The sequence below is a fragment of the Sporosarcina sp. E16_8 genome (assembly GCF_017347095.1).
Taxonomy (GTDB): Bacteria; Bacillota; Bacilli; order Bacillales_A; family Planococcaceae; genus Sporosarcina.
On sequence record NZ_JADPRZ010000021.1, the window covers coordinates 1 to 53,809 of the forward strand.

Here is a 53,809-nt window from a genome sequence, read left to right on the forward strand (position 1 = left end):
GATAGTGGTTTTCTATCAGGCTTATCACGGGAGGCATCCCCAAGCGCCAAGCGTTGTTGGTAGAATTTTTTACATCAACATAGATACCTAAGTAGTTACATAAAATCTAATATTATTACATTCTACTAAAATGAACTTCTTTTCTTACTACGAAACTAGTATCAATATATGCTTCAGAGCTAGCATCATATTTCCAACCAATCACGATGGATCTATAATTCAAATCCATATTTAGGTCTTTAATTTCATTATAAATCATAGTACAAAGGTTTTTATATACATGCGTCGGAATACCCTCAAATTCATCATCAAAAGAATTGCCAATCAAGTTGTAGCAGACATCATCAAAAGAAACCTTTTGAAGTTCATTGTTACGGAAAAAGAGGGTAATCGATGTTTCTGGCAATCCACGTAATGCATTCTGCGTTTCAATATTTTCCACCAAGGCAGTTCGTACCTGATAGGCAATGTTTATATTTACTGATTTCATTGTATAATACTCCCCTTTTTTCATTGTCTGATAAGTTAATTACATGAAATTTCATTTATATTCCCTTCGTGAGTATATAAGACTAAAGAAAAGATATCAACCAATTTCCGACATTTATAAACAATTTTTCATCAAAAGAATTCTAATTCCCTATTTATTTGCTATTATATTGGTAAATATATCAGATTATAAATACCCATATTCTTTCTCCTCACTAATACTATTGTCATATATTATAATAGTATTAGGGAGAGGAAAGAACTGATTCCTCGCAATGAACGGTTGTCATTTTACCTGATAAACTGGCTCATTAAATGTTGAATATCCTGCATCTATCATCATCGGGTCTTCCCAGTGTTGTACATAAAATGAACCGTCTGTTAAAAAGTTACCTTTGACTATAATAACTTCGCCGTCGATTTTACCATTAAACTCATTTTTCAGTTCGACCCAATCATTGTCGAACTCTAATCGATTTCCATTTTCACAGTACTTTCCGATCATAATTTGTGGTCCTAAGCATCCTTGATATGGTGTACAAGTAATGATACTTGCAACACGTTCACCATAATTAGTACAAATTGCTTTGTATTGGGCTGGTGTCAAGCTAGGTACAGAAGGAAAATCTTCCATTACTAACTCTTCGGGCAATTCAGCAACAAAATCATCGTGTTTATCCTCAAAAATAGATACATAGTTCTCTTGTGCTTCATCATTAAAAATAGTTGTTGTTGTGCTAGCAAGTAATTCTTCTACACTGTTCCATAATTCTTCATCCGGAATACTAGGTTTCATTTCTACGAATTCAGGAATAGCTACATTTACATGTTGCACATTGAACTCAGGAATATTTGGTGTATTAACAAATATAGGCGATTGCGTGGCAGCAACATCTGTTATCCTTTCATCCAAAACATCATTCGTTGAATAAGCCCAAGGTGAAGGATTGTTCTCACCACGGATACGAAACAAAACAGGTAAAACTCCACAAGCCATTACACTAAGAGCTACGCCTAGAAGGAAAAGAATTTCCCACATACAATTACCTCCATAAAATTGGGTTTATCTATACAAAAAAAGCCCATGACGACTCGTATAGATACGAATTCCCGTCATGGGCTTGATAGTCAATTAGTAAGTCATTCTCCCGCGTGGGTGAATGTTTCAAGTGAAAAATAAAATATAATTAAATTATAAAACAACGGAGTCAAAATAGCAAGGTCTGACCAATAACGATACCTTCCTTTTTATTCGCTGTTTTAGATACAACAAGTACTTTTTCATGATTCTTACCTACCGGTTGTACCGCCTCTACAGGTAGTTCCTCTTCGGTTATACTACTCAATCGAGAATCCGATGCACAAAGATTTGCCTCTGCTACTTCTTTCTCTTGCCCTAGCAATGAAGCCTTTTGTCCCTCTGAACTAAAATCTAACAGCTCAACTTCTTCCTGCTCCTCAATGACATTCATAAAATTGAAATTCTCATGTTCTTCAAATTCTTCGAGAACGACATCTAAATCGTACTCTTCAGTAGATTCAACTGGAATTTTAAAGTTCTCTTCTGTTTTTAATACAAGTACCTCGTCAGTTTCCTCCAACAAGTCTTCTTTAGCGGGAGTTTGAGGGAGTTCTAAAACGAAAGGTTCGTCCTCGTAATCTTCAATGCGTGCTTTAATATCACTTGACTCTGGAATATCACGCAGTTCCTGAAGTTCTCGGACTACTTTTATATAGTCTGGCCAATCAGCTAACTTGAACTCTACATCATCCAATTCTTTCGGACGAAGGTTATCTTCAAGTAACATAGCTCCACCATCTAGTAATATATCTTCTGGCCTGAAATGCAGCCCCCACTTTTTAAATTCATCAGCGTGATACAAAAGATTAGTTTCAACTACTTCGATGTGATTTAGTATGTTCTTTTTATCAGATTGACAAGATTCCGGAAGATTTTCAAACCACTCTTCGATCATTCCCCTGATATAGGGGCAAATTAATGGTCGCTCATCAGAAGGATAGTTAGACCAATTCGCGATCCACCATCCTTTACCACCTGTGGTTGTTTCATGGGTTTTGAATTTCTTCTCTTTTGCAAATTTAATAATCCACGAAGGACGTGCTCCTTTAAAATATGCTCGCAGTACTTCTCCGGTTGTGGGATGAAGTTGAAGGCGAAGTGGAGACTTTTTCAGATAATGATGTTCTTCCTTATCTGACTTTGTTTCTATCCATTCAATCAATAATTGATTCTTTGTTGAATCCCATATCATCTAAAGTTCCTCCTCAAGATACATAGTCTGCTCTGCTTGTGCCACGTTTTAACATGTCAGTCGCAAATTGCTGATAGTCTATACCTGGGTCCAATTCGACATTTTCTCCAGCTTCAAATTCTTTGGATACCTGAACAAAATCAAGCTCCTGCCGGTCAATGGCAAGATCTACTCCAGACTTCTTTGACAAGACCAATGCATGTAGATTGGCATCAATAGTATCAACTGCCACAAGCCATAGAATTTCAACAACGTCCTTCTGCCCTAAACGAACAGCTCGACTGTAACATTGCTCGATTTTCTTTGAATTAAAATCCAAATCATATAAGATAACCGCTTTTGCCTCCGTGAGCGTGTAGCTCTCAGCACCCGTCCTCATCGTCATCACAAGAATAGATAAAGGATGATCCGGATTTTGAAATTGATCCATTAAATCGTGACGGTAAGCCATTGGGACGCCGCCATGAATATAAGCAGCACGCATTCCTGGTGCAACCGTATCAAGAAGTACTCCCAGTTCTTCAGCCGTCTGCTTATGCGCTGTAAATATCAGCAACTTTTTCCCCGTGCGTGCGTATTCCTTTATCTTCTCCTTCGTCACCTGCAGCTTCACAGGTTCAACTGAAGTTGAATAATCATAGTCGGGTTGAACCCACGGGCAAGACGCTACTTTCCGAAGTTTATCCAGCCACTGGCATACTTCAATAGTCGAGATGCGATATACATCTCCACGAGCATCTGCAGAATCTTTCCTTGCATACTCTGAGGCATACCATTCACGAAATTCATCAAGTCGTTTATCATACAGATTCCGTTCTGCCTCTTCAAGAGCTAAATGCAATCGACGGTGTTGCGGTTCAGGTATTCTAACGTCCCTCTCCACATCTATATCTGTCTTCTTTTTACGAAACATGAATTTATCTAACAAATCCCATAACTTTTCTTGATGCGAAACACGGGCCTCAATCGACTTAGAATCCATCACCGCTTGACGACTCGCTCCACCAAAGTATCCTCTGAAATTATCTTCACCTTTTCGTCCATACGCTTGAAAACGTTGAAGTTCAAAAGGGTTTTCAAAATGGTGAGAATCTCCATAGATCCACGTTGATGGCCAATACAAGTCATCTGCTCCATTTTCAGCAGGTGTACCAGTTAGTGCAATCCGTGTTTTTGTTTTGATGGCACGAATAGATCTTGAACGTTTAGTCGTACCATTCTTAATGAGATGCGCTTCATCTACCGCGCAAGCATCATATGAACGGTTAAAGAATCTGTAAAGGGCTTTCTTTCGAGACTTCACGACTGTAAAGCCGCAATCACAAAATAAGTTTCCTTTACACCATTCCTGTACACACATTGGGCATTCCCCAGGAAGGTCTTTGATTGTATACCGTTCCTCTGAAGCCTTGAATGATTTATTGCAGGAGTTGCATCGTTGTTTCGCGCTGTCCCAATTAAACCCATGTACACAATCCGGACATTCCGCATGTAATTTCTCTTTAAAAAGAATTATTTCACTTGCCCAACGTTCATAAGAAACAATATGAATTCGCTTATCTGATTTAAGGTCTGTCGGATGGCGAAGTTCAATATAGTCTTTTTGAAGTCCAAGTACTTTCATTTCACGAACCCAATCGGCAATATTCCGACTCATCGTTACTATAATGATTTTCTTGTTTGATGCATTCGAGGTTAGCCCTACAAGCGTCGTTAACGTTTTACCTAGGCCCATGTCCAACCCAAGTAATAGACGCCTTCTTGATGCGATAAGAGCAGCACCTTCAAGTTGATATTGAAAGAGGGAAGCTCCATTCGATAACGGTCCACCATAAAGTTCAATAACGCGCTGCAATGTCGCTTTATAATGCGCGGTTTCCTTAAACTCTTTTAGGGATAGACCATCCGCCCGGTATTTCCTACGTTTCTTTTCAAGTAGCGGCTGAACTGTTTCAACGTTCGCTAGATCGAGTCCCCAGCGATTAAGGGTATTATGAATGGGATGTTTCGAAAAAACGGTATCCCCTCTAGTAATGAGTGAGTGCCAATTTAACTCGCTCACCGTTTTAGTTTTTCTATTCTCACGACCATTTTCATAAGTCACGTAGTCATGTTCAAAACTTTCAATCCGATTCGCATGCAATGCCTCGGAAGCAAGTAGCTGTTCTTCTAACGTTTCTCCAGTAAAATAGACTGCTGCTTTTGAGTAATTTGCTTTTAACATAATGAATAAGGTACTACGAATAAATCGCAGTACCTTTTCACCTCCCTTATCTAATTTCCCACTCAAACAATAAGTACTTGCGCTATGAGTGCTTTAATATCATCGTTTCCATCACATAAAACCGTTAGAGGAAGTCCTTTGTTTTTAAGGCAAAGTAGCACTTCATCCGTTCGGTACAGTGTCAGGCATAACTCCAAGTAATCGCTGTGTACAGCGAATTGAAACTCCTCACCTTCCACATTTGCTCCGATTTGTTCAATCGAAATACCCAGTAGTTCTACAAAAGACTTCGTTCCATCTTTTTTAAACACCATGACCGGGTTATCGCCGCCTAAGCGTTTGATACGTCGTGTCGTATTCAAGAGCTCCATTCGGTCTACTCTCCAAACAACTTTAGCTTCCTCAATATTCGTATACGTCTTATCAATTGGTGGAAAATCTCCAACCAATAAACGTGATACCGCTTTTGTAAAACCAGATTCGAAAATTAATAACGTCTTACCTTCGTTTATGGACACCTTCACCTCAGAATCATTTGGAAAAATCTCCGCTAATCCCGAAATCGTTTCAGTAGGAATTGATGCAAAAAAACCATCGAACCAATTCACACCCTGCGCATTTATCGTTACCGCTCGAGAACCATTAGATGCTCGAACGAGAACCTCCCCTGTCTCTTCCTTTGAAAAGTACAAACCACGTAGAACTGGATATTTTTCAGCCCCCACGCTATTTGCAATCGCCGTAAAAGATGGTAAGGAACGTGAAAATATTTGTAACTTTCCAGGGGCCCAAAGAACAGATTCTGTTGCATCTGGAATCTCAATGGAAGGGCTCATCTCAGGGACTGTCTCCATCCTTATTTTCGATGAACGTCCCCACTTTAAATTAAGTTGTTCACCGTCTTTTTCAATCATAATGCACTCATCTTGTGGCAGCGCACCTACTTTAACTTCAAGCTCATGAACCGTTGTCGCAAAAGCAAAAGGGGCGGAAACTTCGCACGAAATTCTTTTCTGGACTTGAAGTTCTTCTCCTACAAAGTAGAAATCGACTTCGTTATTAGAATCAACCGAAGAAATATAAACCCGATTTTCACCTAACCGTGCGCGCTTAGCCCCTTTTGTTAAACTACTTACTACTTGTTGAAGCTCTCCACCGTTAATTTTGAACATAGAATGTTCCTCCTTAAAAAAGTTTTATTTAAATAAAGCACGCAAAAAAGCACTTTATCTAAAATGTCATTCCGCCAGAAAAAAAGACAGATGAACACATAGATAAAGTGCTTTAAATTTAACTTCTCTCCCGCATGGGTGAGATATAAAATGAGTGCAATAAATGTACATTCATAGTATCACATTTCTGTAAAATTGAATAGTAAGCTACTAAAAGAAACTGATAAATAAAAAGAAACAGGTATCCCACATACTGAAGGAATACCTGTTTTCATTGCTTGCATCTTCACGCCACGGGTTTTGATAAGAAAAACTTCTCAAGCCCTAACAAGTAGTGTTGATTGGAATAAAAGCCTCGTCCCAATTCATCCACCAATTGTTGCATTAACAAAAGTTCATTCCACGTATAGTTGGGTCTACTTGCAAGCCCCCACGGATTCTTCTGATCTCGTTTAGCCAGCCATAGTGACTTCACATAGGATTGAACCAAACGGATACTAATTAACTGCGTGGACTTGTCAGAGAACCTTTCAAGCCATGCTGTTTGTACAGACAATGTAGCTTGGGTCTGTGACAATTCAAATGTAGCCCTAATTAATGCTGTTCATTCATCTACAACTTCTTGATGTTTTTCAAATTCTTCAATTGATGTCATAACCGTACTCAAAATCGGTAATGATTTGTGAGATGTATATCCTTTAGATCGCGCTTCTCTTTCCAATGAATTCGAAACATCTATTCGAATAGTTTGAACGCGCGATAGAATGGTTGGTAAGATTGAATCCCTTTTATCTGCAATCAAAATAGAAAGTGTATCTTGGAATGGTTCTTCTAAAAATTTCAATAGCGCATTTGATGCTTGTGGATTCATTCGGTCAGCCTGTTTAATTATAAAGACTTGTTTACTTCCTTCTACACCTTTATATGCGGCCTCTTTTTGCAATAACCGTATCTGGTCAATTTTTATTGCTTGTCCATCAGGTTCTATTACATGAACATCCGGATGATTGTGTACATTGATCCGGCGACAAGAAGAGCATTCTCCACAAGGTTCATCGCTAATGATTTTACAAAACACTTGTTTTGTCAGCCACATAGCAAGCTCGTTCCCATCACCTTCAAATAAGTACGCATGTACAAGTCGATTATTATTTAATAGTGTTGTAAAACGTTTTTTCACGTTTCATCTCTCCTTATGAAACTAACAAGAGGAAACCTCCTCTCGTTAGTTTATTTTTTCTCGTAACGCGGCCACAATACGACCCCAACTATCTTCCGTTAGGAGGATCAATTGCGATGACTGATAAACTTCGTCAAAGATCGATTCAACGATTGAGCGATTTGCCACTCTTTTCATTAAATTCACTTTCGCGTTTTCACAATGACTCATGATGACATGTGTCTCGCTAACCGCTTTCAGTGAAAATTCGCGGAATAGGACTTGCGTTGATATTTTGGTTTGTTTTAACAAATCATCGATTTCAGTAAATTTTTCAGAATAAGTAGCCCTTAATTCTTTTGTACAAGAATCAAGCATAGATAAAATCTTTTCCTCATCTGCAGAAAGTGGTTTATCGGTACGTGTTACTACCGGTGCACGTTCCTCCATCGATGGTTCTTCTTCAGGAGCGGGAGGTATCTGACTTTCGTCGATAACATGAACCCAATTCTCTTTATTTTCTATTGCTTTTTCGATTATGTGTGAAAACTCAGGAACTCCATCAGATTCCATTACAGAAGCTTCATTCCGAATATTATTCAAAACTACCGCTGCTGGTAACTCGATTGAGTGATTGTCGTCCGGCGCATTAAATGTAGGGACACTATTCATATCACCAAACAAGTCTTCCATTGTAAGATCCTGTAGGAATTCTTTTTTTGTTTCCACCTTTTCCGCATTCTCAGTTTTCATCTTTGGGGAAGCTGTTTCAGAAAACTCACTTGTCTGTATTACAGGCGGCTCATAGGGATCCTCAACGGGTGCATACCTAGGAGCTTCATCTTGCTCTAAAGGCGGAGTTGGTTCCGGAGTAATCGTAATTTCATTCGGTGTTGTAACCGGTACCTCTTGTTGAGTATCTTGAGAAACCGAAATCGCTTCCTCCACTACTTCAATAACCGGTAATGATTCAACCGAAGCAGCCACTTGTTCAAGCCTTACTCCAGATTTCAACAACTCTACTTCCTGTTTAAGCTGCATGACTTCTGCACGTAAGTCCTCATTCTGATCATTCACCATTTCTACAATCGCCATTTCAACAAGCAAATGTACGTCATGATGAAATTTCATTTTCCCCATCGTCTCTTGCAAAATGTCTAAATGACGGAAAATGAGAACCGAATTAACCGATTGACGTACTTGATGGAATCCAGGGTCAGTTACACCTTTTTTGAGTGTTGCTTTTTCCCCCAGCTTTTCATAAAGAAGAATATCACGATAATAATTCATCATTTCCTCAATGAAAAACCTCGGTTCTTGTCCACTTTGGAAACAGGAATTGAAATGTTCAAGTGATCCTTCTACATCCTTCGCACCAATGAATTCAATTAATTTTCCTATTTTCCGAGTATCAACGGCTCCCGTTAGTTCAATTACATTCTTCAACGACACTTTTCCAGGTGTATGTGAAATGGCTTGGTCCAGTAGACTTAGCGCATCACGCATTCCTCCTGCAGCAATTTGTGCTATTAGTTGTAATGCCGCCATCTCTACGTCTGCCTTCTCTGCTTGGATGATTGTCTCCATACGAGAAACTATGTCATCCTGTGCGATTCGTCTAAAATCATAGCGTTGACAACGTGATAGAATTGTCAACGGGATCTTATGCGGCTCGGTAGTAGCAAGGATAAATATTGCATGTGCAGGTGGCTCTTCAAGTGTCTTAAGTAATGCATTGAAAGCTTGATTAGTGAGCATATGCACTTCGTCGATAATGTACACTTTGTACTTACCGAATACGGGTGTATATACTACTTTCTCTCGCAAATCCCTGATTTCATCGACACCATTGTTACTAGCAGCGTCCATCTCTAGTATGTCCGGGTTAGAATCTTTACACGAATCGCATACCCCACAAGGGTCAAAACCATTAGGTTCTAAGCAATTTAATGCTTTGGCTAATATTTTTGCAGAAGAAGTTTTACCTGTTCCGCGAGGACCTGTAAATAAATATGCGTGAGAAACTTTCCCTAAACGTAATGCGTTTAATAGAGTTGTTTTGATAGTTTCCTGACCAATCAACGAATCAAATCCTGTTGGGCGGTATTTACGATACAATGCTAGATGTTGCGTCATTGTCATTCATCTCCTCAAAAAAGTTTTTAAATAATTGTTTAGTCCGTTTGGATACAAAGCGAGTTTGTGCTGATCCAAATCTGGCATTAAAAATGATTTCTTCTTGAACGATTTCACCTGAATGAAACAGGTTGTTCATAAAGGTATTTGTTAACTGTGCCGCCATTTTATTTGTAGCGGAACGTTGTGGATTTTGAAGTATCAGGTCGCCACATGATTGATTGGGAAAGACACTTTCTTCATCAGCTAATATGGTTGGGTATACATCAGCAACAGGCGGCAAAAAAACCTCGCCGTACTTTTTGTATCCGCATACCACTTGGCCAGAAAATCCTGAACCCATAATCTTCTCATCAACTAACGGTTCATTGGGCAATTCTTCCTTTAACAATACACCTTCAACACCTACATCAATGTAGAGAAGTTCATCCAGTAAATACGAATGAAAATACTCATGCATTAACATTCGTGTCCTGTTATTATCAACTAGACCAATTAGAATCGGTATCATCTTATTTTTGTTATTTTCTTCATTCAACGAAAAAAGTTCATGAAGTTCTTCGATAGATGTAACATACTCCGCCACCGCCATAACGTCGACTTCATAATGGGTCCCGTATCGTTCAGCAAGGGCATCTACCTTGAAAGCATTTATGTCCTCAACATCAAATAGTTGATTCGATAAATTCTTCTGTTCAACCTTATCTCCATCAACAATCGTCAAAGTTCCGAATAATCTTGCCTTACGATAGAAAGAAGTACTTCTTCCAGCACCGTAGGTTGAGATATCTTGCAACAAGTTTCGGACAAAGTGACTTCCATTTGCCCCTGCACCAATACAAACAATGTTGTACTGAGTGTGCTTATCTGCAATTATCATAGTGACCACCCCTTAAGCGTGACTTTCTCGTCCCAATCCAATGGATAACCTTCTTGAACTCCATTAATATCAAGTTCAAAAACATCAGAAGCGGGCACGATTACCGAATGTTCATTCGACTTCGCGCGTAGGAGTATCTCTGGTATAGGTCGATTCAAACGGCCGACGACTGCATACAAACCGTAACGCTGCTCGTCATGGTCATCGGTCGAAGAAAAGAACGCTCGCATAACGTTATGAGAGTGGATTTCTAGAACGACCATATAACGTAATGAATTACGTCCCATGAACTCATCACCATAACGACAATCAATGTGAGTGCCTGTTACTGTCTGCATAGGACATTCAACTACATACAATTCCTCTTGCTGGTCCCAATACACTCGAATCATTACTTCATAATTCCCTTTACGTGTATACGCTTTAAAAAACGATAGAATATTCGCGAGAATTGTCCTTGGAATCTTAGGTAAATCGAAAGTAAATCCGGATTCAACTTGTTCCAATTGCGGAACATATGATGTTTTAGCAATCATGCGCCCGAACGGTGATTTTCTGACTTCATAAAGATGCCCATCCTGCCCTGGAACATATGAAATATTCCCTGGGTGAGATTCAGCCTCTTCGATAGATGTTAAAAAAGGGCCTCGCAAAAGCGAGTGCCCTCCTTTACTTCCCGCAAATGCATCGGGGAATAAACGCTTACTTTCTTCGTCTACATCCCATTTTGTACGTGCGGCTGAAAATTGCGCGAACGATTTTTCAAGTTCTACTCGCAATTCTTCTAGCGTAACTCCCTCTTCCGGAAAATCTTCTACAAAATCCGTAACAAGGAATTGCTCCGTTGCGAAATGGATTGTCCATTCACTTGTCACCTTAATTTCAGGTTTCGGTTCAGCTGGTGTTTTTTTGGGAGAAGAAGTTTTTCCGCTTGTGGAGGTTTTACTCTTTGTTTCTTTTTTCTCCTTTTTCGCGACTTCTTTCTTATCCTCCGTTGTTTCCATTCCAAGATCAAATAATGTTAGTTCTTGCATGTTTGACACTCTCCTTAAAAAAGTTTTATTTTATTTAAAGCACAAAAAAGCACTTTATCTAAAATGTCATTCCGCCAGAAAAAAGACAGATGAACACAAAGATAAAGTGCTTTTAATTAACTTCTCTCCCGCGTGGGTGAGATAAGAAATAAGTGCAATAAATATAACCACAGTATACCATAAACACCTCTTTCTGCAAAGAGCAAATGGTACAGTGTAGAACAATGAACATACCAGCACTATAGAGCAAATGGCGGCATGTTCATCATTGGTTATTAGATTGTGACAGCAAGTTCATCAGTAGAAAACGTCTTCGTCAACTCCGCTATGTCATTTAAACTTAAATCTAATGCTTTAAATAACTTTTCATATGTTTCTAGACCTAAGTTATCCACTCCACCTTCAGCCCGTGAAATAGTTTTTACTCCGACTTTAGCTAGGTCCGCTAGTTCGGGTTGGGTATACCCCTTTTTCATGCGTTCTGATAATACAATGTGTCCATAGACAGCCGATAAGCCATATAACGCTTCACGGAAATGAGGATGCGCTTTTAATATTTCTGTTGTGTCTAATAGATTTCTCGCTTTTTTAATGTTAATCAGTCCCCTCTAGGTATTGTCCCGGATTGCGAAGTACATCCTCATACATTTGATAAGCCAAGTCTCTCATTTGATTTGTTTGGTCCATATTAGGTCTGCGTGTTTTTATAAACTGTTTTGCAAACACGTAATACGATTGCCCATTATGCTTCATCGGAAAAAATAGAAATCGTAAATGGATATTTCCATTCATTGCATACCGAAGTTCATAAATCGGATATACCGTCAATACCTTTACTACTACATAAGATTTTAAACGAGGATATCCTTGAAAAGTAATAAGGACATCTATTTTCTTATGAAGAATACTTTCTAAAGGATGAAATCTTAAAATTTCAAATGCCTTTTGGATATACAGTAGATGCATTTCCGCCTCTGAAGAAATTAATGAGTGTTCGAGAATTTCGTCTAAAAATTCCCCTACAGTATCTCTATCATTTTCATCGTATATAGAGACAATTTTATTTTCATTTACTTTCATTATATTCACACCATATCATATATGACTTGAATTAGCTAATAATTCAAGTCATATATGCACCTTTCATGTTATTGAGTCAGAATTACATTATCTGTTTAATCGTCATTCCAAATGGACGAAGCTGTTCAGCTGGGAAGTCCTGTCCTTGGTAATGTTCAAACAGTTCTCGAACATTACTTTGTAAATGCGTATTATTTGTTCCACTTAAAAAGATAAGCGGCATTGTTGCTAGGTCTTTTCCGCTGTTTATTATTTCATCTTTATATCCATTCCAACAAACTACCCCATTATCGAAAACATTCGAATACGGATAATGGTAGATAGGCGTCTCTAAAGCTATATCACCATCGTCAGGTACAGCAACAAGCTTCATTTTCGTTACTTGTTTGTTCTGAACATGTAAGATACAGGCAAGACGGGGATGTCCAACGTCTTCGTAAGCTAAATTATGAAACTTTACACGAAAACGAGATTTATGTATTTCCAATACATAAATGTGTCGCTTGGTGGTAACTTGAGCGAGAACACAGTTCTTAGGAATTTCTAATTCTGCGACTTTCATCTCTTCCACATCTTTTAATCTTCCGAGCGCCTCAATCAGCCAAAGTGGATCGATATGAGGGATTGCTAATTCAAACCACTCCCGAAGTTGTTCACTGTTCACGTCGCTTGCCATTTTAATAAGAATCGGAAAAACTCGTGCAATTACTTCCTTTTTTGTATCAACAGCAATCACACGTTTCAATAATTCATCCAGCAATTGAACATAAATAGGTTCATTGGGTAGTCCTTTCACTTGGTCAATTAGAGACACAAATAAGTCTTCGACCACTTCTCCATGCAACTGTAACAAGTCCACTTTTTCAAGTGCGTACTTAAGAAATAATTGATATTGCTTATTTTTCCCCAAATAAAACCTATCAGCATGCTGCATTGTCTGTACCATGAAATCCGAGAGTTCTTTAGTATCCTCTAGGGACTTAATATATTCTTTGTAATCATGATTACGCTCAACTATTATATGTTGGATAATATCAGCAATTGGTAATTCATTCATCAAGCTGACAATATAATCATTTATATAGAGGCGGCGTGTGCCTACCTTCTTGTCCTGTTCATACCTTTCAACAGTCACTCTTTCACCATTTTCAAACTTGGCTAGTATTTGCATTAGTAATCTCTCCTTTTGGGTTTCTCCGTATACTACGGATCATTTTTTGTGCATCTTCATGAATTGATAGTAATTTTTGACAGAACTCACTCGCAAAGCCGACAACATAATACAATCGAAGTATTAGACTCGTTCCAACTGCATTGCATTTGCCTTCTAAATTACTTAAATCCATCAATTCAATACCATTAGCAAATTCTCGCATCCAATCGGCAATGATATTACGCTGCGAAAGAGTAAGTTGACAATTGGTCAATTCCTCAAGTGCAAACAATTGTATACTGACAGCCCCCGCGTAATCGCCCATGTCCAAGTTTCTAAATTTAAGCTTTCCGATCTTAGAAAGACTTAAAAAGTCTTGAACCGTTTCTAAATACGAATAGTCACCTATCCCATCCATTCCACCCTCGTAATAAAAGGAATAGTTGTCTGGTACAGGATTACTAGTGCTTTCAATCATTTTTGCTACAATGCAACGATCAAGCATATACTCCATCAATGCTTTATCCGTTTGCCACAACTCAAATGTACCTATATTCATAGTCAAATCTCCTTAAAAAAGTTTTTTAGAAAAATTTCTTCTTTCGACTGCATTGTTTCCACATTTCATCACTAATGGATTGCAAGATTAAACACTCTCGAAATGGATGATGTGAATAATAAGATGCTTCGCCAAAACAGTTACTTTCCTCCACTTCATCTTCCTCAGAAGTTGAGTAATAAATTGATTCAGCGGTTGATTGTAAGTCTGCAATGCTCCAAGAATTAAACAACTCTCGAATATCCCCTATGTTGTATTTGGTGGTTGAGAAAAAAAGTTCGTTAACTATTTCAACATCAACATCATGTTCAGTTGAACGCTCTTCAAACGATGACCACAACTTATCCATGTCCGTGTCCTCCTTAAATAAAAAAGCAGAAGTTCAATGTAAATGAACTCCTGCTTAACAGTTTTCTAATTCGATTGGTAACTTCGGCAATAACCGAAATTCATGGGGGACTTTTGTTCCGTAACCAATATTCAACACCGGTTTCCCTAATACAGCTTCAATGAATGCTTTTGCATCATCGAGCGGGAGTTCAGGTGCGTGAATTATCGCCCATTTAAATTGATCTTCATCGCGAACAAAAAACCAATAATCAACGATTTTCAAGATAATCGCTCCCTTTTCTTCCAGTGTAACATGATTCTTTATAATCACAATAAGGAAAGTATATCATTCATACCTAATACCTGGCATGATTCCCGCAGTTTCAATGGATTCATATATTGAACCGGAATTGAAATGGGAATGTCTCGATGAAGAGTTGTAAGAGTTTTGAAGAATACCGCCTTATCTCTTCCTTCCTCCACTTTCACCTTATACCGCTTCAATGTTTTTGGAAAATCCTTGGCTACTATTAATTCATCAACCGTTCCAAAAGTCTGAAGTAAAGAAAGTGCTCCCTTATCTCCTATCCCTGGTATTCCCGGAATATTATCTGATGAATCTCCGGCAATTGCCTTGACATCGACGATTTGCCGTGGTTTAAGTCCTGGATATTCATCACCAAAATTATCAGGCGTCATTACAACGTCTACTTTTGCTTTCCTAACAATAACTGAAACGCGTTCCGTGAGTAATTGATATGTATCACGGTCGTTAGAGAGAATATATACCTTCCCCTCTACTTGTTCAGCAAAAGATGCAATCAAGTCGTCAGCTTCGAATTCAGAACTCTTAAATACGGGAACGTTCGCATGTTTCAAAATTTCCTCTAATAGCGGAAACTGTTCCTTTAGCTCCTCAGGTGATTCCGACCTTCCGTCTTTATAGGCTGGATATACCTTTTTTCTATAACTTTTCCCATCATCAAACATGACTACAGCCCTTGCTTGATAAATTTTTTCGTTGGTTAACATCATCCGGAGGAATCCAAATATACCATTTGTGTATCGTCCATCAGGTGCTTGCCTCATTCCTTTAGGGGAATGAGCTGTTGCGTAGTAACAACGGTTCAATAAGTTATTACCATCAATCACTAACCAAGTTTCTTGTGTTTTCTTAACTTTAAGATCTGATGTCACTCCAAATAACGATAGTTGTTCCAATTTCAATCATCTCCTTAAAAAAGTGTGAGTTGCTCTTTTGCAACGCTTTGTTTAATTGACTCTTCCCTTTCTAGTGAAACAAGGGGCAAATCAGACTCGTTGAGTAATACGATTGATTCTGGAGGAAGTCTACCTGGAAAGTTGTTACGACTCCAAGCATTACAACCGTTCATCGTTTCAGGATCCTTTTCTTGATAAACACAGTTTTTTTTCCCAAAGTCGCAAACCTTCCAATGGGAACAACAGCCAAAACTACGTGAAAATCCACTTTTTGTATACATACTCATTCAATCACCCCCTTTTGGCATAAAAAAAGCCCAAACATAAGGTTTCGTTGAACACACAAAATCGCATGTCTAGAAACTCACATTTGAGCTGAATCATTAAAATAATGAAATACTGTGCAACTCTTCTCCCGCATGGGTGAAGTAATAGAAATAACAAATATAATAACATGATTATAGCATAGTGTTTGAACTATGGTATAGAACGAATTGAATTATTTTAAACTGACAACCTGGTATTCTCTGTTTGTACTAATGATTTAATTGATTTATATGTTTTAAATTTATTTAAGTGTTTTAGAGAGTCGTTCAGCCTTAGAGCCATAAGGGTTTAAGGCACTGAACTATCACCTTTTGGGCGTGAACCATCACCTTTTGGGCGTGAACTATCACTAATTAGGCGTGAACCATCACCTTTTAGGCGTGAACTATCACTTATTTATTGTTGAACTATCACCTTTTAGGCGTGTACTATCACTAATTAGGCGTGACTACAGAAATACAGTGTTTAAAGTACATTTCACACATATACTATCACCTTTGTCGAGTGATAGTATTGGAACTTTATATCTAACTATCACTAATTGGGCGTAACTTTAATTTATCGGTATGAAATCGTAAAAATGGTTCGGTAATAGTAACCATAAAATAATATTAATATAGGTTTCATTCTTCATATAAGGCTAACTATCACTAATTAGGCGTAACTTTTGATTATCGGCATTATATCTGGAAACTTAATTTCTAATGATGTTTTATTTCAATATAACCCATGTTATACGGCTAACTATCACTAATTAGGCGTAACTTTTGATTATCGGCATTATATCTGGAAGTTTAATTTTTAATGATGTTTATTTCGATATAACCTATGTTTTACGGCTAACTATCACTAATTAGGCGTGAAATTTGATTTGAATTCACTAATTTTTGGTGTTTTGTTGATGAACTATCACTAAATAGGAGTCATGTATTATTTGCTTTACTATCACTAGGTGGGTACGATAGTGATAGTAAAGGGAGTGAGTGATTACCGTGTCAATTATAGAACCAAGTTTGCTAGATATTCCTACTCAACAAGGCGTCTTAGAACGTATTGAACTACCAGAGTTCGACTTGGTGGAAGTCAATAAGTTGAACGACGAACACTGGGTAACTAAACATAACCAGTTGATCCAAAGTACATATAAGCTGTCCTTGCAGCAACAGCGGATTCTTTTAATTATCGCTTCCCGAATACAACCTAAAGATGAAAATTTTAAATTGTATCAGTTTAACACTAAGGACATTATTGAAATACTGGGCCTTTCAAGTTCAGCAGGAAGCTATTATACACAAATAAAAAGTATCGTAAATGACCTGCAAACGAAAACACTAACCATCAAAACAGAAGACCGGGAAACAAACTTCACATGGGTTATTACTTCAGATTACTTCCCAAAGCAGGGATTTTTCCAAGTTGAGCTTCATCCGAAGTTGAAGCCCTACTTCTTAGAACTAAAAGATAAGTTCACACAATACCGGTTGGAAAACGTGCTAAGGTTAAACTCATCTTATTCCATACGAATGTACGAACTATTAAAACAATACGAAAGTATACGGACTAGAAGGTTTGGTGTAGAAGAGCTAAAAGAGCTGCTTGCAATTGAACCCGGAAAATATAAGCAATATGGACATTTTAAAAGTAAGATTTTGCTTCATTCACAGGAACAAATTGAAAAGCACACTGATTTGCGGTTTGAATTTAAGGAGATTAAATCAGGTAGAAAAATAACCAAAATAGAATTCTTCATAAAAACAAAAAACGTCGGGACTACTGTGATCGGCATTAAGAAGGATGCAATCAACGATAGTTTACTTGAGATAGGGATGAGTCTAGTCCAAATCAAAAAGATTAGAGACAAATGGGATGACGAGCAAATTCTTCGTAACCTCGCATATACAAAAGTTCAACTAAAAAAGAAGCGAATTGATAAACCTGTTGGCTATTTCATTCGTGCATTGACTGAAGACTATGGAGGGAATGAAGATAGTGAACACAATTCAGGGGGTAGTAAGCAAGTTGAGCTATTAAATAGGACAGGCGTTGACCATAGGGATAAAAAGTATGGAAGAAAGGTTATTGATTTTGAAGTAATGCTTATTAGCACCAGAGATATACAGCGCGAATTAGGCCTAGATGAAGAGACTATTCAGGAGAAGCTGAAAGAGGAAGTAATTGCTTTTGTTATTTATCAATTTGAGCACTATAAAATATTGATTGAACCTGAAATGTTTACAGATACCCTATTAGCGTCTTATTGCGTAGGAAAAGTTTAGTTAATCCTTTAAAACCCATCATAAGGTTGTCGATTATTATTGAATATGATATGATTTCATCAATATATCCCACATTACCATTTTTTACTTCACCCACGCGGGAGAAGAGATTGATTTTTTTATAACAAGCATTCTATTGGATGAATGAGCGAAAGCCATTATTTCCTACGGAATGCTTTTTTTGTTTTTACATTTAACCAAAAAGGAGGAATTTCCAATGTGGAAAAAAGCCGTATTTATCATTATACTTTACCCGATTTTATGGGTCATTGATCTATTTATGAAATCTCAATTGTTGATTAGTTACCATGACTTTCTGATGAAATGGTGGCCTTATGGAGTAGTTATCGTTATGACATACTTCGCTATCCGGAAATTAGGAGATTTTAAGTATGAGGAAATGGAGAAATTACGAGAGTCACAGTTTTTCTCTGAGTTACGACGGTATCGTAATACACCGTTTATCTCACCCGTCATGCTGATGTATTTAATTAATCCACCACGCGCCTATCGTCCATATGACAGTGACTACGTGAATAATACGTTTTATCGAACCGTGGTTAACGCCTTCCGTGATCGAGTGTACATTATGTCGGATTATCGCCGCCCTCAACCTGAGCGTCGAGAACCCTATTTAAAGGTGGTTGGTTGGAAAACGTGCGGGGTATTATTCATTTATTTTAGTGCCCCCTTTAGCTGGCTTACTTATTGGGTCTTTGCAGATCCATCTATGCTAATAAAAGGTTGGCCACTCTTTACAATTCCGTTTGTAATATATGGCTTGATAAAATGCTCATTTATGATCCAGGCAATTATGGATCACCATCCAAAACAATTGGAACGGTTAATAAAGAGTGAGTCAGCTTATCAAGAACCTCAGACATGGCGTGAAGCTTTCCCAGACAAGTCTTTGGGTATTACGATTCTTCGTGCATATGAAATGGAAAAGGAATCTCGCATGCGGTATCATGCAATGTTAAAGCGAATACCGGTTCCAGAGACTACTATAGAATTTCATCATGCAAGCTTTCCACCTTATCCGCTGCCTTCACAACATTTGCCGCCCTGGACAAATGAAATGGAAGAACAATTTATAAATAAAGCGACGGAGTGGAGTGAACCAGGGAGTACAAAATCAAATGTAGTACCTCTTCGGAGAAAGATGAAATAAATGACAGGCAACTGGGGTTTCTTCTTATTCAACGCTCAATCGAATAAGGAACGAGCATAAGTTTTTCAATCCAAATATGAAGGAAGAATGTGCACTGAATTTTGTATTTAATGGGAGACATCTACGAAACATTAGGGGAGGATGAAGACGATGGAACAAGAATCTATGACGAATTCATACTCTGAAAAGATTATCATTCAACGGACTGAAGGCTCCGCTGAACCACATGAGATATCTCGAGAACTCAATCCTTTCGAGAATGCCTTCTATCCAAATGTAGGTACTCTGTTCGCTGTAAACAACGAAGTTTTAGAAGTTCTAAGCTACGATGAGGAAACTGGTATTGTAACAGTTCACAATCCTCATAGTTCTATCCCTAGATTCACATTAAAATAAGCTATATGCATCATATAAGAACCTCTGTAATAATACTTTTTCAAAATAAAAAGCATCGGTACTCCGATGCTTTTCTTGTTGTTGATAGCTATCATATGGGAGGTTGCCTGTCCTTTATTGTTTGACATGGTATGCAGGATTTGATAGATTTAGTACATAGGTTTCGGGCTCTCCGGTCCGAAATGTAGAGTGCGACCCGAAAGGCTCGCCGCTCTCCTTAAAAAAGTTTGAGAAATCCTCGTAGCTTCTCCGCTGCGAGGATTTCTTTTTGCTTATTTTCAATCCACCAATTATTTTCATTTATAGTTCAGTTCCACTAAAAAAATAGTGTTATTTCTCCGTCAATCCATAGATTGAACTTTAATAACATCTACAACCGGTATTTTATCATCACCGAACGGCCCCTCGATCGATATTAAGCTTAGGCGGTGATCGAGTACTGATATCTTTCCGGTGTACGTTATTAGCTTCCCTTTTCGCCATGTCGATACCTTAGCCTCGGACTGTCGCTTGTATGCTAATTCTAACTCCAACTGAATGGATTCTAATTCCCACTCATCAAACTGCGGTCGTTCTACTTTACCATCACTTTCCTTCCAATCTTTCACCGCTTGCACATGCTCCGTGAGCATCAAGCCTCTCCATTTTTTTGTTCCGCGATCACGAATGTTATCTAGCATCTCATTTCACGCTCACAATATTATTCATATTGATTTTTATGTTATCGTAACCAACTTGCAACGACAAAATCCCACGCTGGTCTTCGATTTCTATAACGACTCCCGTAAATGATTCATATCGCTTTTGGGCAAACATCGTGATTTCAACTTCTACACCGAATTCCTTTGATTCACCAATTCTCTCCCCGTTTTCAAGATAATTAGTTTCAGTTAGTTTTGGCCCTACCACTGTAACCTTAGATGCCTTTGGTTTTGGAATTACTGTCATCTTTATCATCCTTTCAGTTTTGGGATGGAGTTCGCTTTCCCCGATGCCATTTTGTCACATTACTTGTGTCCACCGACTAATTTCGACCGACCTATCGCCGTACCATCTTCCGTGAGCGAAACTGCCCGTAATATTGCTGTGCTTCCATATTTATCGCGGATATTATCCATTACCATTCCTAATTTACGATTTCGAACCTTGTGCTCATCAAAAAAGCTTAGTTGCATAGAAGTTTCATCTTCTAAATTCGTAATTGATATAGAAATTTTTCTAACGGGGCGGCCGTCGTGAAACTTATCAAATATAGCCACGCACGTTCGGTAAATTTTTAGTGTGTCATTTGTAGCTTCTTCTATTGATAACGCCCGACTAAATCCACCGCCTAGAGCATGCTTACTATAACCAATTCCCAGGTGGACAGTCCTACCCTCTTTCCTCGCCTCTCTCGCTCGACGAGTAACATCCTCACACATTTCTAATATGACTACGAGGACTGATTCACGGGTTACATAATCCCTGAATAGCGTCTGCCCTTTTCCGTAGCTCATAGCTTGATTCTCAAGCATAGGTGCTCCAATTTCGGATAAGTCGATCCCCCACGCGTGATGGTAATATTGATTTCCCATTACGCCAAATTTCTTTTCTAAACTTTTTAAATCAGCATGAGCAAGGTCCCTAACTGAAAAAATCCCTATATTGTTCAGGGATTTTTCTGTTTGATTGCCAATCCCCCACATTTCACTTAATGGAGAAACTGGCCATAATTTATTCGGGACATCTTCGAAGGTCCATTTTGCAAAACCAGTCTTTTTTGCTTCTAAATCGAGGGCTAATTTTGCCATTAACATATTTGGACCCATTCCAGCTGTCGAGGGTAAATTTAGCGTTTCTAAAATTTCCGCTTGGATATCCTTAACCGTTTTAACTGGATCTCCCCATAACTTTTCGGTTCCAGTTAGGTCAATAAACGATTCATCGACTGAGTAGACATGTATAGCCTCTGCTGGAACGTATTTGTGTAGGATGTGAGTGATGGACATTGACATATCAATAAAGTAAGACATTTTCGGTTCAAACAATCGAATTTCGGGATGGCTAGGAATTTCAAAAAATCGATTACCAGTCTTGATCCTGAATTTATTCTTCATAACGGGACTGGCCGCAAGCACTACACTGCCCCGTTTATTGAAATTACCAACGACTGCAATTGGCACAGTTCGAATATCTAAATTATGCAGTGTAGCCATGCAGCTCGCATAAAAACTCATCATATCGATACAGGCGATTTGTTTAATTGGCTGCCCCTTATATATCGGATGCATTTAAATCACTACTGTCAATGTTCTAGGGGATGAGGCTACGAAATTGACATACCCTTTTTCTTTCAATCTGTCCAGATGACCATGAACTGTTGATGATGATTTGAGACCGACTGCTGTAGCAATCTCTCGAATCGTTGGGGGATATTGGTTTTCCTCTGTATAGCTTTTAATGTATTCTAAGATATTTTTTTGACGTTCGCTCATTAAATATCAGCTCCTTAGTTATATTGATTTCCGGACTTCGTAAAATAGATACTTATCAATTCCTCGGTTCTGTTCCGTAGCCGTATATTCATGTAGCGTCTTATGTCCTCATAGCCACCATGGATAAACACGTACTCAGTGAATGTATCATCTTTGCCCTTTTTAATTAACTTCATGTTTTGGCTTCGTGCATAATTATTTGTCTCTTTCAATTCGGCTCGAACAATCTTCAAGGTGCTTTCGACGATCTTGATATAAGGTCCTTTCAATTTGAATGAACTCGTTTCAATCACTTCCCGGTCCCTCTCTAAGATATTTATAATCATCGGTAAGTAAATCATCTTTTCGAAGTACGGTAATGCTTCATCTGGGATTAACGCCATGACTTAGTTCACCATTCTTTCTTTCGTTTTGACGGGAACAAGCGCAAGCAAGTTATCAATTGTAAAAGTACGTTTGGATTTACGTAGAAAACAGTATGCACGAAACGATACTTCACCGACCTGCAGTACATTGATTCTTCGTTGGCTGATTGTTCCGTCTGCAGCCATGTACATCATATCTAGGAACTCGTTATATTCCAGTGACTTCATTAATTGATTACGCACACTTGTTCCCTCCTTTTGTTCCAGTATACAGAATGAATGTTCGTATTGCAAGCCACGAATAAGAAAGATGAGTGTTATATTTTGGTATTTCGATTTGTTTGCAACTAACCCACTCGATATCACGATACAGAGTCGCGCGAAGAGATTCCTGGAAGGTCTTTAGCGGTACTCGACACGTTAAGCGAAAGACGTTTTGATGTTCAATAAAAAAAGCGCCCAATCCATAATTTATGGACGGGTCGCTTATCACTTCATGATTCCTTACTGAGTCTTCAAACACATAGTCACTGAAGATTATCTGTTTTGATTGACCTTAATTATTTATATACTTGTAAATATTGATTGTATCTTCTAAATCGCATAAGCGACTAGATATAGCTAATTGAAAATCCTCTTCAGAAAGCTTCTCTTTTAATTCATTTTCAATAGCTCTTTGTATGTTATCTGGCAATAAGAAGATAAATGTCGTTTTATCCATTAAAAGCACATCCTTTTTAGATATTATCACTCTTGTAAAGTAAAGTTTTTAATAACACACCTATTTGATTGGGAGTGTCTTTAACTTTTTTAATAATAAATCGCTTGCGGTTGAAGAAGTGAATTATTAAACTTCTTAATAGCTCCCTTTACAGCTTTTGCGATAGCACGAGTCATTTCTATAGGAATAGAATTACACACCATTTGCTGAATCGAAGAAAGACTGCCAGTAAACAAATAATCATCACTGATTCCGAATAATCTCGCACACTCTCTCACACTTATCGTGCGATTTTCCGATGGATGTAAAATATTTGATTTCCGGAAGTTCGGTAACGCAATAGAAGGCTTGTCCCATAAAAGTCGTCTAAATACATGACTATGGGTTTTACCTTCTTTCATACCATTAGACATTAATTCGGTTGGTAGTTCTCGCCAATTTGACCCTGGACCGATGTGATTCATTCTTTCAATGGTTTCTGGTTTAGGTTTTGTAAAATCCAGTTGGTTTCGCACCTTATCATTTAAGCCATTTAATGCTTGTTTGACGGTCGTATACGAATCCTCGTTATGTGTGGGACTTGGTAACTCAATGTATCCAATTTTCGAACCGATGATAAAGGCTCTCTTACGCAGTTGTGCAGTCCCGTAATCAGCTGCACAGAGTACACCGGAGGTAATATCAAAGTCTCTCAATTCATCGAAAATCTCTTGCTTGAACATCCCGTTACCGGCTGTTAGTAGTCTTGGCACATTCTCTAGTACAAAGACTTTGCAATTAGGATTATTTTTAATTGAATCAATATACTCCCGAACAAGTAGATTGTTAGGGTTATCCAAAAAGTTTGTGTGTCGATTAGAGTTTGAAAAACCTTGACAAGGCGAGCCGCCAATCATAACGGTAGAACCAATTTTATTAAATGCACTTTTGTCGAATTCTGTAATATCAACGCATGCAATATCATTAGAATGATTTAATCGATAACTCATAACGGCTTCGCTATTATTCTCTAATGCAAATTTTACTTGAAAGCCTTCTTGGACAAAACCCTCATCCATGATACCTGCACCGCTAAATAGGCTAATAACATCAAATGATAGCTTCAGCCCGTTCTTTGCTGTATCAGATAAACCGATATGTCGAAGTAAAGGATCCGCTACTTTTAATGCACGTTGAAAGTAGTTTGTGTATTTAGTATCTGCAACTGCACTTTGTATATCCTCAGATGTAGTATCAAGTATTGTCGTATGTTCGTTAAACTTTCCTACAACACGAATACGATTTTGCTCTATTATTATTTCTAAATGTTTTGCACCCTCTAAAACACTTAAAACTGATTTATCTCGAATGTCGATAACTGGTTTGACATAATCTCTCATTCGACGTTTGGATACACGATTCTTGGTCTCTTCCGTTCGTTCTGATGGCCGAATAGTGATTGACCGTCCTTTTGTATCGATTTCGTAAACAAAAGGTATAGAAGGTTGGAAATTAGTTTGTAACAGTTCTTTATCCTGAATGTATATTCCTCTTGTAGAGTTTTTGGCTTTCCTAGTCTTTAACATAGTATGGCTCCCCTTTTATAAAAAAAGAGTAGCTGCATTGAATATGCAACCACTCTTTTCTATTATTCGAATCAGATTACAAAATCACACAAGTTTAGTGTGCACGTAATCCGTATAATACATTTTCTACATCCCATTTTTCATCGTCTGAAAGAACAAATCCAAATTCATCGATGTGTAATGGTTTACTAGTTGCAATCGTAGCCAAGTGATTAACGAATACAAAGTTAGCTATTTCGCATGGACTGTCTTGGCATTCATCGTCATGACGAATTTCGTAATAAAATAAGTTTTCGTCACGTTCTGATGTAGGTATTCGTAAACTTGTACTAAATACGATTTCAACATTTTGGATTGAATTTTTCATGCTCTACCCCTTTTCATACAGGTCTTCTGTTTTTCACAAGATAAATATGTCTTTAAAAACAAATTCACATATAACCTTTGTCTTTCAAAGATATATAACTATCATTTGCCACAATGATATGGTCCAGACATTCTATGCCTAACGTTAAGCCACAGTCCACCAACCGCTTAGTGACCTCAATATCCTCTGCAGATGGAGAGGAATTTCCACTGGGGTGCTGATGAGCTACAATAATAGATGCAGCAGTCTTCTCCAAAGCAAATTTAAATACCTCGCGCGGGTGAACTATGGTGGAGTTGAGCGAACCTTTAAAGATTACTTTTCTACCTGTTACCTCGTTTTTCACATTCAGACAAATAACAACAAATTGTTCCTGCTCTTCATGTCGCAAATGCCGAAAATAGTGATATGCATCTTCGGGGCTTCTTATTGTAGAAGTTTCTGGAAGGTCCATTTCGCCAATTTTCTTCGAAAGTGCTATCGTGGCTTCAAGTCGTTCGCCCATGGCCTTAGATATTCCCTCAAGTGAAGAAAAATCTTTTGCAGTCATTGCGAGCAAATCTCTTACACTCAACAGTGACAATTGACCACATACATTTACATCTGCAGAACGTCCAATCACAATTGCGAGTAAGTCCTGAATTGAGGATTGGTCCTTTCCATACAGACTCATTCTTTCTTTCACAACATCAATGTAGGATTTATGGTCAAGTTGAAATAGATTAGTTTGCATTAGTAGTCTCCTACACATACTCCGGCCAAAAGCGGCAGAGTATGTGCCGCCTCGTTATATGCCGGAGGGGAAGGCAAATTTTAACCAAAATATTTTTTGGCTTTTCCGAATTTTATCGTTCTACAAACAGAAGATAACTTCGCCAACTGAACTAACCGTCTGGCGAGTTATGTCAATCCATTCATTTTTTTTCAGCATCAATGGGAAACACTTTTAAATGTTCTAAGCCATTTACACAGTGTTGTGTAACGGGAACAGGAACAGGAACACGTTTTACGACAGACATTGTTACATGTTCATGTCGCCTTTTCATACGTTGCATAATTGCATGCATTAGTGGTTCCTCCTCAAAGGGTAAAATTTCTTGACTCATTTAAATCTCTCCTTAAAAAAGTTTTGTTATCCTTATTTCGCTGTGCGTCTTGCATTTTCTCCGACACAAGAGATAGGATACGAATTTGCTGATACTGATACTCCGTTAATTAACAGGTACTGCTTCCTCCTTTCGTTAAAGTAAATAAGCATAAAAAATACGCCTATTCATTAACAAACAAAAGATGAACCCTCCCTAAAGAAAAGGTCATTTGTTCGCAAATGAATAAGCGCATGATGGTACACATTGGTGAAAACTCTCTCCCGCGTGGGTGAGATCAAAAATAAATAAAGTATACTGTATTATATCACGAATCGATCAGCCTACATAATATCAGAATTTCCTATCTTCACTTTATACACCGTATTTATCGATAAAAGTTAGATATGTGATTACGTTCTATTGTGTAAAATAACTCCCTTTCCTCTATTGATTAGTATTGCTTCTTCATGTGTTTTTCGAATTTCTTAATTAAATATCTAACTTTCTCAACCGTATATCCATTCTTTCTTGCAATGAATTCCATACTTTCACCACTTTTAAAACTTCGAATTAGAGAAGTATAGTTTTCTTTTTTGTTGAATGTATCAATCAAGCTTTCAACTGTTGTAATAGGATACTTATATTTTAAAGATATAAATTCGATGCTTTCATCTTTTAAAAAGTCCTCTAATATAGAGTTGTACTTTTCTTTTTGCTTGTATTTCACATAAATTTGTCTTGGCCTACTCCGACTTACATCGATAAATTCACTTATAGCATTAAAAGTTTTTCCGTTTTCTCTTAAGTTATTCACCAATAATTCTTGTTCGGTAAAATGATACATCACATAAATCCCCCTTAACTCAATGAAGCAACTATAACATCAAATTATTTATGCTTGAAGGACATTAAGCGGACATTACAGAAAAACAACATTAAATTTTTACAGAGCCTAAAGAATAACCCCCCCGACAATTCAAAATCATCAAGGGGTTTTAAGGAATTTATATAATCTTCGTTTTGTAGTCCTAAAAAGAATTTAAAATAATGCTAATTGGGTCAATTCATATGTTCTAACATCATTTGCTCTAGCACCTTTTAATTCGGAAGAAAAAGCAATATTATCTTTTTCAATTTCCGCTAACGTTTCTTGTTCAAATTTGGATAACTTCATGCTAAACGGTGGATTCGATAAGACCACATCAAAGGAGTGTTCTCTTGCCATTGCTTGAACGATCTTAAATCGTAAAGCTTTCGGCATAGTTGACCATTCCTTTTTCAATTCTTCTTGATACTTATACACTTCTTTATGCCGTTCACGTACTGGGTGAAGATAAATATCTTCAAATACGCTATCCTGCTCGAAAATTTTACGGGGAGCTTGAAATTCTCCAAGGAGTGAATTTCCACAATAGATTCGCGTATCCGTTTTAAATTCAAAATATTGATGGACCCGCTGCTCTTCTGGGTGAACATGAATCCCCAGGATAGGCGCTGGCGTAAACAAAAGCTGTGGTTTATAGAAAAACGAATGGATGCACGCCGCCTTAACCATCAGCAAGCTCAAGTCCATTCCTACCATGTTTAAAGACTTTAACGGCAGGATAATACTTCCTGGACCAATGCATGGTTCCAGAACAGAATCCGTCCAATTTGGATCCATCATCATTCCCATCGCCATCGATATGCTCAAAGGTGTTGGGTAATAAGATAAGTGTCCAGACGATCCGTTTTCCGCAAGAAAACGACTGAGATAATCCGATGGGTTTCTAATCAAATCCTCCCATGGAAAGTGTTCCTCCAAATGCGCTTCAATTCTAGTTGAGTATTTGGGAGCTTTGCTGCACCATGCAATTCCGATTGCATATCCAATCCAGTCGATTAGATCATGCGAACGGTGCCCTTCTCTTGCAGCTGTATCAAAGCAATCTTGCAATGTTTTAAAAACCGATTGTTTCCCGCTAGTTGATATAGGCGCATAAGGGGCAGCGTCGCCTTCCATAAAGACACCTTTATCAATGATGTCAGTCCAATTCCCCCATAGATTATAAGAGTCGCTATCGATTAACAGACATGTGCTGCGATTCCATCCGAACTCACGCATATTGATTACCCCCAACTCTAATGGATTCATCGCTCTTTTTTTCATAAAGAGGCGGCACAGTACCAACCAGTGCATGTAACTTTCCTTTATCAAATCGAACTAAGGAACAAGCCGCTGCTTCGATTGATGGATCAAAGTTAAGGAAATGGATGAAACGTTCTACTTCACGCCCGGTGATAGGTGTCTGAAAGCGACCGTATGAATGTGTCCCGTTTTTGTAATGGATATGATAAGTTCCATACCCCCCACGTTCTTTGCGTATAAGTCCCTGGCTTGAATACCCAGAGAGTGATAGTTGGTACCCACAATGCAGGCATGACATAATTGTTTCTCTTGTGCTTTCAATATGTGATTCGGTTACAACGCCGCCACAATATACACATGCGGATGTAAGTTGAATAAATGACATAAGACATTCCTCTTTCTAAATAAGGTTTTTGGTCCAATATAATGATTGGATTAAATAAAAAAGGACAATCCCAGTATTAGGGAAAGTCCTTTTTTAACTAATTAAGCTGTACGTATTGGAAGCACCAATTGCGTCAGCGTTGGATCTTTTTCACTGAAGATAAAGATCGGTTTCTCATTGCTCTGAATATGCAGCGTTACTTCTTCTGTAGTAAAAGCCTTCAAAGCATCGCTTACAAAAAGGGCATTAATAGTGAACTTTACAGGTTCTCCATCAATAGCAGCTTCAAGTGTTTCTTCTATCGAGCCGGATTCATCAGATGCGCTATAAATGCGTAATGCACTCTCTTGCGGCTCTAACGTGATGGATCGATATTGTTCATCCTTAGCAAAGGTTAAGGACCTGTTAATGGATGCTAGGAGCTCCTGGCGATTTACTTTGACCTTCAACGAGGCATTGCATTGAATCAATCGTGAGGTGTTTGGATATTCACCTTCTAATTGTCGAATGTATACTTCACGGTCACTCGTTTGGATAAGTATATGATTACCTGCTGGGATCAACGATAGCTGCTGTTTCTCCTCCAAAGTATTCACAACTTCAGCCAGGCGTTTTGCCGGAATATTTAACGTCGGAAGTTTTAAAGGTTTTGGTATAGTTTTTTGGCTTAACCTATGTGAATCTGTCGAAGTTACTCTGAAGCTCGTTTCATCACTTTGCATATTAACGGCTTTTAGAATCGGACGTCCATCTTTATCCGATGCTGAAAAAGCAGTTTGAGTAACCAGCATAGTTAACACCTCTGTCGTTAACGTAATGCCATCCCCTTTTACATGCTCTGGAATACCCGGAAGTTCTCCATCGACTCCATTTATTTTCGCAGATGTTTTGCCTTGCTTCACTTCGATCTGATTCGTATCGAGTAGCGTGACAGACATCATTCCACTGGAAAGTTTTCTCGTTACCTCCTCTAATTTTGGGGGTAACAGCAATTCTCCTGGCGTTATAATTTCAACGATGACATCCTCTCCATTTGACAGAGCGACTTTCTTAACATACGTCACTTCACCGTCAGTGGCTCGGAACGTCAATCCATCTTTTTCGCTTACAGACAAATGGATGTGTTGCATGATCCCCTTACCTCGGAATCGTGATATTTCGCTGAATACCGCCTGAAGTGTTGTTTTTTGTATTTTCATTTTCATGATTAATAATCCTCCTTAAAAAAGTTTTGAGAGAGCAGAAATACTGCGTCTCTATTACAAAGGTCTACTAGTTCTGCAGCGGCGAATCATAGAATTCACAATCATCAACTTCTACTTCAAAGCGCACTTGTTTTTCGCCGTTTTTTTCAAATGTGTGCGAACGCCATAAGCCTTCAATGCCGACTCGTTGACCCTTGGAAGTAAAATTCGAAATTACTTCCGCTAGACCACGCCAAGCCACACATGGGATAAAATCGGTTTTCTTGAAACTCCCTTTTCGTGAGTCAACCGCAATGACAAATGTACATTTTGCTATTCCAGATCCCGTATATGTTAGTACCGGTTCTCTGGTCAATCTGCCAACTGCTATATATTTTTGCATCGTAAACTCCTCCTACATCCGTTGTAATGCATTTAAGTCTACCAGTTTCCGTTCACCTGTTCTCAGGTTCACTTCAAACGGCAGTTTATTTGCAAGCAACAAATCATCGAGTCCTTTTCCATCATTCAAGTTCCACGTCCACAAATAAACATCAATGCCTAACTGGAGCACTTGTGCAGCAAACTCTTTCAGCGTTTCAAAAAGAGACTGTTGTTTTTTTGCGGATTTGGCGGAATCATCAATACGTTGTAGTGAATCCATATCATACGCAATGATGAACTTCTCCACTCCCCATTCTTTAATCAATGGAAGCATATCTCGGAAATTACCTACACCAGGTGCACCAAATACCGGAATTTCAAGGATATTAGCGCTGATATTCGATTTGTGCTCACCTTCCGTCGCTAACAAAGTGCTAACGCGAAACACTTCTGGTAAGCATGTGCCAGGCTGCCAAGTCTTCATAAAGGAAGTAGGAACAACGACATTTAATGGTGCACCACTGCTCACACCATTTTTCCTCCATCGTCTCGGTTGTTCTTCGGTTTCTAAGTTGTGCTGGGATGAAAACCAAACATACTTAGGATTACCATCATCTTTCCGGATGCGAAGTCTAATGATTCGTCCGTATTCATCGCGTACTGGAATGAAGTAACCGGCGGCGGCGCTTGGCATATAAACCCATACGCCTTTCCTCTCTTCATCTACCTCAACTAGACTGTCTGGAAATACATGAGTCATGTGCTCTGGGATAAAGATTTGACTAAATCCAGGAATCCGTTCAAACGGGAACCCTTTGCTGCTCATTTGTTCGTAAATCTTGACCCATTCTAGCTGAGAAGGTACAGACCGTAGCATAAGCGTCTGGATATCTTCTTGGGAATATTTACGTTCATGTGTCCATTCATGTTGATGTTGATTGTGGATTGGGCAAAGGGATAGAAATACCCTGTAAACCTGATCGACTATTTCAGCAGACTGAACAGGAAGTTCGACAAACCTATTTCCTGTTTTACGGGGTTTGTACTCCTCATTACCAGGCTTGAGTATTTTACCGTCTTCTGTCTTGATTGGGATTCCCATAAGCTCGGCAATACCTCTAATACTCTTCAAAAAATGTTGTTTGGGCTCATATTCACCAAATTCATGCCATGCAAAATAAGAAATAGAATTATTTCCTCCTGCACCGCATCCACCTCCACCAAAACATTTGAATATGTTTTTGTTGGGTTCGATAAAAGTATCAGGCGTACTCTCGTTATGCTGAGGGTTGGGACAACAGACGTTGTATTGTTTACCAGCTCGTCTTGGTTGATCTCCTAGTGCCTCCGCTAACTCTAAAATTGGTACAGCCTTTACTTGTTCGATGGTTTCCTGACTAATTCGCGACATTAAACCACGACCTCCTTAAAAAAGTTTATTAAAAATGGGCATATACAAAAAAACACCCATCTCAATAAACGATGCCATCCTCATAAAAGGAAAGTTCGTTCACTCAGATGAGCGTTTTAAAAAAAATAAAAACGTTCCTCCCGCGTGGGTGGAATAATAAAAAGGTTAAAAAGGTATATGTACAGTATACGGTAATGAATATAATTTGTCATTTGTTTCTTATAAGCTATTAATACTGAAAAATTTATATAGACTCTATCTTCAAGACCAACCTATTGTAGAAAAACAAAGTCGGTAGTGGGAAATAGAATACAACTCAATAATAGGTATAGAAAGAACACTAAAAGATAGGGAGCCTGTCTATATGCGCTACAAAGCATTGGGGTTATTGGGATAGGCGGTTTGTCAAAAAGGTTCTAAATAAATTGTACATATGTTTAAACAGGTCCTATTAAAATTATCCTCATATGCACATACAGCAAAAGATTTACTAACAACCGTAAAACGATTTTAATTTTTATTAACATCCTGAAAACAATCCCTATATATGGGTAACAGCGTTTTTTTATGAAGTAAGAGTTAAAAAAGAGCAAAAAAAAGTTCAGTAACCCTAAAAAGGATCCTGAACAAGATTTATTAATTGTCGGTTGATTTTAAGTGCATAGGGAATAACCCTTGCGATTTAACAGTTTACGCAAGGGTTTGTTCAGCATTTAAAAACGCTGGAAGTGGAATCTTCGTTAGAAGAGCTTCTTTTTTTAACTCGACTTTAAAGTTCGTATGTAGTTCTTCGTATTGTGTTTTTAAGATTGGACGAATGATTGTGCGGAAGAATCCACCGAAGTTACCAATTTTTTCGCCTTCTCGATTCTTTAAGACATAGACGGTCTTATGGATAGTCTCATGTATCAATAATCGTAATTCTCGTAATCCTTCGCCAGCAATATTCGTCATTGGATAGAATGTATCCAGACAATCTTGTTGTAAGGAACGGAATGCATCACGCACATCGCCGCCCGTATATGGAACCGGTAAAGAAGTAAGTGTTGCTTGTAATTCTTTCCGAAGAGTTGCACGTAGTACGGCTTTCTGCTGGTCATATTCAGTATGATCGTAGCATTCATCCACAAATGTAAAAGAGAACATCTTGTCTTTTAAAAATCGATGTGCCGCCTTCTTCTCTTCAGTTGATTTGATTAGTAAGATTAGGCGATTCATCCAGTCCGTAATATTCCGTGTTGTTTTACCCATTTTTCTAAGCAACGTTTCCACTTTCAATGGAATACTTTGTTTATTACGACGTGTATGTTCACGGGATAACGAATTCAATACATGTAACAAGCCCAATACTCCGGATACGTCACGGGCACGGATAAAGTCATTTAAGACACCGGACTGGAGCAAGTGGTGCGGAATGATAAAGTAGTTCATCTTGCCTTCTTGGTCGGGAGTATTGTTATTTGCGTACTTAGTAATGGTTATGTAGGCCTTGCCATTTTGGACATTGCGCTGAAGAAGCCCCATGTCAAATAAATGATGGTAGCCTTTATGTATTGAACAATACGGTAGCTGATATTTGTTGGACATGTGTTTCAATACAAGTTCATCTTCACGAATCCTTCCAAATTCATCACAATAAAAGTGGAATAATATAAATGTTGCTAAAGAAGATGCAGTAAGGCGCAACTCTCCGCTATATTCGCGATTATATAAATCTAAAAAATTCAATTCTTGTTGGAAAAACTTCACGCCATTCAATTTACTCACGGGAATGCACCTCCTTCCTGTCATCTTCTAATATAAGTTAAGTAAAATAGTTCGATTGCCATTGTCAAAATGAAAAGAAGTGGGTATACTTATATGTAATTAAAGAAAAGCGGCCGCATTTAAGGGGCCTCCAATACGTTTCCTTTTTTTAGAAAAGGCGTACAGAGACTTTTTGTTTATGAGTTTGATTTTGATTTTGAATCCGAAGTTATCTTTGAATTCAATTCACAACACCTGACAGCATTGCTCGTGCTTAACAGTTGGTAGCTGTTAATCACACCGTCCTCCCAAATTTGTCGTTTCGGAAGACTTATTCTTTTAATCACACCGGTCGCTCCCCAGCGATCGGTTTTTTCTTTGCATTTGGTAATCGCATTTGAAAAATGGACAACAAAAAAATGCGGATTTATATGCATTCTTAAATGGATATAACTATCCCGTTAAGAACTGCCAAATGATTGTTTATAGTTTATCATAGTTGTAGACTATCTGGAAGTTATTTCTGAATACCACCGGTCACCATTCGATATAATAAAACAAAAAATGGGCATAAGAAATTAATCTTATGCCCGGTGCTTCCGGAGATAGAGTCGTTTTTTTTATTAATCGGGTTTAAAACTATGAGTTCATTATTACGAAATAAACGTGTATTGTCAATAGAACGTACATTCTATTCCTAGAAAGCAAAAAGCTCCCCTTAGTAAAAAGAGAAGCTTTTCTATCATTTGGCATCATAAATTCGCATTTATAACGACCGATTAAGTTGTAAAGTGATTGTATAACAGTTTTATAAAAAAAGCAATGCTAAACTGAAATAGTTTGCAATATTTTACTCAAATGCTATTTAATTGATGCTATCTTGTTCGTATTCCACGAAACATCCACATCCGCCGAAATCAAAAATGTCTAATTGCTTTTCATCTTCCAGGAGTTCTTTGTCAAAACGACTTAATGGATATGGTTTAGGTATCCCCTTGATAGATTTCTTCATGAAACTGTACGTTGTGAATTTAACGTTTTCGGGTGAAGCAGTTGCCGCTGGTGGTATATACATTTTTGGTTTATCCATTCGGCCATAAAAGTAATCGCGGTAAGCGTCATCGATTTCTTGGTATAAGTATTCGCGTTCCGACTCACAGATTTCATTGTCTGGAATCGCTTTAATGTACCGGTACGAGTCCACACAAACCTTTAAATGGTGTTCTTGTTTCAATAGTTTTTTGAATTCGTCAGGCATTTGTTCTTTTAAGTTTTTGAAATGCGCCTGCCCCGCCTTAACACAACGCCCCATACAATTATTATGAGTGAAGTGCATGTCATATAGTCGCGGTTGACGTAGATTGTATTTCGCTAACACTTCGTTATGTTCCACATACTCATTGATTAGTGGCATTTCTACATCAAACGGCCTCCAGTTTTTCCGAATTGCCTTCTCGCGATGCATTTCATCAAAACCTATTCCGAAATAAAGTGTAGCTCCCTGGATAAAGTCATCGGATTTCAAACGTTCTTTATTTCTCCATTTTTCAATTAAGGGTTTCTTGCCCCTTTTCAAAAAGTCTGCCGCCACTTTCATTTTCAAGAGCTTAGAGCAATCCCCAATCCGACTATTGAATACAAGTTTCTTTTCAAACATCAATTCTAGAGGATTTAGTCCAGTTGCGTGTGTGAGCATAGGTAACTCTAATCGATCCGCTGCTTGGTATATGAACCGATAGAGATCATCATCCTCCCACTGAGTATCTGTAAAATAGAGAAGGATATTGTCATTCGGAAAACGTTCTTTAACGTGGTGTGCGACAGTAAAGCTTGCCTTCCCACCACTAAAGAAAATAATATGATTTTTCATAGTCTCCTACCTTTCTTATTCGCTTTACGCGATAAAACCAACACTGACTAGCAGCGTTGGTTCAGTTTAATATTATTTAGACAGCTGAGTTTCAATTTGAATACTGCGCCAAGTCCATTGGAATACTTATCGTCGTTGACGAATTATCCGTTTAACGTGTTTTTGCAATTCCTTTGTAATGCCTTTATTAGCAGCAATTACACGACCAGGATACATCTTCTTAACCATGTCAACTGTGTAAGTGTCGTGATCGCCTATAAATAAGCATAAAACGTCAATACCTGACTTCTCCGCCTCTTTTACCATGTAGGTGATCGTTTCAGGACTTTCATTATTTTCGAAAATCGGCATACCGTCAGATAACATAATTGCCAAGCGGATCCCTTCAGTACGTAACTGTGTACGGTCAAGAAGGTATTTGAGGGCTACAGTGTCCCTATTACCCGCAATCGCTTCAATCCCACCAATCGCACGTCTATGTGTATCAGATAAGGCGGCGTCTGTAGGTTTCAATCGAAAGACCATAGTTTCGTCATACTCTGTGAAAGCATAAGCTTCAGTAGGAATGCCTGCTATCTCTGAAGCCTCTAGTAGCAAAGCAAGACCTTTACGCATTTCTTCGTATATCGGCACGCCGTTCGATAAGTAATTATCAGTGGAACCGCTAATATCCGTCATACAACCAATAAAGGCATCTTCTTTTGGAGTTCCTTTAAGTTGCTTGCTGAACACATGTGAGTCTTCACAGTGAATGGCTCTCCATGCATGTCCAGCCATGAAACGACCACTTCTTATATTACGTCTTGCTTGTTCAGGAACAGCTTCTAACAACGCCTTGAGCTCTTTAGCAACGGGTTTAATATACCGTTGGACTTTCGAGAGTGAATCTCTATAGGTTTCAAGACTAGGTTCCACGATCGGTAGCTCATTGACAGTGGCGCTCAAGTCTCCTCTTTCCCCTATGAAAGTCACGGTTATTTTCGAAGGAGTTTCTTCAGCTATTTCCTGTTCAACCTCAGCCTCGTCCTTTTCAAGACTTTTTGCTAGCTGCCGTAACATAGCTGCTTGTTTAGCTTCTCTTCCATTAGATTTAGCTGGCCCCTCATTTTCTTGTTCGTTAACGGATGATGGTTCATATCGTTCTAGCACAGTTCGGCCATGTTCCGCCGCCTCTTCTGCACTTTCTGCCCAAGTTCCACTTGTCATATCTGACGTAAAGGAATCCGTATCAGAGGGTTCGCTGTCTTCAATATCCATCCATGTCAACAATGTTGGCCAAACTTCACGAATCACCTCAGTGACGCATGCTAAGGATGCTTTGGTAGTAGGTGCAACGCGGACTTTGTCGATTAAGGGTTGGACCCTGTTTACTAATTCAACAACATCCTCTAACCATTCTTCCATATCCTCCATACCAAGTACGCGGTGAGCATAAGCTATTCTGAAATCATCTAAGTTAGTTTTCCCTACACCATCAAATCGTTTACCAAAGCGCCACTCGTAGTTGTTTAAGTCAAGATAAGGTTGTTGGCTCGGTGTTTTCAAAACGATTAAACGTTCCATCCGCCCATCGAGACCCATATTTCCAAAGTATTGCAACCAAGGAAGTGGATACTTTTCGTTAGCCAGATAATCTTCCTTTGAAGTAGCAATCATTTCTTTTTGCCAGTCGATATAATCCTGTAAAAAATCATATTCGCTATGTCCTGCTTCATGAACTCCATGCCCATAGCGAAGTGCGCTAAGTTCAGGTTCCGTAAAAGTACGATGGTGTTCAGTCTGCATGTCGTATTTCACGAAGATGTCCTTCCCATTGAAATAAGAAGTTTCATCATTTGTCCAAGAGAAACCGAATGACTTTTTAAACAAACGACGAAGAGACCGAAATAAACGGTCGCCTTCTCGTTGTTTGATACGTTCGTTACGGGGAGTTAAGAGTACACTCATCTCAGTACCCACCTTTCTGGTATTCATCCTCTTCAGCAGAAATCGGGAAGTCGCCCCATGCCGAATCCCGGATCATATGTCGAAGCGCCATATATTCATCTAGGTCTTCGATTTTGTTCAATACATAATCCTCGATGATTTCATGTTTTGTTTCTGCAGTGATGCCGTTTTCAAGGAAGTAGCGGGCGGCGTCTATATATCCACGGATGGTAGATGCTGCATGGCCCTGACTCTCTTCCTGAATTAGTTGGTCCACAGCCTTTTTAACCTTTTCTAGGAACAAAAGTCCGTGGCGATCATGTAGACCCGTCTTGTTCTGAATCATTTCCACGAATTCTAATGTAGATGGTAAACGAAGAACGGCAAAACGATCTTTAAAAGCATCGTTTAAAGCGCGAACTCCTGCATAACCAGCACCTACGTTCATGGAACCTATCATCAAGAATTGGGAATGGCGTTTAATCGCACCGACAGGGCTTGATAGAACTCGGTTCTCGTCTAGTAGTGAGTGGTAGACAGAAGTAACATCTCCCATCAACATATTGACTTCAGCCATGTTCGCAAGACCGCCATTTTTAACGGTTGAGGCAAATTGACTCAAATCAAATGTGCTTTCTCCATCCCGAAAAGCAGGTTCCCCGACAATTGATTCTTTTGTTTCGTCTTTGTTCCCCACGTGAATGGTTTGCGGCAATCCAAGCACCCATCCGATAGTAGCGATAAGCGTGTCTTTACCTGTACCTTTATCTCCAATTAATATCAGGTCTTTGCCAAGTAGGACGTGGCGTAATGCACGTGCAAGCATAGGACCTGAATACGGGTAGTGAGGTTGTTCCGGTTTAATCATCATTGGTAAGCAAGAAACAGTGGCATGAATAGCACCACGACGTTCTAATACCCGATGTATTAAAGCCGGTGGCAATCCTTCCTTGTCCAAATAGGTTTGAACAGTCCCCCATCCTACATTACAGTCCCGAATTTCAGTCGTGGTTGTAGGTGCCGCCGCGTCTCCTGGTTCAACAGGGGCGGCGACAGGAGGCGCGTCTACTTCTTCAATAGGTGCGAGCAATCCGAATTGAGAATTCACATTCGTAAAGTCAATATCATTTAATTGTTCATGGATGGTTTCGATTTCCTGTATAGAACCTTTTGTCGAAAACTTAACAAGCGTCTCGCCAATCGTGTCTATGATGGAACTAAAGACGTTTAAGTGCTTACAAGAAACACCCTTCTCATTGGCTTCACAGTAATGAATCGCTTTGAACTCATCGTTTTGGAAGAGAATGTAACCAGAAATGTCAAGATCCTTAAAGACGACCCGGTAATTATTGTTAACGGAATCGACTTCGATTGATGAAACATGTTGATGTAGATTTGCTTTCATATCCTGGATAGCCATTTTGTTTAAAGTTATTTTTGCAATTTTCATGTGTAATTCTCTCCTTAAAAAAAGTTTTTGTGGTCGAGCCAATTAAAAAGAAAGACAGTCCTCCGAAGAGTGCCGCCTTTCCAATGAAACGGTTATACCGCTTGATTATTTTCGATTACGGGTACCTCTTTTGATAGCCGTAATCGATTGTCATTATTGTTGAGCCATCCTTTCACTCGCAAGACAGCACGATTAGGTAAAGACCTCGCAAAATCTTGATGCAAAATGGGAATGACCATTTCAACGGTATCTCGCGACTCCAACATGACTGGAACCGTCGAACTGTTGTCTTGATTGAAAAGAATGTCACCTACAATTGCTACCCGGAAAGAGATTGGTTTATTGCTAGAGGTAGAGGGTTGGAAATGCTCATTGGCAGCAATTGAATCTGGATGAATCGATTCAGGAATTGCATTTTGTTCTTCAGCAGAAGAGAGCATACCCGTTCCAACTAATCCATAGCCCATGAAACCAAGAGCCCGTCCGATAGCAGAAGTCTGTGCATTCGCACATGGATTGGAAGCATCGACGCCGCCACCAAAACCAACTTCGACAATTCCTGTAGATGTTCCAAACACTTCTGATTCAATAGTGACTGATACTAGTAGTCGATCAGCGATTGATTGGAAAACTGGCGGATGAATATCTAGTCGTTTACCTAGCTTTACGTGTTCATCTCTTGCCATTCGAACACGTCCGTCAACAGTCATATATGGTTTTTCAATAGAAACATATGTCCCGTTTTGTGTGGAAAACATGCCAAGCTTATCTGCTTCGGCTGTAATTTTATATTGTACTTTGTTAATCTTCACATTCTGAGGCAATAAAACCAAAAAGTCATGATACTCTTCAGGAATACGCTTTTTTGCCTGGATGATCTCTTGTTGCGTATGAAAAATATCATCCTTACCTTTTTTCAATACGTAATGAGGTAGATTTGCTGTAGGCTTATTGTTGGTTGTCATATGGCAACACTCTCCTTAAAAAAGTTTGTATTAGTTCGGTCTTGCCACAAAATGTGTTGTGGTTCGATCCAACTTATAACATCTTCTAACCGAATAACGACATCGGCTATCTCCGTAATCATCGCAGCAGGAATGTTCTTTGATACGACGACATGAACTCGTGCTCCATACATTTGCGCGCGTTTAATAGCGGGAACTAAATCGCCATCTCCGGAACACACGATAATGTCTTGGAACCCATCCTTCGCAAATATGGCCAAATCCATAGCGAGCATAACGTCTACTCCCTTTTCAATGAATTTGTTACGACCATGATCGACAACAGTGAATCCTTCATGTACTAGGATGTCATCCCGTCCTAAGGCACGAAAGAATCCCGCACGCTTTGTATGACGTTCTGGATGAGTTAGCACAGGCACGTTCGCACCATAGAAGTGTTTCTCAGATGGATAACCAATGTACCTTTGTAGTGACTCGTAAAAAGCATTCCAAGGATTGATACCTTGTACGCCTATGCGGTGCAACTGACCCATAATGTTCATTTCGTCTACTAAAATAGCAGAACTCGTCATGATTTGATGTTGATTTCTCATGAAATAATTCCCTCCCATAACGTAGTTTGATAATCTTCTTGATAAACCGGAACAAAGTCGAGGACGTGCATAGGCACACCATGACCTGTTCGCTTTTCTATCAAAAGACACCACTCGTTTTTTCCGTATGGGATTCCCGCGATCTCAATCTGTTTATGCGGATACACATACCACTCACCTTCACGAATATAACCGTAAGAAGAAAGATCGGGCAGTGAACCGGCGAAAAACAGTTTGATACTTCTACACGTGAATCCATTGCGCTTAATTTGAGTGTATAGATGTTTAATTTCGGAAAACTCTACATCTGACTCACACACCAATAGGCGCCAGTGTTCTGATTCTTGTATTCTTAAAAAACCTGGCAAATCATCTTTAAAAATTGCCGTCTTGCTGCAATGCCAGACGGTTTGAATTCGCATTACGAACACATCCTCTCTCAATCTATCAATAAATGAACACAAAAAAATACGCTCATTTGCAAAGGATTGAAAACATGAAAACTCTCAAAAAAGAGTTTTTAGTCAATCGCATGCAAATAAGCGTATAGTAACCGGTTAATGTACGTCTCTCCCGCGTGGGTGAGAATAGAGAAAAAGTAAAATAATATAAGGTTAGCATATCATAGGCAGCGGTATTTGAAAAGAACCAAACGGGGGAAAGCCCATGCTTAAATAACCATGTTCAGGCGTGTCTGTTCTAATTGGGGGCGGCGTCTTGAACACCTTAAGAACTCGGGTTTTCAACTCCAAAGTTCCGACCTGTAGATGTGACGCCGGTTTCTATAGTCAGTATCCACTCTTGTAAGTCATCTAGATTGAAATGTCTTTCGATTAATTCTGTTGGGAACTTTTCAGGATTGTCTCGGAACCAATACATTTGTTCTAAAGCATTCGGCATTTTTCCAAACGAGAAAATATATTCATGATTTACCTTATTTCGCTCTCGATATGATCTTCGAAGGTAAATATAAAATGCACCATTGGATTTCTTTCTTGTGAGATAGCCACTTCGTTTCATTTATTCACACCCGCTCCCTTTTTTCCCCTACCATTGATATTTACAACGTGTAGGGGAAAAGTGGTATTTTTATATATACTTGTACTAGTCATTTCCGCCTCTCCTTTGCAGTGTATAATGGACGCATTAGCTTGTTTTCATTGAACATTATGCCATTATTACTGCATAGTGATGCTTAACAGAAGGGGCAGTCGCAATCACGGTTGCTCGTAACTCGTCTCCGAAATCAAGAACGGATATTTCCACCCCTTTTCGATGCTTTTTGCTTAACTTGTCAAAAACCTTGTGAAAAGTAGAGTCGTTATGCCAACTGGTGTCTATGATTTCACCATTTTCATCTATAGTTTGAACTTCAAAATCAGAAACCATTTCCAGTCTTGAATCCCCGTCTATCAAAAATTTCGCCATCATTGAATGTCAACCCCCTTTCTGCTGCGTTTTATGTGTTTGCAATGCATCGGTACTAATAGTCCAATTTGACCCAATTACACTTCCCGTTAAACTTTCACGAGACCATTCTTTCCAATGTTTAACGTAAAACATCAAATCCCCATCAGCATCTAATTTTGCTTTGGTATAAGCATCTGAGCAATCTCCTGATGGCTCAAATATTCTTTCGGCAATTTGACCAACTTCTAAATTATCTAACATTTGTCCAGTAGTTAATAAACTTCTCATTACTTTCACTCCTTCGCATTATAAACGTGAAGTTTGCTACCAATCCATAAAAATCACGGTGTGTGGTGGGTAGTGAACTGTCATTTCGAAACCTTTTCTACCACTTATAATTATTGCTACTATATCTTACGCAATTACAAAGTGAATGTTATGCAGTTAATCTCTTATTTTCTTCCGTTTCCTTCTGGGTTTCCGCAAAGTTTAATTCCGTTCGTATCACATCCGTAACACATTAGTAATACACGGGTAACAGAACGTGTTGGTATATCAAAAAGTTTATAGAAGGCAACTTTTTATAGCTAGAAATTATGATGACTTTTCAAGTGATTTATCAGACACGTACCAAAACTGGAATTGTTCATCATCCAAGTATTCAAACATCATCTGTGACCGTTTAAACGAGTCCTCTAATAAATTCTTGGCTGAAGTTATGTTGTGGTTTCGTTCGGTGATAAGTAGATTAATCATTTTGTATTGACTGTTACGTGAAGATATATGAACTTCTAGAGCTTGATGTAGCTGCAGGGAGATGAAAAAGGATTCCTTTGCTGCAGCATGAAATTCTTCGAAGTATTTTGGCACTCTAGCTTCATCGAAAACAATTCGAGCACTCGTTAGTTTATTTTTGAATGCTTGAAGTTCACTTGACGGAATGACCCTACTTCTTTCTGAAAGGTCCTTTAAAAACCCACTCATCGCTAGATTAACTTCTCGGTACTCGGAGTATACTTCGTCCATGTAATGGACTACTTGTTCATGCTTGAAAATGACATAGCGGTCGTATACTTTACTTCCTCCAAACAGTGTAAGTACGATTATAAGTGCGAACAATAACATCCAGGAACGGGATCTAGGAGAACCCTTTTTGCCATGAATCTCCTTTGGTTTCCACTGACTTATATTCTGAGATTCTGTTGGCTTCGCCGTCATTATTTTCTCACCTTGCCTTTGCTAAATAATTATTCTAGTGTAGGGGGAAAGAAAGACCATTAATTGCAGCAACAACATCAAGTTCAGTACAATCTTTCAACGAATCTAAAGGTAAGCCGGACTGGAATAAATCGTATTGAAAGGGTTTTAGGCTTTCGATATCTTCAATACTGTTTCTCAAATCCCTAGCAAGTGCTTGTAAGCCTATCAGATGGTTTTTATCTTCCGCAACTTCGATATTGGAGAGTACTGCGTCAAGATATAGATATATGGCTGAATCCTCATTTAAACCATTTTCCGCCGCATTTAATATCTCAACTTGTTTAGACTTTAAAAAGAACTCTTGGTCATCCAATTCGGAAAACATTCTGTTTTTAACAATTTGATAATCCATACCTGTCATCTCCATATTCTTACTTACTTGTATGTAGCGGCATTAAATCTGCAGTTAGATTTTTGTAGTCGAAGCAATCGTGTTTTAAGCTTCCTATAGATAGGCAACAATTATGACTCGTCCTCTTTGTAGTTCAGGTTCCAATCTTCTTAAACGACAGCTTACAAAGTCGCCTACTGCAGGTGCTTCAAGCGCACGAACTTTACTAGCTATTATTTTCACCGAAGGTTCAATTTGTACGTAAACCCCTTTCGAATCAGCCTGCACGACCTTCCCTTCCACAAGTTCACCTACTTTGTCAGCAAGATTGAACCAAGGATTTGCTAGCTTTCTACGTAGCTGTGCCGCCTCGTTCGCGGATAAGAGTGCGACGTTGTTTTCTAAATCCAATTCCTTGATGATAAATGAATCCTTTTGTGACATAAACTTCGTGTAGGAATGAAGAGGTCGTTCACGGAATGCAGATGCTGGACAATATCCAGTCACGCCGCCTGGCAGTAGAACAACAAGTGTTACTTCTTCAATGATTGTCGTCCCGTTTTCATATTTTTGCGGTAACTTCATAGGGCGTACACTCTGAATAACCCCCTCAATGATTTCACTATTTCGTTTGATGGCTGCAAGGTCAACTACAAGGTCTCCGTGTTCAAAAGATTGATTAACCATTGTGGATACCTCCTCTTCACATTTTTTATTTGCTTTTACCCGAAAAGCCGCCTTGCTATGCTAGACGGCTCTATATTTCAACGATAAAATGGTCGTTCCTATTAAATTGTAATTACCGAAATAAATGTTATGAAGCATATAACCGGGGGCGGAATTGTAAACTTGCTTTATTGTGGGGCCAAGGCTGACACGAATACTTTTTGAACCATTTCAAATTCTGAATCATCCACAATGTCCGCCAAACGCATGGTTTGGTCATATTCTTTGACAATCTTACAGAAAGTTTGTTGTGTATCATTCTGAACTATAGCGTATTGCACATCATCAATAACGATAACCTGCTCGACATTTAACAAGTCCAACTGTACATCGTTTTCGTTGACGACAATAATCGAAATTCGCAAGTAAATACCCCCCCTTTCTAAATATCCTCGAAATCATCTTCTGTAATTTCGACGACTTGGTGAGCGAGATATTCACTGGCTTTCATTCCTTGTGCATCTTTCAATAAAAACGGAATTGGAGAAAGTATTAATGATCCGTCTACAGGGTTAGACAGGAATGTTTGTTTATCAATTCCTGCAAGTAAACGTTCATCCGTTGTAAAGCGTAAAACAACGTCAGGCATATGTTCCTCTGCAAGTGAACCGATCATGGGTATCCTTGAGTCACTATCTACAATGAGAATAAGACGGTCGGGTTTGAGCGATGTGCTGACTTTATCAAAACCAATTTGAATTTCTCGGAATCGACTAATCAATCTTTGATACCATCCGTTCGTAATTCGTACTGGCTCAATCCATAAAGTCTTTAAATCTCCAGCATCCTTAATTACTTCTGCCACAAAGGCGGGACGGAATGTGGTTTGATCCTCAAGTAGTATATGAGGCTCTCGTTCCCATTTCACGATACGGTCAATTGATTTCAACTGGCAGAAGAATTCATTTGCTGTTAAATGCGAATAAAAATGGCTCATGAGTGGTCCTGCACCATTAGGAAACGTAACAGCATGGAATTTGAACCTATCAGGTACTCGTATATGGAATAGCTGCTCCGCCACTTCTGCACCTACTCGGGTCAACCCGTAGATTAGCGGTTTCTTCTTGCCGTCTGCACAAGGTGTCTTCCAAGAGAAGGCGGAAATAATGCCTCGTTGATGACACTTTGATATGAAATCTTTGATTTTATAGACATTATCTGTGTCTGCGAATACAGCTCGTGCAATTTGAGAACGAGTGGCACAACGATGTTGGGATAAGAAGTCCAATAGTTTTAACTCTGAATCTGTAAAGGAATGATTCTCCATACGACTTCCTTGCCAAAAACGAGCGGTGTTGTTGCCAGTCTTCGGCATGTAGTAGGTCATTTTTGCGTAGGGATCCGAAAATAAACTGAAATAAGTACCGTCAGGCGGCAGGTACTGCATAATGTCAGGTGGTGACGTATTTGGGTCATATGGATTTGAAGTAGCAAGGGGAATCTCAGACTTCCCCTGCCTTTTCGTTAACGTTTTTTCGTCAAATGTAAGAATGTCACCGACCATGTGACGTATTACCTCTAGTTTTTTGCCCCGCCCGTGGAATAATGACCAAACCGCGTAGACGTGCCCTTTGTTCATCAATATCTGTCACCTTGAAATTCACCTGGTCACCCTCATTCAGTATGCGCTTCCCTAAATTCGGCGGGAAGCCAGCGCGGCCTACTAGCCCCCGTGGTTCTAAACGAACAAAAACACCATGGTCAATATCGATATTAATGATAGTACCTAGATAGAATCCACCACGTTTATATTCAAGAATGAAATCACGAGGATCGCGTTCAAGTGCTTTCCTGCTTACATCTAGACGTTTATTCTCTTTATCTAATTGCATCACACGTACGTCCATTGTGGACCCGATATCAACCTCTTCTCGGAGGTCTGTTACAAAGTCGTAAGAATAATCATCGCGTTCCATTCGCACCCTTACACCTTCAACAAGTAGGTAAACACCGTACTTGTCTACACCCGATACATAGGCTTCAAAATCTTGTCCCGCCTTTGCTTTACGCCAGAACTTTACAGCTAGGGCATCTAACGCTTTTTTTCGGTTCCCTAAGAATAAACGACTGTCATTTTCATCGAACAGTTTATCAACTACAAATTGTATTGTTGAGCCCACAAAAGATTGAAGGGAACTAAATTCATAGTCATCCACTAAAGAAACAGGAATGTAGCCGTAAATGCCATTGTAGTAGACTTTTAATGCATCTTGCATCTTTTCACCATACTGCAATTTTTCAAGTCCTATTGCTTGTGCCTCAATGACATAGTTTTTTTCGCGGTGGCGATAAGCCTCTCGTAAATCAGCCCACGCTTGTGCTGTTTCGATATCTTTTTGTTTATGAACCATTCTAATTCCTCCTTTGAATTTTAAAAACAAAAAAGGAAGCACCAAATTTCCGCGCATAAGCGCAGAAACGGTACTTCCGTTTGTTTTCTTGATAATGAGATTAACATTACTATAGCGAACCTAATCTGAATTGACAAGCATAAATTATTCGGAATACAACATGAATGGCATTATTACAGTTGTACGAGACTGAGATATTAGAAATCATCAGTGATACTTTCTTTTATAGCGAATGGAGCATTGCTAACTGATGGTACGGACTCCAATATCTCAGGAGGGGCGGCGCTTAGTTTATTCTCTTGTTCTTTTATGGATTGTTCTAATGTTTGGAGTTCGCTTATTCGTATTGCATCCTCGTCATTAGAAGTTGAGACATTTGCCGATTGTACTTCACTTTCCGGGGGGCTAAACAATTGGTCAAAGTTTATATATTCAATTTCACTTTCCGGTGGGATTTCGTCCACTGGCCATATTGGTAGCTCGTCATTAGTTGATTCACCTTCTGCTTTAGGCAACTCAACAAAGCCTGACAGCAGTTCTTCTACCTGGCGATTGATTTCATCCGAGGGAACAGATGCGTTAGGTACAGGATTCGCTGGTTTATTTGGTTCTATAGGTTCCAAATCTGCATCAATTGAAAAGTCTATTTCCGATTGGAATAAAGTAGCGGACTTCGATTCTTTTTTCTTCTTTTGCTTTGCGTGTATGGGTACAACCTCTGCTTTTGTAATAATCTGTTCACTCTCTAGTTGAAGGTCAACTTGCTCTTGTTCCTCTAATGACTCAACAACACCTTTATCATCAAATGAAGGAGGTTCAGTACCACTTAAGTTTGTAACTATCTCTTGCGATACCATTGTGTCGATGATGAAATCCTTTTCATCAGTTGATTTAATTTCAGCTTTTTTCACTCGCAAATACGGTTTTAAGAACTTAGCCTCATGAACAAAACGTCCGACCGCTTTTGTTGAAATGGAAATGCTGTTATTTTCATCAACAACTTGAACAACCATTTGCTTAAATGGTAACTCGCGGATCTGGGTTGGCGAAAAACGGGGCATAAATTTCTTTTGCGTATTCATTCGGAACCCCCAAGATTTGCTGTCAGTCGTCATAGGAGAAGCACTTTCGTTTACAGATTCTTCTACAACCAACTCTTCTCCGAATTCTTTCGAGAAGTATTCGTTATCTGTAACTGTACCGCGGCCAAATACTGTCTTGGAAGATGCATTGGATAGAACAGTTTCTTTGAATCCTTTTACTATGTTGTCTAATTGACCAAGGGACTGCATCGCGATTAAAGTACCCACCTTATAAGAACGACCGAGTGTAAGGAAACGTTCAAAAGCTTCATTGGCGTAAAGAGGAAATTCATCCACATAGAGAAAGATAGGAATTCTTCCTTCTTGAGGGCGGCGGAATACAGCGCTCTGTAACTGACGAATAAAAAACTGGCCAAACATCAAGGAAAGTTCCTCAAGTTCTGCTAAAGCTGTATTGACTAGCAAGACGCCGCCATTTGCTAAGAATTCGTCGGCATCAAAAACCATGTCCCCTTCTTCACTGACAAAAAGGTTGGTTAGCATAGAGTTCAAAGCAATCTCGTTTAAATACTTCTTTGCACCTGTAACAAATTTATCTTTCTTATTTTCTACAACCTGTCTGCCTTCGTATCGAGTTCCTGGTGGGTATGTTTGTATCATTACATCATCTTTCACACGGTAAATCTTGAAGTCTAGAACTTCATCTTCAAAGTAACGGACGATGTTCTCCCAACTTTCTAACAACTTTCTAACATCTTCAGTTATATCGTCTTTTTCTAACTTTGAAATTAGTTGGTTTTTAACCTCTTCTACAACGTCGGCTAAATATCGGGGATCAGTAAACATTCGTTGAATGTGTGTGATATTGGTCAGATTGCCGTATCTAATTTTGGCCAACAGCGTATAAGTCTGTGCTGCTTCGTTTTGTTGCCCTTTAAAAAATTCATCCTGGTCACCAGTTAGTGCGTTAAGAGTTCCTTGGAATGAGGCGGCGGCGGCTTCAAGTGGTCCGGCGAATGGATTGTACTTAGTAGAAAATGCTTTAGTCGGGTCAATAACCATAATCTTTTCATCTGGAATCCCCAACTTCTTCGCAAGCATTAAGACATCATCTACTCCGTCACCCTTTGGCTCCAAAAAGATCAAGCCCATCTTTCTTCTCCCAGTAGCAATCTTAATAAGATCTTGTGCAATCCTGAGCAAGATGGCAGTACTGGTTTTACCAGAACCGGTAGCACCAAATGATCCTTCGTGTAAAAACCGTTGGTCCTCTTTTATTACGAGGGGTTTCTTTGTACTCATGTCATATCCAACAATTACATCACACATATCCATTTCTGCTGTATGTGTATAACGGGTGAGGAATGGCATCTCCCAAGTGTAGAACTGGTCATGCAAGATATCTTTGTTAATTTGAAAGTGCCGAACAATCGTGAAACCTAACAAAGCAGTCACGATAACAGGCATAAAATACACGAGTAGGATTAATGAGTTTAAATCATCAACTAGAAAGAATCCTTTTCGTGACTCATTTACTTGTATGGAGCTTAAATAGGGCACGTACTTTTCAGTGGAATACCTTGCCGCCCCCGCCCAAGACATCATGACGAACGAGCTTATGTTTAAAAGTAAAGATAAAATCCGTCCTTTTTTTGTACGAGACCAATCCAAAATCACCTTATACCCTTTTTTTATCGGGTAGGTAATTGTGGAGTAGTTCCAAGTGAAATAAGGAAGTATCCAGAGCGTAATAAATGCTGGCCAAGAAATTTCATATAGCCAACTAAAGGCATAACTACCTAACAATGATGAGAACCAAGTGAAGAACCCTAGTGGTAGTAATACCAATAGATTAAAGGCGGTAAAGATCGTCACTAGAATAGTATGCCCTTTTAAACGGATAAATTCGTACGTACGTTCGGTAAGTTCAGCCTTGCGAAAACGTGGTTCCAAAAAGCACTCCCCTCTCAATACCTCCAAAAAACAAAAAAAGCACCGAAAAGACATAAACTGTCTAAACGGTGCTTCCGTTGAAAGTGAAATTTGGTGGTTTATTATGCTTCAGTATAGAAAACGTTGGTAAGCCTGTCAATCTGAAAACGGAGGTTGCTCTAAGATTTCACGTTTTGAGTTATACCAAATAGGTGAACTCGCACCTAAGTCTACAGAGTGCGTATGTTCGTAAAATATTCTTTCCTCAATATCCCTTACTTGCTGCAGGTCAAAACCTTTAAGGGGCGGCACGGGATAAAAAGTAGAATAATAGAGGACCAAAAATACATGTTTATGCTCCCGCTTGAATTTTTGATAAACCTTAAAAAATTTCCCCCATGGTTCACTTTGATAGCCTTCTCCGTTTACGACGAAATAGTAATGACTCTCTTGACCTCGTTTTACAACGGCAATCTTATAACCTACTACCTCCCCTATTGCAATTGGCTTGTTATTAGTCGAGAAGGATTTAAAATATGACAAAGCATTTCGTTCAAACTCTAACCTTGTGCTAGGGATCATAAGTTGTAGGCGGGACTCAAAATGCCTTAATTCCATTACCAGTAAATCAACCTTATCTACAAAATCCTTACAAGTTGATGTATAGGCTTGATAAAAGGACTGAAAACGAACTTGTTCGCTCGCATTAACCAATTGGTTTTGATAGCGTTTACCTCGGTTAGGAATAATAACTATAACTCCTTTTGGTAACGGCATGTTGTTTTTGGTCAACCATTGAAAGTATCGGTTATACCCACTAAACTTATTTACTAAAGCTTCCCCTCGCTCCGTTGAACGGTCTACCTCTAATTCATAAAGTTCATCCAATACTTTAATTTCACCGTCAGGGCGGAACTTCGCTTTCCCCTCGTTAGACACTTTATAAGCTGTAGCAGCATATCGATTGTCACGATAGTCAAACACGCCCGGGTAGTTTCTCTCAAGCACTTGATAGACGTTAAATACGTCTACCTGTTTTAGAAAATGGTCAATATTGATAAGAGTAGGAGTGGCCAATGAGTAATCAAAATAGCCGTTATCATTATTAAAGCCTTTACCTATGTAAGACGGCTGAAGATCTAAATAGGCTATTAGTTCATCGTAGCCGTAGGCGGTTAAGTAATACACCCCCCCTTCTTTAAAGTCCCTACTAGATCTTTTCACGAACTTTTTTTCAGTTAACTTACTGAGTATCTGATAAACAGATCTACGAGTTGAATCATAATGAGACGATTGGCTCGGTACATTCCAAACAGAAAAAACGATTTGTTCGACAATAGCTCCCCTTACTCGATACAAATACATAAGTACGTCGAACTGTTTTGGTGCCGATTCTTCTAGAGATTCTATCAATTTTATACCTCCAAATATTTGGTTCAAATTTAGGTGTATCATAGGGCAAATTAGTCACGCTGTCAAAAGAGGCGATGAAATTCGAATTAAAAGCTAGTGTAAATAAGGCTTTATATTACTTTATATACATCAAACAAGTACATCAATCTACTGCTTCAATCATTGAAGTGCTTAATTGAAGTACTTGATTGAAGTACCTAAGAGGGCATTAACTCATTGTTCAACACAAATAATAAAAGAGAAATCTAATGAAGTTTACATCTCGTAGTTGTGTCGTAAGTGGAGGTCTATAAAGCGATAGAATGATTATGTATTACATTGGTAACACAATGTAATACCAATGTAATATTAATGGGTATACAAATGTATTACACTCGTATCACACCCGTATCACGAAATACTTGCTAAACCCTTAACAACGCTGTAAACTGTAAATAGTAAGGCAAACTTTTCTAAGGAGATGGAGATTAAATGAGCAAAATTATTAAAGTCGGTGTAGATGCAGGGAACAACGCGTTAAAGCTGTGGGTAGAAGGCGAAGATCCGGTAATGGTGCCTTCCACTTACGCATTACATTTCGGAAATGCTACAGAACAATTCGAACAGGCAGATATACCAATAGATGAACTGTTAGACAACATTGACGTTACGATAAACTCTAAAGCTCTCAAACATAATAACCTACGTTACTATGTGGGAGAAACGGTTCTTGGAAACCAAATAAAAGGGAATGAGTTTGAAAAGCTGTCCGATAAGTCAACTGATGAAATTCCAGTCATTTTGACTCTTTCAGCACTTGCTGTGGAAGCTATTAAAAGAAATCCAACTACAGATATGATCAAAATGTCTTTCGATTTGTCGGTTGCGTTGCCAGTGGCTACGATTACTCAGGATAAAGCTATTGCGCATTCAAAAAGATTGATGGGTGCTCACGAAGTTGTGTACCATCATCCATCAGGTAGAAACGTAACTGTGGAAGTAAATGTAGAATTTTGCAAATGCATTCCTGAAGGTGCAGCTGCCGCTTGGGGTGTAGTTTTCGACGAAAAAGGCAACCTATCTTCTCGTCAAGTTGAAACGAACGATAAATTAAAAACGATCAACTTTTCGGACAAGCTTTTACTTCACATCGATATAGGTGCTGGTACAACCGAGATCGTTGTTACCGACGGAGTTCAATACAAGCCTAGAATGTCAGAAGGCCTGAACTACGGTACGAAGGACACGATAAACGAAATCATTAAAAGATGGAACAAGGAGTATCCTAGAAAATCGATTAATGGAATTTCTGAGTACAATGAAATCTATTTCAATTCAGAACACCCAAGACATATCGATCTTTTGGCTATATCTAAAATACCCTTACGCAACTTGGCCATATTATTGAGTCAGGCTATCATTAATAAAATCGATGATTTAAAGGATGATCCTTACACGTTTATTTATGGTGGTGGTTCAATTATCTTAAAATCGCACTTAGAAGAAATTCTGAAGTCAAAAGATCGTTTAACGAATGTGGTCTTCCTTGGTAATCCTATGTACGTAAACGCTCGAGGTTTATTAGTATTTGCCCTTTCACCAGTATATGATGCGTCTAAGGATACAGCGTTAGCTACTAAGTCAGGAAAATAATATTCATTGATACGTTTCGGTTAAAAAAACGAAGTTTGAGTTTATAATAAAGGCATACAATGATGACCAGCTTGTGCTACTACTTTAAAAAGTAGTAGCATTTGTTGAGAAGTGAAAAGCGAGGTGAAATCGCTTCAGGAGATAATGTTTCCTAGCGGATATTATGAGCAAAAAAAGAGACAAAATTCATAAACCGGGAGAACGCCTATCTGTCTATCTAAACAAAGAGCTTCCAGACCATTTCTTTGATTGGATTGCTAAACAAGATGATGTATCAGCATTCGTAATTTATGCCTTGGAACAACTTTACAGTGAAACAGGAAATAAGAATGTCGCAAATATGCTACCGCGAAGATTTCATTTTGAAGATACAAAAACTAGCATTCAGCAGCGTGAACTTGTTAAAGTACCAGTAATCGTTGAAACTATCACTTCTGAGTTCGAACATGATGAGTCAACAGCGTCAACAGCGTCAACAGAGTCAGCAGAGTCAACAGCGCCAACAGAGTCAACAGCGTCAACAGCGCCAACAGCGTCAACAGAGTCAACAGCGCCAACAGCGTCAACAGCGTCAACAGCGCCAACAGAGTCAACAGCGTCAACAGCGTCAACAGAGTCAGCAGAGTCAACAGCGTCAATAGAATCAAATGATTTAGAAGATAACTCTCTTGAGACAAAAAAGTGGGCTAACACAAGTAATGTAGATCCAGACAACTTTTAACCACCCTCGGGTGGTTTTTTTACTTATACATATTTACTTGTGATAACTGGTAGATCCAGGTTCAAATCTACCTCACACTGCCCCCTACTCGTAGCTGCATTGTTCCTGCCGGGGGATTATAAACTGATAGGTATTTCCTTGGATTAAACGGCAAAGAGAACTACATTTGCTTTGAACAATACAAAAGCGGTACTACAATTGATTAAGTAGTACCGCTTTTTACCTTTGTAGTGTTACCTGTTTTCCTGCTAGTTCACCAAGGGCATGACTCTATATATGCCAATGTCCACTTTAGTTTTCGGATAACTTTGCAATCGGCTAAGGAATTTGAGTCAAGGGATTCCAATTCTTTAAGGACAAAGATTTGTAAACTCTTTGCTATCTTGTTACTGACACGGCTTAATGTCCATCGATTGACGGTAACCATTGTCCAATGATTGCTAAATTAATGTCCAACGTAAATTAGAGAAAAAGGGAACTATGATAGT

The 53,809-nt window shown here is 38.8% G+C and carries 58 protein-coding genes; 5 read left to right on the forward strand and 53 right to left on the reverse strand.

Features of this window, described 5'->3' with window-relative positions; translation table 11 throughout:
- Nucleotides 1–115: 115 nt before the first annotated feature.
- The 18 genes from I2484_RS12750 to I2484_RS12835 all read right to left on the reverse strand — a co-directional run bounded on the left by I2484_RS12750 (nt 116) and on the right by I2484_RS12835 (nt 15,997).
- A complete protein-coding gene (locus I2484_RS12750; protein ID WP_207151421.1) occupies nt 116–490 on the reverse strand; it encodes a hypothetical protein in 375 nt (124 codons plus the stop codon).
- Between the two features lie 285 nt (nt 491–775).
- Complete coding sequence (locus tag I2484_RS12755) at nt 776–1,528, reverse strand: hypothetical protein (RefSeq protein ID WP_207151422.1); 753 nt, start codon at nt 1,526–1,528, stop codon at nt 776–778.
- A gap of 169 nt (nt 1,529–1,697) precedes the next feature.
- Nucleotides 1,698–2,762, reverse strand: a complete 1,065-nt coding sequence (locus tag I2484_RS12760; RefSeq protein WP_207151423.1) for a hypothetical protein — start codon at nt 2,760–2,762, stop codon at nt 1,698–1,700.
- A gap of 13 nt (nt 2,763–2,775) precedes the next feature.
- Entirely contained in the window at nt 2,776–4,986 is a 2,211-nt protein-coding gene (locus I2484_RS12765) for an SNF2-related protein (protein ID WP_255550384.1), read from the reverse strand.
- A gap of 62 nt (nt 4,987–5,048) precedes the next feature.
- Nucleotides 5,049–6,158, reverse strand: a complete 1,110-nt coding sequence (locus I2484_RS12770; protein WP_207151424.1) for a beta clamp domain-containing protein — start codon at nt 6,156–6,158, stop codon at nt 5,049–5,051.
- Nucleotides 6,159–6,444: 286 nt separating this feature from the next.
- Nucleotides 6,445–6,735: a hypothetical protein gene (locus I2484_RS12775; RefSeq protein ID WP_207151425.1), complete on the reverse strand. Its 291-nt coding sequence runs from the start codon at nt 6,733–6,735 to the stop codon at nt 6,445–6,447.
- Between the two features lie 27 nt (nt 6,736–6,762).
- Entirely contained in the window at nt 6,763–7,338 is a 576-nt protein-coding gene (locus I2484_RS12780; RefSeq protein ID WP_207151426.1) for a hypothetical protein, read from the reverse strand.
- Between the two features lie 45 nt (nt 7,339–7,383).
- Complete coding sequence (gene dnaX, locus I2484_RS12785) at nt 7,384–9,453, reverse strand: DNA polymerase III subunit gamma/tau (protein ID WP_207151427.1); 2,070 nt, start codon at nt 9,451–9,453, stop codon at nt 7,384–7,386.
- Nucleotides 9,425–10,333, reverse strand: a complete 909-nt coding sequence (locus I2484_RS12790; protein ID WP_207151428.1) for a ThiF family adenylyltransferase — start codon at nt 10,331–10,333, stop codon at nt 9,425–9,427. Before I2484_RS12790 ends, dnaX begins: the two co-directional genes overlap by 29 nt.
- Nucleotides 10,330–11,367, reverse strand: coding sequence for a hypothetical protein (locus I2484_RS12795; RefSeq protein WP_218624923.1), 1,038 nt, complete (start codon nt 11,365–11,367; stop codon nt 10,330–10,332). Before I2484_RS12795 ends, I2484_RS12790 begins: the two co-directional genes overlap by 4 nt.
- Nucleotides 11,368–11,642: 275 nt before the next feature.
- On the reverse strand, nt 11,643–11,843 hold the full coding sequence (locus I2484_RS12800) for a helix-turn-helix transcriptional regulator (RefSeq protein WP_207151430.1): 201 nt from the start codon (nt 11,841–11,843) through the stop codon (nt 11,643–11,645).
- Nucleotides 11,844–11,961: 118 nt separating this feature from the next.
- The gene (locus tag I2484_RS12805) at nt 11,962–12,447 is read right to left on the reverse strand and encodes a hypothetical protein (RefSeq protein ID WP_207151431.1); all 486 of its coding nucleotides are present in this window, start codon (nt 12,445–12,447) and stop codon (nt 11,962–11,964) included.
- Nucleotides 12,448–12,529: 82 nt separating this feature from the next.
- Nucleotides 12,530–13,618, reverse strand: a complete 1,089-nt coding sequence (locus tag I2484_RS12810; protein ID WP_207151432.1) for a hypothetical protein — start codon at nt 13,616–13,618, stop codon at nt 12,530–12,532.
- Nucleotides 13,596–14,159, reverse strand: coding sequence for a hypothetical protein (locus I2484_RS12815; RefSeq protein ID WP_207151433.1), 564 nt, complete (start codon nt 14,157–14,159; stop codon nt 13,596–13,598). Before I2484_RS12815 ends, I2484_RS12810 begins: the two co-directional genes overlap by 23 nt.
- A gap of 25 nt (nt 14,160–14,184) precedes the next feature.
- A complete protein-coding gene (locus I2484_RS12820; RefSeq protein ID WP_207151434.1) occupies nt 14,185–14,508 on the reverse strand; it encodes a hypothetical protein in 324 nt (107 codons plus the stop codon).
- Between the two features lie 54 nt (nt 14,509–14,562).
- Nucleotides 14,563–14,772: a hypothetical protein gene (locus I2484_RS12825; protein WP_207151435.1), complete on the reverse strand. Its 210-nt coding sequence runs from the start codon at nt 14,770–14,772 to the stop codon at nt 14,563–14,565.
- Nucleotides 14,773–14,816: 44 nt separating this feature from the next.
- Nucleotides 14,817–15,710, reverse strand: a complete 894-nt coding sequence (locus tag I2484_RS12830) for a 5'-3' exonuclease (RefSeq protein ID WP_255550385.1) — start codon at nt 15,708–15,710, stop codon at nt 14,817–14,819.
- 14 nt (nt 15,711–15,724) lie between these two features.
- Nucleotides 15,725–15,997, reverse strand: a complete 273-nt coding sequence (locus I2484_RS12835; protein ID WP_207151436.1) for a hypothetical protein — start codon at nt 15,995–15,997, stop codon at nt 15,725–15,727.
- Between the two features lie 1,032 nt (nt 15,998–17,029).
- Between I2484_RS12835 and I2484_RS12840 the strand changes: the two genes are divergently transcribed.
- The 3 genes from I2484_RS12840 (at nt 17,030) to I2484_RS12850 (ending at nt 19,880) form a co-directional block, all read left to right on the forward strand.
- Nucleotides 17,030–18,313, forward strand: a complete 1,284-nt coding sequence (locus I2484_RS12840; RefSeq protein ID WP_346014192.1) for a replication initiation protein — start codon at nt 17,030–17,032, stop codon at nt 18,311–18,313.
- A gap of 217 nt (nt 18,314–18,530) precedes the next feature.
- Nucleotides 18,531–19,484, forward strand: a complete 954-nt coding sequence (locus I2484_RS12845; RefSeq protein ID WP_207151437.1) for a hypothetical protein — start codon at nt 18,531–18,533, stop codon at nt 19,482–19,484.
- Between the two features lie 150 nt (nt 19,485–19,634).
- A complete protein-coding gene (locus I2484_RS12850) occupies nt 19,635–19,880 on the forward strand; it encodes a hypothetical protein (protein ID WP_207151438.1) in 246 nt (81 codons plus the stop codon).
- 341 nt (nt 19,881–20,221) lie between these two features.
- Here I2484_RS12850 and I2484_RS12855 read toward each other — a convergent pair whose 3' ends face one another.
- From I2484_RS12855 to I2484_RS13025, 35 genes are all read right to left on the reverse strand, one after another.
- Nucleotides 20,222–20,560 (reverse strand): YolD-like family protein, encoded by a 339-nt coding sequence (locus tag I2484_RS12855; RefSeq protein ID WP_207151439.1) that lies wholly within the window; start codon nt 20,558–20,560, stop codon nt 20,222–20,224.
- A gap of 1 nt (nt 20,561) precedes the next feature.
- Complete coding sequence (locus I2484_RS12860) at nt 20,562–20,828, reverse strand: YolD-like family protein (RefSeq protein ID WP_207151440.1); 267 nt, start codon at nt 20,826–20,828, stop codon at nt 20,562–20,564.
- A 59-nt stretch (nt 20,829–20,887) separates the two neighbouring features.
- Nucleotides 20,888–22,150, reverse strand: coding sequence for a Y-family DNA polymerase (locus I2484_RS12865; protein ID WP_207151441.1), 1,263 nt, complete (start codon nt 22,148–22,150; stop codon nt 20,888–20,890).
- Entirely contained in the window at nt 22,151–22,354 is a 204-nt protein-coding gene (locus tag I2484_RS12870) for a LexA family protein (protein WP_207151442.1), read from the reverse strand.
- A 14-nt stretch (nt 22,355–22,368) separates the two neighbouring features.
- Nucleotides 22,369–22,737 (reverse strand): YhjD family protein, encoded by a 369-nt coding sequence (locus I2484_RS12875; protein ID WP_207151443.1) that lies wholly within the window; start codon nt 22,735–22,737, stop codon nt 22,369–22,371.
- A 3-nt stretch (nt 22,738–22,740) separates the two neighbouring features.
- Nucleotides 22,741–22,962: a transcriptional regulator gene (locus I2484_RS12880; RefSeq protein ID WP_207151444.1), complete on the reverse strand. Its 222-nt coding sequence runs from the start codon at nt 22,960–22,962 to the stop codon at nt 22,741–22,743.
- Between the two features lie 313 nt (nt 22,963–23,275).
- Entirely contained in the window at nt 23,276–23,440 is a 165-nt protein-coding gene (locus tag I2484_RS12885; RefSeq protein ID WP_207151445.1) for a hypothetical protein, read from the reverse strand.
- An 89-nt stretch (nt 23,441–23,529) separates the two neighbouring features.
- The gene (locus I2484_RS12890; RefSeq protein WP_207151446.1) at nt 23,530–25,005 is read right to left on the reverse strand and encodes a DNA cytosine methyltransferase; all 1,476 of its coding nucleotides are present in this window, start codon (nt 25,003–25,005) and stop codon (nt 23,530–23,532) included.
- A gap of 94 nt (nt 25,006–25,099) precedes the next feature.
- Complete coding sequence (locus I2484_RS12895) at nt 25,100–25,372, reverse strand: LPD28 domain-containing protein (RefSeq protein ID WP_207151447.1); 273 nt, start codon at nt 25,370–25,372, stop codon at nt 25,100–25,102.
- A gap of 64 nt (nt 25,373–25,436) precedes the next feature.
- A complete protein-coding gene (radC, locus tag I2484_RS12900) occupies nt 25,437–26,105 on the reverse strand; it encodes a RadC family protein (RefSeq protein ID WP_207151448.1) in 669 nt (222 codons plus the stop codon).
- A gap of 181 nt (nt 26,106–26,286) precedes the next feature.
- The gene (locus tag I2484_RS12905) at nt 26,287–26,478 is read right to left on the reverse strand and encodes a hypothetical protein (RefSeq protein WP_207151449.1); all 192 of its coding nucleotides are present in this window, start codon (nt 26,476–26,478) and stop codon (nt 26,287–26,289) included.
- Between the two features lie 433 nt (nt 26,479–26,911).
- Entirely contained in the window at nt 26,912–27,307 is a 396-nt protein-coding gene (locus tag I2484_RS12910; RefSeq protein WP_207151450.1) for a hypothetical protein, read from the reverse strand.
- Between the two features lie 192 nt (nt 27,308–27,499).
- Nucleotides 27,500–28,564, reverse strand: coding sequence for a hypothetical protein (locus I2484_RS12915; protein ID WP_207151451.1), 1,065 nt, complete (start codon nt 28,562–28,564; stop codon nt 27,500–27,502).
- The gene (locus tag I2484_RS12920) at nt 28,557–28,973 is read right to left on the reverse strand and encodes a hypothetical protein (protein ID WP_207151452.1); all 417 of its coding nucleotides are present in this window, start codon (nt 28,971–28,973) and stop codon (nt 28,557–28,559) included. The genes I2484_RS12915 and I2484_RS12920 overlap by 8 nt, the downstream gene beginning before the upstream one ends.
- A 101-nt stretch (nt 28,974–29,074) precedes the next feature.
- On the reverse strand, nt 29,075–30,178 hold the full coding sequence (dnaN, locus tag I2484_RS12925; RefSeq protein WP_207151453.1) for a DNA polymerase III subunit beta: 1,104 nt from the start codon (nt 30,176–30,178) through the stop codon (nt 29,075–29,077).
- A gap of 67 nt (nt 30,179–30,245) precedes the next feature.
- Nucleotides 30,246–30,560 (reverse strand): single-stranded DNA-binding protein, encoded by a 315-nt coding sequence (locus I2484_RS12930; RefSeq protein WP_207151454.1) that lies wholly within the window; start codon nt 30,558–30,560, stop codon nt 30,246–30,248.
- Nucleotides 30,561–30,572: 12 nt separating this feature from the next.
- Nucleotides 30,573–31,952, reverse strand: coding sequence for a CHC2 zinc finger domain-containing protein (locus I2484_RS12935; protein ID WP_207151455.1), 1,380 nt, complete (start codon nt 31,950–31,952; stop codon nt 30,573–30,575).
- Between the two features lie 690 nt (nt 31,953–32,642).
- On the reverse strand, nt 32,643–33,719 hold the full coding sequence (locus tag I2484_RS12940) for a hypothetical protein (RefSeq protein WP_207151456.1): 1,077 nt from the start codon (nt 33,717–33,719) through the stop codon (nt 32,643–32,645).
- A gap of 844 nt (nt 33,720–34,563) precedes the next feature.
- Nucleotides 34,564–35,568 carry a hypothetical protein gene (locus I2484_RS12945; RefSeq protein WP_207151457.1) on the reverse strand — a complete coding sequence of 335 codons (1,005 nt, stop codon included), beginning with the start codon at nt 35,566–35,568 and terminating at the stop codon, nt 34,564–34,566.
- Between the two features lie 126 nt (nt 35,569–35,694).
- Nucleotides 35,695–37,515, reverse strand: a complete 1,821-nt coding sequence (locus I2484_RS12950; RefSeq protein WP_207151458.1) for a vWA domain-containing protein — start codon at nt 37,513–37,515, stop codon at nt 35,695–35,697.
- A gap of 1 nt (nt 37,516) precedes the next feature.
- Nucleotides 37,517–38,944, reverse strand: a complete 1,428-nt coding sequence (locus I2484_RS12955; protein ID WP_207151459.1) for an AAA family ATPase — start codon at nt 38,942–38,944, stop codon at nt 37,517–37,519.
- Between the two features lie 92 nt (nt 38,945–39,036).
- Entirely contained in the window at nt 39,037–39,909 is an 873-nt protein-coding gene (locus tag I2484_RS12960; RefSeq protein ID WP_207151460.1) for a hypothetical protein, read from the reverse strand.
- Nucleotides 39,906–40,502 carry an NYN domain-containing protein gene (locus I2484_RS12965; RefSeq protein ID WP_255550386.1) on the reverse strand — a complete coding sequence of 199 codons (597 nt, stop codon included), beginning with the start codon at nt 40,500–40,502 and terminating at the stop codon, nt 39,906–39,908. Before I2484_RS12965 ends, I2484_RS12960 begins: the two co-directional genes overlap by 4 nt.
- Nucleotides 40,499–40,924 carry a hypothetical protein gene (locus I2484_RS12970; protein WP_207151461.1) on the reverse strand — a complete coding sequence of 142 codons (426 nt, stop codon included), beginning with the start codon at nt 40,922–40,924 and terminating at the stop codon, nt 40,499–40,501. The genes I2484_RS12965 and I2484_RS12970 overlap by 4 nt, the downstream gene beginning before the upstream one ends.
- A 304-nt stretch (nt 40,925–41,228) precedes the next feature.
- Nucleotides 41,229–41,522, reverse strand: a complete 294-nt coding sequence (locus I2484_RS12975; protein ID WP_207151462.1) for a hypothetical protein — start codon at nt 41,520–41,522, stop codon at nt 41,229–41,231.
- Between the two features lie 147 nt (nt 41,523–41,669).
- A complete protein-coding gene (locus I2484_RS12980; RefSeq protein WP_207151463.1) occupies nt 41,670–41,933 on the reverse strand; it encodes a hypothetical protein in 264 nt (87 codons plus the stop codon).
- A gap of 6 nt (nt 41,934–41,939) precedes the next feature.
- Nucleotides 41,940–42,200: a hypothetical protein gene (locus tag I2484_RS12985; RefSeq protein ID WP_207151464.1), complete on the reverse strand. Its 261-nt coding sequence runs from the start codon at nt 42,198–42,200 to the stop codon at nt 41,940–41,942.
- Nucleotides 42,201–42,506: 306 nt separating this feature from the next.
- Nucleotides 42,507–43,130 carry a hypothetical protein gene (locus I2484_RS12990; protein ID WP_207151465.1) on the reverse strand — a complete coding sequence of 208 codons (624 nt, stop codon included), beginning with the start codon at nt 43,128–43,130 and terminating at the stop codon, nt 42,507–42,509.
- 34 nt (nt 43,131–43,164) lie between these two features.
- Nucleotides 43,165–43,524: a hypothetical protein gene (locus tag I2484_RS12995; protein WP_207151466.1), complete on the reverse strand. Its 360-nt coding sequence runs from the start codon at nt 43,522–43,524 to the stop codon at nt 43,165–43,167.
- A gap of 93 nt (nt 43,525–43,617) precedes the next feature.
- On the reverse strand, nt 43,618–44,190 hold the full coding sequence (locus I2484_RS13000; RefSeq protein ID WP_207151467.1) for a hypothetical protein: 573 nt from the start codon (nt 44,188–44,190) through the stop codon (nt 43,618–43,620).
- A gap of 167 nt (nt 44,191–44,357) precedes the next feature.
- Nucleotides 44,358–44,594 (reverse strand): DUF1292 domain-containing protein, encoded by a 237-nt coding sequence (locus tag I2484_RS13005; RefSeq protein WP_207151468.1) that lies wholly within the window; start codon nt 44,592–44,594, stop codon nt 44,358–44,360.
- A gap of 17 nt (nt 44,595–44,611) precedes the next feature.
- Nucleotides 44,612–45,808 carry a replication-relaxation family protein gene (locus tag I2484_RS13010; RefSeq protein ID WP_255550389.1) on the reverse strand — a complete coding sequence of 399 codons (1,197 nt, stop codon included), beginning with the start codon at nt 45,806–45,808 and terminating at the stop codon, nt 44,612–44,614.
- A complete protein-coding gene (locus tag I2484_RS13015; RefSeq protein ID WP_207151470.1) occupies nt 45,723–46,580 on the reverse strand; it encodes a S1 RNA-binding domain-containing protein in 858 nt (285 codons plus the stop codon). Before I2484_RS13015 ends, I2484_RS13010 begins: the two co-directional genes overlap by 86 nt.
- A gap of 197 nt (nt 46,581–46,777) precedes the next feature.
- Nucleotides 46,778–49,576, reverse strand: a complete 2,799-nt coding sequence (locus tag I2484_RS13020; protein ID WP_207151471.1) for a type IV secretory system conjugative DNA transfer family protein — start codon at nt 49,574–49,576, stop codon at nt 46,778–46,780.
- Nucleotides 49,577–49,711: 135 nt separating this feature from the next.
- Nucleotides 49,712–50,968: a replication-relaxation family protein gene (locus I2484_RS13025; protein WP_207151472.1), complete on the reverse strand. Its 1,257-nt coding sequence runs from the start codon at nt 50,966–50,968 to the stop codon at nt 49,712–49,714.
- Between the two features lie 471 nt (nt 50,969–51,439).
- On the opposite strand from I2484_RS13025, the gene I2484_RS13030 reads away from it, so the two are divergent.
- The gene (locus I2484_RS13030; protein WP_207151473.1) at nt 51,440–52,600 is read left to right on the forward strand and encodes a ParM/StbA family protein; all 1,161 of its coding nucleotides are present in this window, start codon (nt 51,440–51,442) and stop codon (nt 52,598–52,600) included.
- 163 nt (nt 52,601–52,763) lie between these two features.
- Complete coding sequence (locus I2484_RS13035) at nt 52,764–53,321, forward strand: hypothetical protein (protein ID WP_207151474.1); 558 nt, start codon at nt 52,764–52,766, stop codon at nt 53,319–53,321.
- The last annotated feature ends 488 nt before the right edge of the window (nt 53,322–53,809 follow it).

Coding starts and splice junctions, on each gene's coding strand:
- I2484_RS12750 (WP_207151421.1), bottom strand. CDS start 490: ATGAAATCAGTAAATATAAACATTGCCTATCAGGTACGAACTGCCTTG.
- I2484_RS12755 (WP_207151422.1), bottom strand. CDS start 1,528: ATGTGGGAAATTCTTTTCCTTCTAGGCGTAGCTCTTAGTGTAATGGCT.
- I2484_RS12760 (WP_207151423.1), bottom strand. CDS start 2,762: ATGATATGGGATTCAACAAAGAATCAATTATTGATTGAATGGATAGAA.
- I2484_RS12765 (WP_255550384.1), bottom strand. CDS start 4,986: ATGTTAAAAGCAAATTACTCAAAAGCAGCAGTCTATTTTACTGGAGAA.
- I2484_RS12770 (WP_207151424.1), bottom strand. CDS start 6,158: ATGTTCAAAATTAACGGTGGAGAGCTTCAACAAGTAGTAAGTAGTTTA.
- dnaX (WP_207151427.1), bottom strand. CDS start 9,453: ATGACGCAACATCTAGCATTGTATCGTAAATACCGCCCAACAGGATTT.
- I2484_RS12790 (WP_207151428.1), bottom strand. CDS start 10,333: ATGATAATTGCAGATAAGCACACTCAGTACAACATTGTTTGTATTGGT.
- I2484_RS12795 (WP_218624923.1), bottom strand. CDS start 11,367: ATGCAAGAACTAACATTATTTGATCTTGGAATGGAAACAACGGAGGAT.
- I2484_RS12800 (WP_207151430.1), bottom strand. CDS start 11,843: ATGAAAAAGGGGTATACCCAACCCGAACTAGCGGACCTAGCTAAAGTC.
- I2484_RS12805 (WP_207151431.1), bottom strand. CDS start 12,447: ATGAAAGTAAATGAAAATAAAATTGTCTCTATATACGATGAAAATGAT.
- I2484_RS12810 (WP_207151432.1), bottom strand. CDS start 13,618: ATGCAAATACTAGCCAAGTTTGAAAATGGTGAAAGAGTGACTGTTGAA.
- I2484_RS12815 (WP_207151433.1), bottom strand. CDS start 14,159: ATGAATATAGGTACATTTGAGTTGTGGCAAACGGATAAAGCATTGATG.
- I2484_RS12820 (WP_207151434.1), bottom strand. CDS start 14,508: ATGGATAAGTTGTGGTCATCGTTTGAAGAGCGTTCAACTGAACATGAT.
- I2484_RS12835 (WP_207151436.1), bottom strand. CDS start 15,997: ATGAGTATGTATACAAAAAGTGGATTTTCACGTAGTTTTGGCTGTTGT.
- I2484_RS12845 (WP_207151437.1), top strand. CDS start 18,531: ATGTGGAAAAAAGCCGTATTTATCATTATACTTTACCCGATTTTATGG.
- I2484_RS12850 (WP_207151438.1), top strand. CDS start 19,635: ATGGAACAAGAATCTATGACGAATTCATACTCTGAAAAGATTATCATT.
- I2484_RS12855 (WP_207151439.1), bottom strand. CDS start 20,560: ATGCTAGATAACATTCGTGATCGCGGAACAAAAAAATGGAGAGGCTTG.
- I2484_RS12860 (WP_207151440.1), bottom strand. CDS start 20,828: ATGACAGTAATTCCAAAACCAAAGGCATCTAAGGTTACAGTGGTAGGG.
- I2484_RS12865 (WP_207151441.1), bottom strand. CDS start 22,150: ATGCATCCGATATATAAGGGGCAGCCAATTAAACAAATCGCCTGTATC.
- I2484_RS12870 (WP_207151442.1), bottom strand. CDS start 22,354: ATGAGCGAACGTCAAAAAAATATCTTAGAATACATTAAAAGCTATACA.
- I2484_RS12875 (WP_207151443.1), bottom strand. CDS start 22,737: ATGGCGTTAATCCCAGATGAAGCATTACCGTACTTCGAAAAGATGATT.
- I2484_RS12885 (WP_207151445.1), bottom strand. CDS start 23,440: ATGGATAAAACGACATTTATCTTCTTATTGCCAGATAACATACAAAGA.
- I2484_RS12890 (WP_207151446.1), bottom strand. CDS start 25,005: ATGTTAAAGACTAGGAAAGCCAAAAACTCTACAAGAGGAATATACATT.
- I2484_RS12895 (WP_207151447.1), bottom strand. CDS start 25,372: ATGAAAAATTCAATCCAAAATGTTGAAATCGTATTTAGTACAAGTTTA.
- radC (WP_207151448.1), bottom strand. CDS start 26,105: ATGCAAACTAATCTATTTCAACTTGACCATAAATCCTACATTGATGTT.
- I2484_RS12905 (WP_207151449.1), bottom strand. CDS start 26,478: ATGAGTCAAGAAATTTTACCCTTTGAGGAGGAACCACTAATGCATGCA.
- I2484_RS12915 (WP_207151451.1), bottom strand. CDS start 28,564: ATGCGTGAGTTCGGATGGAATCGCAGCACATGTCTGTTAATCGATAGC.
- I2484_RS12920 (WP_207151452.1), bottom strand. CDS start 28,973: ATGTCATTTATTCAACTTACATCCGCATGTGTATATTGTGGCGGCGTT.
- dnaN (WP_207151453.1), bottom strand. CDS start 30,178: ATGAAAATGAAAATACAAAAAACAACACTTCAGGCGGTATTCAGCGAA.
- I2484_RS12930 (WP_207151454.1), bottom strand. CDS start 30,560: ATGCAAAAATATATAGCAGTTGGCAGATTGACCAGAGAACCGGTACTA.
- I2484_RS12935 (WP_207151455.1), bottom strand. CDS start 31,952: ATGTCGCGAATTAGTCAGGAAACCATCGAACAAGTAAAGGCTGTACCA.
- I2484_RS12945 (WP_207151457.1), bottom strand. CDS start 35,568: ATGAAAAATCATATTATTTTCTTTAGTGGTGGGAAGGCAAGCTTTACT.
- I2484_RS12950 (WP_207151458.1), bottom strand. CDS start 37,515: ATGAGTGTACTCTTAACTCCCCGTAACGAACGTATCAAACAACGAGAA.
- I2484_RS12955 (WP_207151459.1), bottom strand. CDS start 38,944: ATGAAAATTGCAAAAATAACTTTAAACAAAATGGCTATCCAGGATATG.
- I2484_RS12960 (WP_207151460.1), bottom strand. CDS start 39,909: ATGACAACCAACAATAAGCCTACAGCAAATCTACCTCATTACGTATTG.
- I2484_RS12965 (WP_255550386.1), bottom strand. CDS start 40,502: ATGAGAAATCAACATCAAATCATGACGAGTTCTGCTATTTTAGTAGAC.
- I2484_RS12970 (WP_207151461.1), bottom strand. CDS start 40,924: ATGCGAATTCAAACCGTCTGGCATTGCAGCAAGACGGCAATTTTTAAA.
- I2484_RS12975 (WP_207151462.1), bottom strand. CDS start 41,522: ATGAAACGAAGTGGCTATCTCACAAGAAAGAAATCCAATGGTGCATTT.
- I2484_RS12980 (WP_207151463.1), bottom strand. CDS start 41,933: ATGATGGCGAAATTTTTGATAGACGGGGATTCAAGACTGGAAATGGTT.
- I2484_RS12985 (WP_207151464.1), bottom strand. CDS start 42,200: ATGAGAAGTTTATTAACTACTGGACAAATGTTAGATAATTTAGAAGTT.
- I2484_RS12990 (WP_207151465.1), bottom strand. CDS start 43,130: ATGACGGCGAAGCCAACAGAATCTCAGAATATAAGTCAGTGGAAACCA.
- I2484_RS12995 (WP_207151466.1), bottom strand. CDS start 43,524: ATGGATTATCAAATTGTTAAAAACAGAATGTTTTCCGAATTGGATGAC.
- I2484_RS13000 (WP_207151467.1), bottom strand. CDS start 44,190: ATGGTTAATCAATCTTTTGAACACGGAGACCTTGTAGTTGACCTTGCA.
- I2484_RS13010 (WP_255550389.1), bottom strand. CDS start 45,808: ATGAACAAAGGGCACGTCTACGCGGTTTGGTCATTATTCCACGGGCGG.
- I2484_RS13015 (WP_207151470.1), bottom strand. CDS start 46,580: ATGGTTCATAAACAAAAAGATATCGAAACAGCACAAGCGTGGGCTGAT.
- I2484_RS13030 (WP_207151473.1), top strand. CDS start 51,440: ATGAGCAAAATTATTAAAGTCGGTGTAGATGCAGGGAACAACGCGTTA.
- I2484_RS13035 (WP_207151474.1), top strand. CDS start 52,764: ATGAGCAAAAAAAGAGACAAAATTCATAAACCGGGAGAACGCCTATCT.